This window comes from Micromonospora sp. NPDC047644 (assembly GCF_040704315.1).
Lineage (GTDB): Bacteria > Actinomycetota > Actinomycetes > Mycobacteriales > Micromonosporaceae > Micromonospora.
In genome coordinates, this window is sequence record NZ_JBEYSY010000010.1 from 228,190 (window position 1) to 284,585 (window position 56,396).

General features: G+C 71.2%; 55 protein-coding genes (2 of these 55 only partly in view). 21 read left to right on the forward strand and 34 right to left on the reverse strand.

What is annotated here, in order from left to right; all coding sequences use genetic code 11:
• The 7 genes from AB0877_RS18585 to AB0877_RS18615 all read right to left on the reverse strand — a co-directional run.
• Positions 1-207: the 5' portion of an LCP family protein gene (locus AB0877_RS18585; RefSeq protein ID WP_366610136.1), read on the reverse strand. 1,062 nt of this gene lie to the left of the window's left edge; 207 of the gene's 1,269 nt are visible here — the first part of the coding sequence; the start codon lies at positions 205-207; its stop codon lies off the left edge, out of view.
• Positions 208-367: 160 nt separating this feature from the next.
• Positions 368-1,594, reverse strand: coding sequence for an LCP family protein (locus AB0877_RS18590; RefSeq protein ID WP_366610138.1), 1,227 nt, complete (start codon positions 1,592-1,594; stop codon positions 368-370).
• A gap of 76 nt (positions 1,595-1,670) precedes the next feature.
• Entirely contained in the window at positions 1,671-2,648 is a 978-nt protein-coding gene (locus tag AB0877_RS18595) for an NAD-dependent epimerase/dehydratase family protein (protein WP_091396807.1), read from the reverse strand.
• A 91-nt stretch (positions 2,649-2,739) separates the two neighbouring features.
• Positions 2,740-4,431: a cation acetate symporter gene (locus tag AB0877_RS18600; protein WP_366610140.1), complete on the reverse strand. Its 1,692-nt coding sequence runs from the start codon at positions 4,429-4,431 to the stop codon at positions 2,740-2,742.
• Positions 4,409-4,774: a DUF485 domain-containing protein gene (locus AB0877_RS18605; RefSeq protein ID WP_366610142.1), complete on the reverse strand. Its 366-nt coding sequence runs from the start codon at positions 4,772-4,774 to the stop codon at positions 4,409-4,411. Before AB0877_RS18605 ends, AB0877_RS18600 begins: the two co-directional genes overlap by 23 nt.
• A 175-nt stretch (positions 4,775-4,949) precedes the next feature.
• Positions 4,950-5,702, reverse strand: coding sequence for a flavin reductase family protein (locus AB0877_RS18610; RefSeq protein WP_366610280.1), 753 nt, complete (start codon positions 5,700-5,702; stop codon positions 4,950-4,952).
• A 235-nt stretch (positions 5,703-5,937) separates the two neighbouring features.
• On the reverse strand, positions 5,938-6,150 hold the full coding sequence (locus AB0877_RS18615) for a hypothetical protein (protein ID WP_366610144.1): 213 nt from the start codon (positions 6,148-6,150) through the stop codon (positions 5,938-5,940).
• A gap of 197 nt (positions 6,151-6,347) precedes the next feature.
• Between AB0877_RS18615 and AB0877_RS18620 the strand changes: the two genes are divergently transcribed.
• Entirely contained in the window at positions 6,348-7,133 is a 786-nt protein-coding gene (locus AB0877_RS18620; RefSeq protein ID WP_366610145.1) for a helix-turn-helix transcriptional regulator, read from the forward strand.
• The gene (locus AB0877_RS18625) at positions 7,130-7,336 is read left to right on the forward strand and encodes a DUF397 domain-containing protein (RefSeq protein WP_366610146.1); all 207 of its coding nucleotides are present in this window, start codon (positions 7,130-7,132) and stop codon (positions 7,334-7,336) included. Before AB0877_RS18620 ends, AB0877_RS18625 begins: the two co-directional genes overlap by 4 nt.
• Here the strand turns inward: AB0877_RS18625 and AB0877_RS18630 are convergent.
• Together AB0877_RS18630 and AB0877_RS18635 are read right to left on the reverse strand one after the other, a co-directional pair.
• On the reverse strand, positions 7,333-9,036 hold the full coding sequence (locus AB0877_RS18630) for an ABC transporter permease (RefSeq protein WP_366610148.1): 1,704 nt from the start codon (positions 9,034-9,036) through the stop codon (positions 7,333-7,335). The two genes, AB0877_RS18625 and AB0877_RS18630, sit on opposite strands and share 4 nt — an antisense overlap.
• Positions 9,021-9,785, reverse strand: a complete 765-nt coding sequence (locus tag AB0877_RS18635) for an ABC transporter ATP-binding protein (RefSeq protein WP_203119014.1) — start codon at positions 9,783-9,785, stop codon at positions 9,021-9,023. The genes AB0877_RS18630 and AB0877_RS18635 overlap by 16 nt, the downstream gene beginning before the upstream one ends.
• A gap of 207 nt (positions 9,786-9,992) precedes the next feature.
• On the opposite strand from AB0877_RS18635, the gene AB0877_RS18640 reads away from it, so the two are divergent.
• On the forward strand, positions 9,993-10,493 hold the full coding sequence (locus AB0877_RS18640; protein ID WP_366610150.1) for a SigE family RNA polymerase sigma factor: 501 nt from the start codon (positions 9,993-9,995) through the stop codon (positions 10,491-10,493).
• Entirely contained in the window at positions 10,486-11,343 is an 858-nt protein-coding gene (locus tag AB0877_RS18645; RefSeq protein WP_366610151.1) for a hypothetical protein, read from the forward strand. Before AB0877_RS18640 ends, AB0877_RS18645 begins: the two co-directional genes overlap by 8 nt.
• 41 nt (positions 11,344-11,384) lie before the next feature.
• On the opposite strand, the gene AB0877_RS18650 is transcribed toward AB0877_RS18645, so the two are convergent.
• The 6 genes from AB0877_RS18650 to AB0877_RS18675 form a co-directional block, all read right to left on the reverse strand.
• Positions 11,385-13,025 (reverse strand): cation acetate symporter, encoded by a 1,641-nt coding sequence (locus AB0877_RS18650; RefSeq protein ID WP_366610152.1) that lies wholly within the window; start codon positions 13,023-13,025, stop codon positions 11,385-11,387.
• Positions 13,026-13,439 carry a hypothetical protein gene (locus AB0877_RS18655; RefSeq protein WP_328651696.1) on the reverse strand — a complete coding sequence of 138 codons (414 nt, stop codon included), beginning with the start codon at positions 13,437-13,439 and terminating at the stop codon, positions 13,026-13,028.
• Between the two features lie 44 nt (positions 13,440-13,483).
• Positions 13,484-15,271 carry a DUF4173 domain-containing protein gene (locus AB0877_RS18660; protein WP_366610153.1) on the reverse strand — a complete coding sequence of 596 codons (1,788 nt, stop codon included), beginning with the start codon at positions 15,269-15,271 and terminating at the stop codon, positions 13,484-13,486.
• Positions 15,268-16,269, reverse strand: coding sequence for a HAMP domain-containing sensor histidine kinase (locus tag AB0877_RS18665; protein ID WP_366610282.1), 1,002 nt, complete (start codon positions 16,267-16,269; stop codon positions 15,268-15,270). The genes AB0877_RS18660 and AB0877_RS18665 overlap by 4 nt, the downstream gene beginning before the upstream one ends.
• 68 nt (positions 16,270-16,337) lie before the next feature.
• Positions 16,338-17,018 carry a response regulator transcription factor gene (locus tag AB0877_RS18670; RefSeq protein ID WP_366610155.1) on the reverse strand — a complete coding sequence of 227 codons (681 nt, stop codon included), beginning with the start codon at positions 17,016-17,018 and terminating at the stop codon, positions 16,338-16,340.
• Positions 17,019-17,213: 195 nt separating this feature from the next.
• A complete protein-coding gene (locus AB0877_RS18675; RefSeq protein ID WP_366610157.1) occupies positions 17,214-19,289 on the reverse strand; it encodes a carboxypeptidase regulatory-like domain-containing protein in 2,076 nt (691 codons plus the stop codon).
• A gap of 332 nt (positions 19,290-19,621) precedes the next feature.
• Here AB0877_RS18675 and AB0877_RS18680 point away from each other — a divergent pair, with 332 nt between their 5' ends.
• Both AB0877_RS18680 and AB0877_RS18685 read left to right on the forward strand, forming a co-directional pair.
• Positions 19,622-20,143, forward strand: coding sequence for a sigma-70 family RNA polymerase sigma factor (locus AB0877_RS18680; protein WP_366610158.1), 522 nt, complete (start codon positions 19,622-19,624; stop codon positions 20,141-20,143).
• Positions 20,130-21,392, forward strand: a complete 1,263-nt coding sequence (locus AB0877_RS18685) for a hypothetical protein (RefSeq protein ID WP_366610160.1) — start codon at positions 20,130-20,132, stop codon at positions 21,390-21,392. Before AB0877_RS18680 ends, AB0877_RS18685 begins: the two co-directional genes overlap by 14 nt.
• Positions 21,393-21,462: 70 nt before the next feature.
• On the opposite strand, the gene AB0877_RS18690 is transcribed toward AB0877_RS18685, so the two are convergent.
• The 5 genes from AB0877_RS18690 to AB0877_RS18710 form a co-directional block, all read right to left on the reverse strand.
• A complete protein-coding gene (locus AB0877_RS18690) occupies positions 21,463-22,125 on the reverse strand; it encodes a DUF5701 family protein (RefSeq protein ID WP_366610162.1) in 663 nt (220 codons plus the stop codon).
• Positions 22,126-22,190: 65 nt separating this feature from the next.
• Positions 22,191-22,952 (reverse strand): LytTR family DNA-binding domain-containing protein, encoded by a 762-nt coding sequence (locus AB0877_RS18695; RefSeq protein ID WP_366610284.1) that lies wholly within the window; start codon positions 22,950-22,952, stop codon positions 22,191-22,193.
• A gap of 23 nt (positions 22,953-22,975) precedes the next feature.
• The gene (locus tag AB0877_RS18700) at positions 22,976-24,202 is read right to left on the reverse strand and encodes a histidine kinase (protein ID WP_355004462.1); all 1,227 of its coding nucleotides are present in this window, start codon (positions 24,200-24,202) and stop codon (positions 22,976-22,978) included.
• A 39-nt stretch (positions 24,203-24,241) separates the two neighbouring features.
• Positions 24,242-25,813 carry a sugar transferase gene (locus tag AB0877_RS18705; RefSeq protein WP_366610286.1) on the reverse strand — a complete coding sequence of 524 codons (1,572 nt, stop codon included), beginning with the start codon at positions 25,811-25,813 and terminating at the stop codon, positions 24,242-24,244.
• A gap of 264 nt (positions 25,814-26,077) precedes the next feature.
• Positions 26,078-26,938: a DNA-formamidopyrimidine glycosylase family protein gene (locus AB0877_RS18710; protein ID WP_366610164.1), complete on the reverse strand. Its 861-nt coding sequence runs from the start codon at positions 26,936-26,938 to the stop codon at positions 26,078-26,080.
• A gap of 24 nt (positions 26,939-26,962) precedes the next feature.
• On the opposite strand from AB0877_RS18710, the gene AB0877_RS18715 reads away from it, so the two are divergent.
• Positions 26,963-28,237: a glycosyltransferase gene (locus tag AB0877_RS18715; protein ID WP_366610166.1), complete on the forward strand. Its 1,275-nt coding sequence runs from the start codon at positions 26,963-26,965 to the stop codon at positions 28,235-28,237.
• Here AB0877_RS18715 and AB0877_RS18720 read toward each other — a convergent pair.
• The 3 genes from AB0877_RS18720 to AB0877_RS18730 are packed head-to-tail and all read right to left on the reverse strand — an operon-like array spanning position 28,231 to position 31,923.
• On the reverse strand, positions 28,231-29,319 hold the full coding sequence (locus AB0877_RS18720) for a tetratricopeptide repeat protein (RefSeq protein ID WP_366610167.1): 1,089 nt from the start codon (positions 29,317-29,319) through the stop codon (positions 28,231-28,233). The genes AB0877_RS18715 and AB0877_RS18720 overlap by 7 nt on opposite strands.
• The gene (locus tag AB0877_RS18725) at positions 29,309-31,567 is read right to left on the reverse strand and encodes a CHAT domain-containing protein (protein ID WP_366610169.1); all 2,259 of its coding nucleotides are present in this window, start codon (positions 31,565-31,567) and stop codon (positions 29,309-29,311) included. The genes AB0877_RS18720 and AB0877_RS18725 overlap by 11 nt, the downstream gene beginning before the upstream one ends.
• Before the next feature lie 26 nt (positions 31,568-31,593).
• Positions 31,594-31,923: a hypothetical protein gene (locus AB0877_RS18730; RefSeq protein ID WP_366610170.1), complete on the reverse strand. Its 330-nt coding sequence runs from the start codon at positions 31,921-31,923 to the stop codon at positions 31,594-31,596.
• A gap of 478 nt (positions 31,924-32,401) precedes the next feature.
• Here AB0877_RS18730 and AB0877_RS18735 point away from each other — a divergent pair, with 478 nt between their 5' ends.
• Entirely contained in the window at positions 32,402-33,352 is a 951-nt protein-coding gene (locus tag AB0877_RS18735; protein WP_366610172.1) for a tetratricopeptide repeat protein, read from the forward strand.
• 26 nt (positions 33,353-33,378) lie between these two features.
• Here AB0877_RS18735 and AB0877_RS18740 read toward each other — a convergent pair whose 3' ends face one another.
• The 5 genes from AB0877_RS18740 to AB0877_RS18760 form a co-directional block, all read right to left on the reverse strand.
• On the reverse strand, positions 33,379-34,098 hold the full coding sequence (locus AB0877_RS18740; RefSeq protein WP_366610173.1) for a CDP-alcohol phosphatidyltransferase family protein: 720 nt from the start codon (positions 34,096-34,098) through the stop codon (positions 33,379-33,381).
• On the reverse strand, positions 34,073-35,140 hold the full coding sequence (locus AB0877_RS18745) for an iron-containing alcohol dehydrogenase family protein (RefSeq protein WP_366610175.1): 1,068 nt from the start codon (positions 35,138-35,140) through the stop codon (positions 34,073-34,075). Before AB0877_RS18745 ends, AB0877_RS18740 begins: the two co-directional genes overlap by 26 nt.
• Positions 35,128-35,859, reverse strand: a complete 732-nt coding sequence (locus AB0877_RS18750) for a phosphocholine cytidylyltransferase family protein (RefSeq protein ID WP_366610176.1) — start codon at positions 35,857-35,859, stop codon at positions 35,128-35,130. Before AB0877_RS18750 ends, AB0877_RS18745 begins: the two co-directional genes overlap by 13 nt.
• Positions 35,860-35,937: 78 nt before the next feature.
• Positions 35,938-36,705, reverse strand: a complete 768-nt coding sequence (locus AB0877_RS18755) for a hypothetical protein (protein ID WP_366610177.1) — start codon at positions 36,703-36,705, stop codon at positions 35,938-35,940.
• A complete protein-coding gene (locus AB0877_RS18760; RefSeq protein WP_366610179.1) occupies positions 36,702-37,154 on the reverse strand; it encodes an NUDIX domain-containing protein in 453 nt (150 codons plus the stop codon). Before AB0877_RS18760 ends, AB0877_RS18755 begins: the two co-directional genes overlap by 4 nt.
• A 110-nt stretch (positions 37,155-37,264) precedes the next feature.
• On the opposite strand from AB0877_RS18760, the gene AB0877_RS18765 reads away from it, so the two are divergent.
• The 4 genes from AB0877_RS18765 (at position 37,265) to corA (ending at position 40,880) form a co-directional block, all read left to right on the forward strand.
• A complete protein-coding gene (locus tag AB0877_RS18765) occupies positions 37,265-37,657 on the forward strand; it encodes a CBS domain-containing protein (RefSeq protein WP_366610181.1) in 393 nt (130 codons plus the stop codon).
• Positions 37,658-37,740: 83 nt separating this feature from the next.
• Complete coding sequence (locus AB0877_RS18770) at positions 37,741-38,199, forward strand: ester cyclase (RefSeq protein ID WP_357223364.1); 459 nt, start codon at positions 37,741-37,743, stop codon at positions 38,197-38,199.
• 106 nt (positions 38,200-38,305) lie between these two features.
• Positions 38,306-39,400 (forward strand): PLP-dependent aminotransferase family protein, encoded by a 1,095-nt coding sequence (locus AB0877_RS18775; RefSeq protein ID WP_366610182.1) that lies wholly within the window; start codon positions 38,306-38,308, stop codon positions 39,398-39,400.
• Between the two features lie 325 nt (positions 39,401-39,725).
• Positions 39,726-40,880 (forward strand): magnesium/cobalt transporter CorA, encoded by a 1,155-nt coding sequence (corA, locus tag AB0877_RS18780; RefSeq protein ID WP_366610184.1) that lies wholly within the window; start codon positions 39,726-39,728, stop codon positions 40,878-40,880.
• Between the two features lie 82 nt (positions 40,881-40,962).
• On the opposite strand, the gene AB0877_RS18785 is transcribed toward corA, so the two are convergent.
• Positions 40,963-41,745 carry a hypothetical protein gene (locus AB0877_RS18785; RefSeq protein WP_366610185.1) on the reverse strand — a complete coding sequence of 261 codons (783 nt, stop codon included), beginning with the start codon at positions 41,743-41,745 and terminating at the stop codon, positions 40,963-40,965.
• Between the two features lie 84 nt (positions 41,746-41,829).
• Here AB0877_RS18785 and AB0877_RS18790 point away from each other — a divergent pair, with 84 nt between their 5' ends.
• Entirely contained in the window at positions 41,830-42,360 is a 531-nt protein-coding gene (locus AB0877_RS18790) for a peptidylprolyl isomerase (RefSeq protein ID WP_357223359.1), read from the forward strand.
• A gap of 94 nt (positions 42,361-42,454) precedes the next feature.
• The gene (locus AB0877_RS18795; RefSeq protein ID WP_366610187.1) at positions 42,455-43,366 is read left to right on the forward strand and encodes a rhomboid family intramembrane serine protease; all 912 of its coding nucleotides are present in this window, start codon (positions 42,455-42,457) and stop codon (positions 43,364-43,366) included.
• A gap of 40 nt (positions 43,367-43,406) precedes the next feature.
• Here AB0877_RS18795 and AB0877_RS18800 read toward each other — a convergent pair whose 3' ends face one another.
• The gene (locus AB0877_RS18800) at positions 43,407-43,889 is read right to left on the reverse strand and encodes a PH domain-containing protein (RefSeq protein ID WP_366610287.1); all 483 of its coding nucleotides are present in this window, start codon (positions 43,887-43,889) and stop codon (positions 43,407-43,409) included.
• A 124-nt stretch (positions 43,890-44,013) separates the two neighbouring features.
• On the opposite strand from AB0877_RS18800, the gene AB0877_RS18805 reads away from it, so the two are divergent.
• Positions 44,014-45,186 (forward strand): acetyl-CoA C-acyltransferase, encoded by a 1,173-nt coding sequence (locus AB0877_RS18805; protein WP_357223351.1) that lies wholly within the window; start codon positions 44,014-44,016, stop codon positions 45,184-45,186.
• A 19-nt stretch (positions 45,187-45,205) separates the two neighbouring features.
• On the opposite strand, the gene AB0877_RS18810 is transcribed toward AB0877_RS18805, so the two are convergent.
• Both AB0877_RS18810 and AB0877_RS18815 read right to left on the reverse strand, forming a co-directional pair.
• Complete coding sequence (locus AB0877_RS18810; protein ID WP_366610188.1) at positions 45,206-46,090, reverse strand: maleylpyruvate isomerase N-terminal domain-containing protein; 885 nt, start codon at positions 46,088-46,090, stop codon at positions 45,206-45,208.
• A gap of 82 nt (positions 46,091-46,172) precedes the next feature.
• A complete protein-coding gene (locus tag AB0877_RS18815) occupies positions 46,173-47,111 on the reverse strand; it encodes a hypothetical protein (protein ID WP_366610190.1) in 939 nt (312 codons plus the stop codon).
• A 169-nt stretch (positions 47,112-47,280) separates the two neighbouring features.
• On the opposite strand from AB0877_RS18815, the gene AB0877_RS18820 reads away from it, so the two are divergent.
• From AB0877_RS18820 to AB0877_RS18840, 5 genes are all read left to right on the forward strand, one after another.
• On the forward strand, positions 47,281-48,294 hold the full coding sequence (locus tag AB0877_RS18820) for an aminoglycoside phosphotransferase family protein (protein WP_366610192.1): 1,014 nt from the start codon (positions 47,281-47,283) through the stop codon (positions 48,292-48,294).
• 111 nt (positions 48,295-48,405) lie between these two features.
• On the forward strand, positions 48,406-48,912 hold the full coding sequence (locus tag AB0877_RS18825) for a hypothetical protein (RefSeq protein ID WP_366610194.1): 507 nt from the start codon (positions 48,406-48,408) through the stop codon (positions 48,910-48,912).
• 73 nt (positions 48,913-48,985) lie between these two features.
• Positions 48,986-49,678, forward strand: coding sequence for a response regulator transcription factor (locus tag AB0877_RS18830; protein WP_366610196.1), 693 nt, complete (start codon positions 48,986-48,988; stop codon positions 49,676-49,678).
• The gene (locus AB0877_RS18835; protein WP_366610198.1) at positions 49,671-51,134 is read left to right on the forward strand and encodes a HAMP domain-containing sensor histidine kinase; all 1,464 of its coding nucleotides are present in this window, start codon (positions 49,671-49,673) and stop codon (positions 51,132-51,134) included. Before AB0877_RS18830 ends, AB0877_RS18835 begins: the two co-directional genes overlap by 8 nt.
• 57 nt (positions 51,135-51,191) lie before the next feature.
• Positions 51,192-51,791, forward strand: coding sequence for a hypothetical protein (locus tag AB0877_RS18840; RefSeq protein ID WP_366610200.1), 600 nt, complete (start codon positions 51,192-51,194; stop codon positions 51,789-51,791).
• A 40-nt stretch (positions 51,792-51,831) separates the two neighbouring features.
• Here AB0877_RS18840 and AB0877_RS18845 read toward each other — a convergent pair whose 3' ends face one another.
• Complete coding sequence (locus AB0877_RS18845) at positions 51,832-53,433, reverse strand: ricin-type beta-trefoil lectin domain protein (RefSeq protein ID WP_366610201.1); 1,602 nt, start codon at positions 53,431-53,433, stop codon at positions 51,832-51,834.
• A 148-nt stretch (positions 53,434-53,581) separates the two neighbouring features.
• Complete coding sequence (locus tag AB0877_RS18850; protein WP_366610203.1) at positions 53,582-55,735, reverse strand: glycosyltransferase family 39 protein; 2,154 nt, start codon at positions 55,733-55,735, stop codon at positions 53,582-53,584.
• Between the two features lie 192 nt (positions 55,736-55,927).
• Here AB0877_RS18850 and AB0877_RS18855 point away from each other — a divergent pair, with 192 nt between their 5' ends.
• On the forward strand, positions 55,928-56,396 hold the 5' portion of the coding sequence (locus AB0877_RS18855; RefSeq protein ID WP_091397575.1) for a glycosyltransferase family 2 protein. 239 nt of this gene lie beyond the right edge of the window; 469 of the gene's 708 nt are visible here — the first part of the coding sequence; the start codon lies at positions 55,928-55,930; its stop codon lies off the right edge, out of view.

Sequence of the window (56,396 nt, forward strand, 5' to 3'; positions counted from 1 at the left end):
GGCCCAGAGCGGGTCCTTGCGCTTGGTCCGCTTCTTCGACCCACCGCCACCCGGGCGGTCGCCGCCACCGCCGCCACCGCTACCCGGCGGACGCGAGCCCGGCCCGCCCCCCGAGGGGCGTGCCTGCGCGGGTATGGCCGCAGCGACTCGACCGCTGGGGGCGGCGGACCCGGAGGAAGAAGGGCGACGACTGGCCTGAACCGGCATGCGTGCTCCAGCTCGTGATCAGGAGGGGGCGGCACCACTGTACGTACATCAAATCGACTTGGCGAGTTCATCCCGGGTCAATCCGGACGTCGAATTTCGCAGACTCAGTCGATCGTCGCCGCTCGATGATCCGAACGGCTGGTGCCCGGCCGGGCCGCGGTCAGCCGCCGTCGTTGCTCTTCGGCGGGTTCGCCTTGACCCAGTCGGCCATCGTGTCGGCGGACATGGCCTGGTACATCGCGAGCGCCTTCTCCCGGTCCGACACCACCACCGACTCGCCGTTGATGGTGTCGCTGCCCGAGTTCGGGCTGGTCACAAAGGTGAGGTTCTGGCCGCGCAGGTTTCGGAACTGCAACGCCATGTCTGTAACCGAGAAAGTCTGGTCGACGGTTACGGCCGCGGTCACCGACTTGAGGAAATCGTTCAGCTTCTTCGGGTTCGCCAGCGTGCCGCTGCTGGCCGCCTTGTCCATTAGGGCCCGGAGGAACTCCTGCTGGTGCCGCATCCGGGCGAAGTCCCCGTCCGGGAACTGCTTGCGCTGCCGGATCCAGTCCAGGGCCTCCGCGCCGTCCATGTGGTTGGTGCCCTTGGTGAAGGTCCGGTACGGCTTGTGGATCGAGGTGATGGTGCGTTCCACCTTGAGGTCCACCCCGCCGAGAGCGTCGGTGACCTCCTTGAAGCCGCCGAAGTCGATCGCCATCACGTGGTCGATCCGAACGTCGGTGAAGCACTCCACGGTGCGTACCGCCAGCGGCAGCCCACCGAACGCGAACGCCGCGTTGATCTTCGCGCGTGAACCGGAGCCGCAGTCCGCGCCGGCGCTCTCCGGGATCGGCACGTACAGGTCCCGGGGGATGGAGACCAGGTAGGCCTCCTGGTGGTCGGCCGGAATGTGCATGACGATGATCGTGTCGGCGCGCCACTGACTCTTGCTGTCGACCGGCGCGTCCGGGTCCCGTGAGTCGCTGCCGACCAGCAGGATGTTCAGCGCGCCGTCGACGGTCTTGGCGGGCCGGCCACCGGTGATCTCCGCGAACGGGTCGGTGCGGGCCAGGTCACTGTTGAGGTTGCGGGCGTACAACCAGGCGCCGACGCTGCCGAGCAGCGCCAGCACCAGCACCGCGACCCCGGCCACCAGGGCGATCCGGCCCCAGCGCGGTCGCGGGCCGCGCCGTCCCGACCCGCCGATGCCACCCGGGCCGCCAGGCCCGTTCGGCCCCGCCGGGCCGCCGGAGCGGGGCTCCTCCTCGTCGTACGACGGGTAGAAGCGCGCCTCGGTCGGACGGGCACGCCCGGAGGCGCCCCGATCGGGGCCGGGCACCGATGCGCGCCCGGCGCTGCGGTGCAGGTGCGGATGCGGGACGCCGGCAGACGAGGTCGCGGACATGTAAATCAGGGTACGTAGCGGGAGCCACTGTCGCCTTCAGGCGACACTCAGCGGCAGGCGGTACGCGCAGATCCGGTTACCCTAGCCGCGACCGGAAGTACTCGATCGTGCGTCGCAGGCCATCTTCGGGCGCGACCGACGGCTCGTATCCGAGCAGCTCCCGAGCGAGCGTCAGATCAGGTCGGCGCATCTCCGGGTCGTCCGAGCTGCGGGTGACATAGGTCACCTTCGAGGTGCTGTCGGAGAGCGACACGATCAACTCGGCGAGTTGCCGCATGGTCAGCTCGTGCTCGGTGCCGCAGTTGACCGGGCCCGTCTCGGTCGAGTCGAGCAGCAGCAGGATGCCGCGCACCAGATCCTCGACGAAGCAGATCGACCGGGTCTGGTTGCCGGTGCCGTGCACGGTGATCGGCTCGCCGCGCAGCGCCTGGGAGATGAAGGTGGGGATGGCGCGGCCGTCGTCCGGGCGCATCCGCGGGCCGTACGTGTTGAAGATCCGGACGATCGCCGCGTCGAGCCCGCGGTAGCGGTGGTACGCCATCGTCGCGGCCTCGGAGAAGCGCTTGGCCTCGTCGTAGACGCTGCGGACCCCGATCGGGTTGACGTTGCCCCAGTAGGTCTCCCGCTGCGGGTGCTCCTTCGGGTCTCCGTACGCCTCGGAGGTGGAGGCCATCAGGAACCGGGCGCCGTCGGCGACCGCGCGCTCCAGCAGGTGCAGGGTGCCGACCGAGCCGACCCGGAGGATCTCCACCGGCAACTGGGCGAAGTCGGTGGGGCTGGCCGGAGAGGCCATGTGCAGGATCGCGTCGAACCGCTCGGCCAACGCCGGGTGGTGGGTCGGCAGACCGTCGGAGATGTCCGCCTCGACGAGCGTGAAGGTCGGCCGATCCAGCAGGTGGGCGACGTTCTCCTTGGAGCCGGTCACGAAGTTGTCCAGCGCCACCACCGTGCAGCCTCGGGCGATCAGGGCGTCCACCAGGTGTGACGGGACGAAGCCAGCTCCGCCGGTGACGAGGACGCGGTGATCGGAACCAAAGCGCTCAGCAACCTTCATGCGGCTCAGCCTACCGACCGCCGAATTCGCCGAAGGGGTCCCCTGTTGACGTCCGACGTCAACAGGGGACCCCTCGACAGGTGCCCCGCGATCAGTGGGCGCCGGCGCCGGTGAGGGCGCGCACCTCCAGCTCGGCGTACTTGTCCTCGTCGTGCTCCTTGGAGATGACAGTGCCGATCCACCCGCAGAGGAAACCGAACGGGATGGAGAGGATGCCCGGGTTGGACAGCGGGAACCACTGCCAGTCGTGGTCCGGGAACATCGAGGTCGCCGCACCGGAGACCACCGGCGAGAAGAACACCAGCAGTACGGCCGAGAGCAGACCGCCGTAGATCGACCACACCGCGCCGGAGGTGTTGAACCGCCGCCAGAACAGGCTGTAGAGGATCGCCGGCAGGTTGCCGGAGGCGGCGACCGCGAAGGCCAGCGCCACCAGGAACGCCACGTTGAGGTTCTGCGCGTAGATCGACAGGGCGATCGACACCGCGCCGATCCCCAGGGCGGAGATCCGGGCGACCCGCACCTCCTGCCGCTCCGACGCCTCGCCCTTCTTCAGCACGTTCGCGTAGAAGTCGTGCGCCAGGCTGGACGACGAGGCCAGCGTCAACCCGGCGACCACCGCGAGGATGGTGGCGAAGGCGACCGCCGCGATGATCGCCAGCATGGCTGCCCCGCCCAGTTCGCCGCCGAAGACGTCGATGCCGAGGGCTTCGGCCAACTGCGGTGCGGCGGTGTTGCCGGCCTTGTCCTGTGCCGTGATCGCCTGGCTGCCGACCAGCGCCGCCGCACCGAAGCCGAGGGCCAGGGTGAGCAGGTAGAAGGTGCCGATGATGCCGATGGCCCAGAGCACGCTCTTACGGGCCGCCTTCGCGGTCGGCACAGTGTAGAAGCGGATCAGGATGTGCGGCAGACCGGCGGTGCCGAGCACCAGGGCGATGCCCAGGGACAGCAGGTCGACCTTGTTGTAGAACGTCTGCGTCGAGTTGCCGGCGACCTCGACGCCGTACCGGAGCCCGGGTTCGAGGAACGCGCTGCCCTTGCCGGATGCGGCGGCCGCCTGGCCGAGCAGCTCCGACAGGTTGAAGTTGAACTTCGCCAGCACCAGGATGGTCATCAACAGCGCGCCGCCCATGAGCAGGAACGCCTTGACGATCTGCACGTAGGTGGTGCCCTTCATGCCGCCCACGGTGACGTAGATGATCATCAGGGTGCCGACCATGATGATGGTGGCAACCTTCGCGGTGGCCGCGTCCATGCCGAGGAAGGTCGTCCCCGGCCGGATGCCGAGCAGCAGCGCGACCAGCGCGCCGGCGCCCACCATCTGAGCGAGCAGGTAGAAGATCGACACCGTGATGGTGGAGACCGCCGCCGCGGTACGCACCGGACGCTGACGCATCCGGAAGGCCAGCACGTCCGCCATCGTGTACCGGCCCGAGTTGCGCAGCAGCTCCGCGACCAGCAGCAGGGCCACCAGCCAGGCGACCAGGAAGCCGATCGAGTAGAGGAAGCCGTCGTAGCCGTACAACGCGATGATGCCGGCGATGCCGAGGAACGAGGCGGCCGACATGTAGTCGCCGCCGATCGCCATGCCGTTCTGGAAGCCGGAGAAGGACCGGCCGCCCGCGTAGAAGTCGGTAGCCGTCTTGGTCTGCCGGCTGGCCCAGATGGTGATGCCCAGGGTCACCGCCACGAAGACCAGGAAGAGCGTGATGGTCAGGTTGCGGGCGGTGTGATTGCCCGCCTCGGCCGCGAGGAACGACTCAACCGCGAGGACCTTGCTCATGGGTCACCTCCCCGATCTCGGCGCGGATCCGGTCCGCGATGGGGTCGATCTTCCGGTCCGCGTACCGGGAGTAGAGCCAGGCGATCACGAACGTGGAGACGAACTGGAGCAGGCCGAAGACCAGTGCGACGTTGATGTTGCTGCCGAACAGCTTCGTGCCCATGAAGTCCCGGGCGTACGCGGAGAGAATGACGTAGAGCGCATACCACAGGAAGAACGCGACGGTCATCGGGAAGACGAAGCCGCGCAGCGCACGCCGCAGCCCGGCGAACTCGTCCGACCGTTGTACGGCCAGGTACTTGTCCGACTGGGGAGCGGCCGGAGCGGGTGTGTCCGTGGACATCTGTGGATCACCACCTTCACAGGCGTCAGAGGAGTTTCGCGCACCGTAAAGAGCGCACTCCCCGGCAGGGAAGGCTGAGATCGACGCCGGTCGGCGAGTGCGCCGAGCGGTTGGCTGGCTGCGCCAAGTGACTCAGGTCACTGCGGTGATCGGTCGCCGGTGGTGCGGCGTCCGTTCAGAGCGGCAGTTCGTGGTAGCGGCCCCGGTAGTGCAGCAGCGGGGTGCCCTCCCCGGTCAGGTCGACGGCCTCGATGGTGGCCTCGACCAGCAGGCCCCAGCCGTACTCCCGGGCGGTGTCCAGCCGGCACCCGGCCCAGCCGCCGGCGTCCGCCGGAACCGGCCCGTACGGCGTCTCGTTCCACGCGCCGGTGGCGAAGAGCCCGCCCGGGGCGGGGAAGAGGCCGGCGAACCGGTCGGCGAGCTGCCGGTGTGGCGGGCCGAGTGGCGTGACGGCGAACCGACCCGACTCCTCGGCGGCCGCCCAGAGGTCGGACTCCGGGTCGATCAGGCCGAGCAGCCGGTCGGGCTCCCCCTCGGCCACCAGCGTGGACGAGACGGTCAGCCCGGCCGGACCGGGCGCCGTCCAGAGGGTCACCGGTGCGGCGAGGCGACCACGCAGCCGGCGTACCGGCGACCGTTGCCCGGTCGGCACCGCGAACGGGTCGGTGTGGTGGATCTCGGCACCCGGCTCATGATTCACGTGAAACATTGTGCCGCCCCGGGCCCTCGCCCAACCAAGGAAGCGCTCGTGCAGGTCGGCGGGCCGCCCGTTGAGGCGGGCGAGCTGATCACCCGCCTCTGTCATGAGGGCACCCAGGTAGACCATCAGCCCCACCCGGTCGTCCCGGTACTCGGCCAGCAGCGCCAGCCGCGCCGGCTGGCACGGCCAGAGCGCGCCGCAGCCACGGCACCGCCAGAGCGGCCGCATCGGCAGGTGCGGCCGGCTCACCTCGGCCCTCCGGCCGCCCGGGGCGATGGGGTCGCCGCCCGGCTGCGGCGCGGTCGGCTCGGCGGAGGGCAATGCCCGAATGACCGTGATGTCGGTGAGTCATATTGATGCCTCACAGACATCGCGCTCGCGGTGACACATCGGTCCCCGGTGCGGTGCGCCGTCCGATCGCCTGCCTGACCCGAACCCCGATCCGCCGGCCGGGCCGCGGGCCTCACCAGCGCCCGCCGTTCGCCCGCCAGGTCTGCGCCGGGGTCAGCCAACCGGCCCGGCCGGGTCTCGGCACGGCCACCGTCGGCCCGTTCGCCCACGCCGGTGGCCGATCCGGCGGGCCCGCCGACCGCTCCGATCCGGCCGCCGGCCCGGCCACCTTTCTTCTCCGGTACGACCACCGCGCCCCGTTCCTGCCCCGGATGAACCCGAACATGGCTGATCTCCTCCCGTCGACGAGGGCCGCCCCGGCCGGGGGACGACCGGGGCGACCCGAACGCAGGACCCGGTCGCCGGGACATCGCCTCCACCGGCCGGGCCGCGTGCCCTCCACCCTGGACGGCGGGGCGCGGACAGGGGAGGATGCCAGGGCTTACTACGCAGCGCAGTCGCGTACTTACCGGAGAGGTAAGGATGAACGTCGAAATGTGGGTACGGGCGTTGAAGGCCGCCCGCGCCGGTGCCGAGGTGTCCCAGGAAGCGTTGGCGACGCTCACCAGGTGGAGCCCTTCCACCGTGGCCGCCATCGAGACCGGCCGACGCCGTCCGACGATGGAATTCGCGGTGGCGGCCGACGAGGCCCTCGCAACCGGCGGCCTCCTCGCCGAACTGTTGCGGGCTGCCGACAGCCAACGCCTGCCGACGTGGTTCGTTCCATGGCGCAACCATGAGGAGCAGGCGATCCGGCTCTGTGAATTCGAGCCGTGCCTGATTCCGGGACTCCTGCAAACCGAGGACTATGCCCGCGCGGTCATTTCCGCTGGTGGCCTGAATCCGAGCAAGACGGTCGACGAGTTGGTGACGGTTCGGATGGATCGGCAGCAACTGTGGCAGCGGGCAGAGTCACCGCAATGCGTGTTCGTCCTGGACGAGACGGCTCTACGCCGCCCGGTCGGCGGACCGGCGGTACTGGACGCTCAGCTCGGCCGGCTGATGGAACTGGCCGTCATGCCGAGCGTAAGACTGCACGTCGTGCCGCTCAATGCCGGAGCCCACGTCGGATTGACCGGCGGATTTCTGCTGGCAGAAATGCCCGACGGGGAACGGGTCACCTACGTCGAGGACGTTGCTCGTGGACACGTCATCGACGACCCGGACGTCGTCCGTCTGATTGGTCGGAAATGGGATAGCCTGCTCGGCGAGGCGCTGTCCACAAGCGCCTCTATGGATCTGATCCGGAAGCTGAAGGTGACCCCATGACCGTTCCTCAACCCCGCTGGCGGACGTCGACCAAATCCGGCGACACGGGCGGTGCCTGCGTTGAGGTGGCGGACAACCTGGCCGGTGTCGTGCTGGTCCGGGACAGCAAGGATCGCTCCGGCCCGGTCCTCACCTTCGCTCCGGCCGCCTGGCGTGAATTCCTCGCCGACGCTGGCCAGGCGGCTGGCCCCCGCGTCGGTTAACGGCGCGGGGTGACAGTGGCCAGCAGTTCCGGCTGGCGTCGGTCCAGCACGTCGCCGGCCAGGTACGCGCCCAGCAGCGCCGCGCCCAGCCCGTACGCGGCACCGACCGGCAGGGCCAGCCAGAGCCACGCGTCACCGAGCAGCGCGGCGGCCACCACCATCGGCACCGCGGCAACCGCCGAGGCGAGCATGGTCAGCAGGGTGAGCAGCCCCTTCGTGAGTCCCGCGCCGCTGTTCATCGCGAACGGGTTGCTGGTCTCCGGGAGTGAGTACGCCCCGAGCACCGAGACCAGGCTGTTCACCGCCAGCCCGGCGCCGTAGGTGGCGACCAGGCTGCCGATCGCGAGCCCGATCCAACCCGGGTGACCGATCAGCACCGACAGCACCACCCCGACGGCCCCCAGCATCGGCAGCACGTACAGCGAGAAGGCCGTCATCCGGGCCCGCAGCTCGACTCGGCCGGACACCCCGGCCACCACGTTCGCGGCGTATGCGCTGCCGTCGAAGCCGAACTGGTTGGCCAGCGTGACGGCGGCGAGCACGCCCACGAAGAGCATGGAGATGGTGACCAGCACCGGTGAGCTGTCGCTGGTAGCCGTCGAGAAGCCCTCCTCGCCCATGGCCGCGAAGTCCCCGCCGGTAACGTTGATCATCACCGGTACGAAGATGCCGACCACCGCGATCGTGATCAGGTTGGCCCGGCGGCGCGCGTCCCGCCACCAGTACCGGGCCTCCCGGGCGACCAGGGCACCGAACTGGTCCCGGCGCGCCCAGCCGGCGACCCGAGGGAACAGTTGGGCGACCGCGCCACCGGCAACTCCGCGCCGCACCGGAGCCTTACCGGCGCTCGCCGCACCGACCATCGCCGACTCCAGCGACCGGGACCACCAGGCCAGCAGGGCGCCCAGCGCCGCCACCGTGATCAGCAACTTGACCGGTGCCGCCCACACCCGCCCCTGGGCCACGTCGATGCCGGCGGTCCACGGGGCGCCCAACGGCGTCCACCCGATCACGGTCGCCACGCCGGCCAGCCGGTCCCAGTCCGCCTCGCGCAGCGCGGCGAGGCCGAAGAGCTGCAACGGGCCGAGCAGCGCGGCCGTCACCGCCAGCAGCACCGCCGCCAGGTCACGGACCCGTCGGGACCGCAGCATGGTGGCGAACGCGCTGGTCACCGCCCGGCTCGCCGCAACACAGAGCAGCAGACCGGCGAGCACACCCACGGCGGCTACCAACCCCGCCGACCAGCCACCCAACGACCAGGCGGTCAGCACCAGCCCGGACGACGCGATGAGCACCGCCAGCACCGGCACGCTGACCAGAGCCGCCACGAACAGGCCGGTCACCAATGTGCGCCGGGGCAGTGGCAACAGCGCGAACCGGGCCGGGTCGAGTGTCTCGTCCACGCCGAAGAACACGAGTGGCAGGAGCAGCCAACCGAGCACCAGCAGCCCGCCGCCGGCCGCCGCGACCAGCACCGCGTACCGGCCGTTGTTGGCCAGCCCCGGCGCGGCGAAGAGGAAGAACCCGCTGGCCGCGAACCAGAGCCCGAGCAACGCGCCGCCGACGAACAGGGCGATCCGCCAGCCCTGTCCCCGGAAGTTGTTGCCCATCACCCGCAACTTGAGCCGCACGAAGTGTCGAGCGGAGACCGACCGTAGCGGCACGGCGGGGGTGGCGTCCGCGCTCACTGGGAGAGCCACGACAGCTCCTCGCCGGTCGCGGTGCGCCCGCCGACCACCTCGACGAAGACCTGCTCCAACGAGCGGCCGCCACGGACCTCGTCGATGGTCCCGACCCGCTTGATGACGCCCTGGGCGAGAATCGCCACGTGCGAGCACAGCCGCTCGACGACCTCCATGACGTGACTGGAGAACACCACGGTGCCGCCACCGGCCGCGTAGCGGGTGAGGATGTCCCGGATCAGCGCCGCGGACACCGGGTCGACAGCCTCGAACGGCTCGTCCAACACCAGCACCCGAGGGCCGTGCAGCAGTGCGCAGGCCAGCCCGATCTTCTTCTTCATGCCCGCCGAGTAGTCCACCACCAGCGTGCGACCGGCGTCGCCGAGCGCCAGCACGTCCAGCAGCTCGGCGGCTCGCTGATCGACCACCGCCGGGTCCATCCCCCGCAACAGCCCGTTGTACGCCAGCAGTTCCGCCCCGGTCAGCCGGTCGAACAACCGGACCCCGTCGGGCATCACGCCGAGCAGCCGCTTGGCGGTGACCGGGTCCTGCCAGACGTCGTGCCCGAGCACCCAGGCCGAGCCGGCGTCCGGTCGCAACAGCCCGACCGCCATCGACAGCGTGGTCGTCTTGCCGGCGCCGTTCGGGCCGAGCAGGCCGTAGAAGGAGCCGGCGGGGACGTCCAGGTCGACGCCGGCCACCGCGATCGTGCCGTCGAACCGCTTGGCCAGGCCACGCAGTGCGAGCGCGGGATGCTCAACAGTCATGCGCCGACGTTATCCGCCGATCGCCAGTTCCGCCCTCCGGCGGCAGGCGGACCGATGATCATCCCCGAGGCGGACGCTCCGGCGTCATGCCGTATGCCCCCTGCCCGCGTGGCGCCCCGCCGGCCTCCCACTCACCTCGCGGCACCTCATGCAACCGGACACCGGGCTGGCGGGTGACAGAGGCAGGATCGACACGGGGGAGAGGCAGTGGACAGAGACGACGGCTTCGAGGAGTTCTACCGGGCCAGCAGGCACCGGGTCGTCACCGTGCTGTACGCGCTCGGTGGCGACATCCATGAGGCGCAGGACGCCGCACAGGAGGCGTACGTGCGGGCCTGGCAGCGCTGGCGGAGCATCAGCGAGTACGACGATCCGGAGGCTTGGGTGCACCTCGTGGGACACCGCCTTCTCCAGAACCGTTGGCGGAAGATCCGCAACGGGATCACCGCCCAGCGGCGGAATGGTTGGGTGACCGCGGTCGGGCCACCATCGGAGAACACCGTCGCGGTGGTCGCCGCGTTACGCCAGTTACCGAAGGACCAACGCGAGGCGATCGTCCTGCACCACCTCGCGGATCTCCCGGTCGCGGACATCGCGACGCGGACCGCTGTTCCGGTCGGAACGGTCAAGGCCCGGCTCGCCCGAGGGCGCAAGGCTCTCGCATCTCTGCTCGGCACCACCCTCCCCGAGGAGGTCAGCAATGCCTGATCAGCCCTTCGCGCACCTGTTCCAGGACACCGAGCACCTGAGCTGGGCCCCTACCGAGCAGGTGCGGGAGCGCGGCCGGCGGCGGACCCGCCGGACGAGGATCGCGGCGGGGCTCGCCGCGGTGGTGGCGGTGGCTCTGGTGGCCACCGGGGCGGTGGCGCTGGCCGGCGGCCGGGAGGGCGCGCCGACGCCGGTGCTGCCGGCGACCGGATCACCCACCCCGGCAGCCGCCCCGACACCCACGCCGTCGGCCACCCCGACGCCGACGCCCTCGACCCGCAACACCCCCGGCGCACCACCGTCGAGCCCGTCGGCGACCAGCGGTAGCCCGTCGATCGGTTCCACCAGCCCGGCCATCCCGGCGGACGCGCTGCTGCGCGCCGCAGACCTCCCGAGTGGTTTCCGGGCGGCCGGAAGTGACCTGGACGGTGACTGGTCGTTCAATTTCGCTGCCAGCTACGCCTGCGTGGACACGCCGAGGCTGTCGGCGAAGGAGCGCGCCGAGCGGGGTGCGGTGTTCCGGAAGCCCGATGCGTCACCGGTCATCGAGCGAGTGCAGCGGTACTCACTCAACGGCGCGAAGGCCACCATCGCCTGGGCCCGGACGGTGACCGAATGCAAGCGGAGCAAGGAACTGTCCTCGTTGTCGGTCGTCGACTCGGGATTCGCCGGGGATGGTTCGCTCCTGATCAGATTCGACGCCGAGGGCCTGATCAGTTACACACTGTTCGTCCGACAGGGCGATCTGGTCGCGGAGGTCTGGCTGGGCAGCCTGACCAACAGGACGGAGGCCCGACGGCTGGCACAGCGGGCGGCCGACCGATTGTGCGCCGGGACCGACGCCTGCTGACCCGGCCGGCCGTGACGGCCGGCTCGGCAGGGAGCCTTCGCCTACATGCGGAGGGCTTCCGGGGTGTGCAGGCGGAGCATGGTGGCGGCGATGTCGGCCGGTGCTCGCCGGCGGGTCGCCATCGACACGGCGACCATCACGGTGAAGGCCAGGGGCACCGTCCAGGCGGCCGGCTGCGCGATGAGCGTGGCCGGCCAGCCGGACAGCGGTGGGCCGAGCACGGTGACCAGCACCGCGCCGATCGCCGCACCGCCGCCGGCCACCACGCCGGCGGTGGCACCCACGTCGGTCAGCCCGCGCCACCAGATGCCGAGCACCAGCAGCGGGCAGAAGCTCGACGCGGCGACCGCGAAGGCCAGCCCGACGACCTGCGAGACGTCCAGCCCGGAGACGTGCAGCGCCAGCACCGCCGGCACACCACCGGCGATGACGGTGGCCAGCCGAAATCCGCGTACCGATCCCCGGCCGAGCACGTCGGTCGAGATCACCCCGGCGACGCTGGTCAGCAGGCCGGACGAGGTGGAGAGGAACGCCGCGAAAGCGCCCGCGGCGACCAGCGCGGCGAGCAGCCGCCCGGCCAGGCCGTCACCCAGGGCGGCTTCGGGTAGCAGCACCACCACCGCGTCGGTCTGGCCGCTGAGCAGCAACTGCGGGGTGTAGATCCGGCCGAGGACCCCGTAGAGAGTGGGGAGCAGGTAGAACGCGCCGACCAACGCCAGCACGACCAGGGTGGTCCGACGGGCCGCCGCGCCGTCCGGGTTGGTGTAGAAACGCACCAGCACGTGCGGCAGGCCCATGGTGCCCAGGAAAGTGGCCAGGATCAGCGAGTACGTGGCGAACAGGCCCCGGTCGTCGTCACCGGCGGCGCTGGGCAGCAGCCAGTCGTTGGCGTCGGTCGCCACCCCGGAGACGTCCGGCACCGGATCACCGGCAGCGAAGGTCAGCTCGTCGCCGGGGCGTACCTCCCGGATGTCACCGTCGGGCAGGGTGAGGGCCGCGCGGTGCTCGACCACGACGGTGGTCGCGGTCCGGAACGTCGGCCCGTCGGGCGGGGTCACCGCCGGGCGGCCGTCGGCCTGCCACTGCAGGGCCAGGAAGATCACCGGTACGGCGAGAGCTGTCAGCTTGAGCCAGTACTGGAACGCCTGCACGAAGGTGATCGCGCGCATGCCGCCCAGCGCCACGTTCGCGGTGACCACGGCCGCTACCAGCAGGGCGCCGAGAGGGTACGGGGAGCCGGCCACCGTGGCCAGGGTCAGCCCGGCCCCCTGGAGCTGCGGCACCAGGTACAGCCAACCGATGAAGATCACGAAGGCGGTGGCCAGGATGCGGAGTCGACGCGAGCCCAGCCGCAACTCGCAGAAGTCGGGCAGGGTGAACGCCCCGGAGCGGCGCAACGGCGCGGCGACGAAGAGCAGCAGGGCCAGGTAGCCGGCGGCGAAACCGACCGGGTACCAGAGCACGTCCACGCCGTACTTGAGGACCAGCCCCGCGATGCCGAGGAAGCTCGCCGCCGACAGGTACTCCCCGCCGATGGCGGCGGCGTTCCAGGTCGGACTGATCGCCCTGGACGCCACCAGGAAGTCGGACGTGGTCCGCGCCAACCGCAGCCCGTAGAAGCCGATCCCGACGGTGACCAGGGTGACCGCGACGATGGCCGGGACCACGAAGTCGTTGCCCACTCAGCGCTCCGGCCGTTGCACCAGGTCGGTGAAGTCCTGCTCGTTGCGCTCGGCCAGCCGCACGTACGCCCAGCCCACGGCGATCAGGAACGGAAAGGAGGCCACCCCGAGCAGCAGCCACGGCAGGTTGACGCCGGCGACAGTGGTCCGGCCGAGTGAGGGCGCGATCGCGAACAGCCAGGGCAGCCCGCCCAACCCGATGGCCACCACCAGGGACAGCCGCAGCGCCAACGCGAGTTGGGCCCGGACCAGGCCACGGACCAGCGCCTCGCCGACCTGGGTCTGCTGGGCCAGCTCGGCGCGGGTCCGCTCGGCGCGGGTGTCCTGCCTGGTGATCTCGGCCAGCACGATCCGGGACCGCCGGGGCGGCGGCACCGCACCGCTCGACCCCACGTCGGGGAGTTGCTTGGCCACCCCGGCAGTCTCGCCCGCCCTACGCGATTGTCAAGCGTTCATGCTCACCAGCGTGGCAACCCGAGGCAGTCGGTCACGCTGGCGCTCACCGGGGTCGTGTCGAGAACCCGCCGGGCGCGTTCCCTGCCGAGGTTCGTCGCCCAGAAGCCGTCCCGGGGCAGCTCGGCGGCGATCTGCCCCAGCGCGCAGGACCGCATCGGCTCGGGCAGCCGATCCAGGGCCGGTACGGCGTCGGCCGACAGCCCGGACAGGTAGCTGACGTCCAACCGGCCGGTCTCCAGGTAGCGGTCGACGTTCCGCTCGGCGATCAGGCGATCCGGGTTGATCAGGGCCAACCCGAGCAGCGCCAGCACGGCGGTGCCGACCACCAGCCGAGGGAGCCATTCGGCGCGAAACCGCGCCACGGCAACCCCGACCAGGACGAAGAGCAGCCCGAGCCACAGCTCGACTGTCGACACGACGAGCCGCAGCCGGGTGGCCCCGTACGCGTCGGCGTAGACCTGCATCCGGTAGAGCGCCGAGGCGACGATCACCAGACTGAGCGCGGTGAGCGTGCCGAGCAGTACGCGGACCAGCAGCCGGTCCCCCCGGGTGGCCTTCGGTGCCCGGCGGGCGGCGATCGCGATCACCAGCAGGGTGAGTGCGGTGACGGCGAGCAGTTGCCAGAACCCACCGCGGGCGTACTCGGCGTAGGTGAGCCCGGACGTCCGCAGCACGTGCCCTGCCCCGCCGAACAACACTGTCAGCTGGACCAGCACGAAAGCGGCGAAGAGGACGTCGAGCAACACCAGCGGGAGGGTCCACTCCAGCCGGTGGGCCGGCCGTGACGACGCCGGTCGCAGACCCTCCAGGTCGGGTGGGCGGGTGACCAGGTATGCGCCGCCGAGCAGACCACCGCCGATCAGGATCAGCCGCAGCAGCCAACCGATCACACCGGCCGGCGCGATGTCCGGCAGCAGACCGCCGACCAGGTTGGCGAAGACCGCGTCGGCGGAGGAGAAGAGCAACCCGAACAGCGTCAGCAGGACGGCGGACACCGCCAGGCTGGTCGCGATGCGTCCGAACCCGATGCCCGACTCCGACGAGCGGTTGGCGCGCACTCCGCGTACCGCCCATGGGAGCGCCCGTGCCGTCGCGGCGGGTGGCAGGGTCACGGCGACCAGCATTCCGATCGGGCTTCGGCCGCCGGTCACCGCCAGTGTGCCGGTCCCCACCGCTGCGATCAGGCACAGCGCGAAGAGCCAACCGGCGGCCCGGAACGTGCCGACGGCGATCACCGCGACCGTCGCGGCAGCCCAGGCGGCCTGCGCCACCCGCCCCGGTGCCCCCGTGGCACCGGGACGGGCGGGCTCGGCGCCGGCTGCGCCACCGGTTGCGGCACCGGTCGCGGCCCTGGTTGCGGTGCCGGCTGCGGCACTGGTCGCGGTGCCGGGCTCGGTACTGGTTGCGGTGCCGGGCTCGGTCGGCTCGGTGTGGGCCGCAACCGGGGAGGGCGTCCGGGACCTGACGGCGGCGGCGGTGCCGAGGGCGGCCGTGCCGGCCAACGCGGCGACCAGCCAGCCGAGGCCCGGACGAACCATCGTGAGCACCGAGGCGCCGACGACCGCCGCGGCCGTCGACGCCGCCAGCACCAGTGGACCCGCGTCGCCGGACGGACCCGGCCAGCGCCGCGCGATCATCGATGGTGGCCGGGGCAGGAGCGGCGCGGCCGGAGCCGCCTGGGGCCGACCGTGCGGCGGCGGTGCGGCCGGAGAGGGCCTGACGGTCGGGGCGACCTGCGCCGGACCGGTCGGCCCGGTGGCCGGGACAGGGGTGCCGCCAGGGCTGGTCATGCTGCCTCTTCTCGGTATGGCCCGTCGCACGGGATGGTGACCTGGATGCGGCAACCGGGCCGACCATCCCGGTTCGGTCCGATCGGATCGAGGACACCGATCCGACCGCCGTGCAGTTCGACGACCCACCGGGCGATGGCCAGGCCGAGCCCGGTCCCGCCGCCGGCCGACCGGTCGCCGCGGGTGAACCGCTCGAACACCCGGGAACGCTCCTCCGGCGGAATGCCCTGGCCCTCGTCGCTCACCTCGAAGCGGAGATGGTCGCCGTGTTCCTCGGCGCACACCCGTACCGTGCCGCCGGGTGGGCTGTGTCGAGCCGCGTTGTCGAGGAGGTTCGCGAAGACCTGGTGCAGCCGCCACGGGTCCGCGTGGACCGTCAGCGGAGTCGCCAGGTCCCGGAGCTGGAAACGCACGTCCAGACCGGCCCCGGACGCGCTGGCGGTGGCGTGCTCCACCGCCTCGTCGAGGAAGTCCCACACGTCGATGCGTACTCGCCGCAGCGGCACCACCCCGGCGTCGAGTCGGGACAGGTCGAGCAGGTCGGCGACGAGGTGTCCGAGCCGCTCGGTCTGGGCCAGCGCCGAACGCAGCGCGGCCGGCTCGGGGTCGGCCACCCCGTCCACCATGTTCTCCAGCACGCCCTGCAACGCGGTGATCGGCGTCCGCAGCTCGTGCGAGACGTTCGCGATCAGTTCACGTCGGCGCTGGTCGGCGGCGTGCAGGTCCTCGGCCATCTTGTTGAAGGCCTGAGCCAGCTCACCGACCTCGTCCCGGGAGGTCGCGCGTACCCGTCGGGTGTAGTCGCCCCGGGCCATCGCGCCGGCGGCCGCCGTCATCTCGCGCAGCGGCGACGTCATCCCGTGGGCGAGCACCTGCGAGGTCACCAGCGCGATGCAGATGCTGGTGACCGCCGTGCCGGGCGGGAGCCAACCGATGCCGTACCAGAAGTAGCCGATGGCGACGGCCCAGGACGCGACCAGCAGGACGCCGAGCTTCATCTTGATCGAGCGGACGGGATCCAGTGGACGCGGTAGCACCCGTTCCAACCAGTCGAACGCGCGGCCGATCACGCGGGCATCTCCAGGGCGTACCCGATGCCGTGGACGGTCCGGATCAGGTCGGCCCCGAGCTTTCGGCGCAGCGCCTTGATGTGGCTGTCCACGGTGCGGGTGCCGCTCCCGTCGACCCATCCCCAGACGTCGGCCAGCAACCGTTCCCGGGGGAGCACCGTGCGGGGTCGTCCCGCGAGGTGGACCAGCAGGTCGAACTCGGTGGGGGTGAGGTGCACGTCCGCCCCGGCCCGGCGTACCCGTCGCTCGGCCTGGTTGATCTCGATGTCGCCGAGGCGGATGGCCGGCGGCGCCGGAGTGGCGGCGGCCCGCTCCATCCGACGCAGCAGGACATGCACCCGGGCGGCGAGCTCCCGCATCGAGAACGGCTTGGTGAGGTAGTCGTCCGCGCCGACCGCCAGCCCTACCAGCAGGTCGGTCTCGTCGTCCCGCGCGGTGAGCATCAGCACCGGCACCGGCCGGTCGGCCTGGATCCGGCGGCACACTTCCAGTCCGTCGAAGCCCGGCAGCATCACGTCGAGGACGACGAGATCAGGCTGTCCGGCGTGGAACTGCGCGACCGCGCTGGGCCCGTCCGCCGCGATCTCCACCGTGAAACCCTCGGCCCGCAGTCGGGCCGCGATGGACTCGGCGATGGTCCGTTCGTCCTCGACCACCAGTACCCGGCGCTCTTTCATGGGTTCTGACTGTAGGGAGCGGCCGTGGAGATCAGTGGGTGGCGTTGTGAACAACCTGTGGAGAACGGCTCACGCCTGCGGACAACTCGGGGATCATGCCGACTGGCCGACATCTTCCGACCCGTCGCCGCAGGCGCACGCGGATGCGCAGCGGGGCCGGTGGCACGATGCCACCGGCCCCGCCGCACCCAACCGTCAGTCGACCGGTACGACCAGGTCCACGGACGTGCTGCCACTGGTCGGGACGGTGTAGAGCGCCAGCTTCCGGCTGCCGTCCGGCTGGGTCACCAGGTATCGACCGCTGACCTGCTGACCCTCGCCGAGGGATGCCTCGTAGGTGAAGAAGATCCGTTGCGGCCCCTTGAGCCGGGCCTCGAAGCGACCCTCGGTGATCCAGCCGCTGCCCGCGATGTCGCCGGTGTCGGCGCTGCGGGCGACGACGAAACCGCCGGTGAACGGAGTGCCGTCGGGCGTACGGAAGGTGCCGGTCAGCCCGACGCCCTGATCGAGTTGGGTGTTGTGGGTGGCGGTCGCACCGGCGGTCACCGTCACTGGCGTGGCGGTGAACCGGCTGCGCTTGTCGCCGGACCACTCGTTCGCGTACGGGTGCCCGGCGAACACCAACGGCCAGGCGTACGGGCCGAGTCGTTCAATGGTGTAGACGCCGCGCTCGTTGGTGGTGGCGTCCTGGACCCCGAGGCCGGGGTGCCCGGTCAGCACCGACACGTCGATGTTGGCCAGCGGCTTGCCGGCACCGTCGGTGACCGCGCCGGTGACCTTTCCAGCCCGGTCCACCTTGACCTGCGGGCCGGTCGCGACCTGCCCGACGGTGGCGACCACGGTGACTGCCTGTCGCTCGTCTCCGGTGCCGCCCTCGGCACCGACCCACTGACGACCGTAGGACCTGCTCTGCGGCGTCGCGAAGAGCTTGTAACTGCCGGCCGCGAGCGGGCCCACCTGGACTCGGCCGTTGCGGTCGCTGCACTCGCCGACGTTGTCGCGCAGGGTGGCCTGCTTGGGCAGGAACGCGTCCAGGCAGACGTCCGACAGCGGTGCGCCGCTCTGCCGGTCGACGATGGTGGTGCTGATGACCGCGCCGGGCCGCAGCTTCACCGTCAGTGTGGTGGTCCTGTCGGCCCTCACCCGTACCCCGTCGAGCTGGCGGGAGAAGTAGTGGCCGTCCGGGGCGTACAGGAAGATGTCGTGCTGGCCCTGCGGCAGATCGCTCACGGTGACGGTGCCGGTGCCGTTGCTGCACGCCGACTGAGCGCAGAAGTTGGCCACCGGAGCGCCGGTGATCGAATCGACGGCGTTGACGGTGATCGAGCCGGTGCCGAGCAGGCTGTCCGTGATGGTCGTCTGCTGCCCGCCCCGGACCTGGACCACGTCGGCCGCCTCCGGGGTGAGCTTGCCCCGGTAGTACTGCTGCCGGTCGCCCGTGGAGACGCCCACCTTGTACGGGCCTTGGAGAACCTCGACGCTGAACTCGCCGTTCGGGTCGGTCTGCGTCCACGCCCCGCCGTAGGAGTTCGCGGTGGTGATGGAGACCTCGGCGTCGGCGAGGGGTGCGCCGCTCGCGGTGGTGAACCGGCCGGTGAGGCTGCCGACCGGCAGCACCGTCTCGTTCACCTCGGTGGCCGCGTCCGCCTTGACCTCGAAGACGCTGGCGCCGTCCTCGTCGAGCTTTCCGGGGACGTACTGGGTCTGGTAGGACCCCTCGATCGGGTTGAAGCTCACCCGGTAGCGGCCAGGCAGCGCGTTGATGGTGAACCGGCCGTCCTCGTCGGTGAGTGCCCCGGCCCAGCCATACGTGTCGATCTCGTTGGCGCTGATGCTGACGCTCGGCGCAGGCCGACCGTAGGCGTCGACGAGCCGACCGTTGATGGTGCCGGTGTCGAAGAGTTGCTCATCCACGGTGGTGGTGGCCCCCGCCGCGACCGTCACTGATTCGGCGTCCGACATCTGCGATTTCTGGTGGTAATACTGCTCGGGACGCAACCAGGGGAAGTAGCCCACCCGGTACGAGCCGGCCGGCAGCCCGTCGACGGTGTAGTTGCCGTCAGCGTCGGTGTTGGTGTAGCCGACGCTCTCGTAGTCGTCGGCCGGGTAGATCTGAACCAGGACCTCGGCGGCGGGTGCTCCTGCGCTGGTGGTCAGTCGTCCGCTGACCGCGCCCGTCGCCGCGGCCTGGGCCGGTGTGGCGCCGGGCAGCACGAGCGCTGCGACGACGGCGCCGGCCAGCAGGGCACGGCGGGCTGGGAATAGCTGCATCGATGTCCCAATGTGAGGGCGGTGGGGCGCGATGAGCAGGCTCCGCCCACACCGACCCTGCGCCCCGTACGGAATCGGCATCAGGAGGATAGGTCACCGACGATGCCTTCCAGGAGATCCAGTCGGGTAGATCTACGCACCTGTTCATCCGTCCAGGACGAGCGCCCGTGGAGATCAGTGTGCATAACCTGTGGAGAACGCCTCACGCCTGTGGATAACTCCCGGGACCACCCCCGCTGGCGTGTGGCAACTCCCGAGACTCGTTGTGGACGACCTCGACTCGGAACCTTTTCCCCCGCCCAGGAGTGGGACAGGTGAGAAAGGGGGTGACGGTGTCCGACAGTGATGTGATCTCCGAGCTGTACGGCAGCTGCTTCCAACGCCTGGTGGTTCAGCTCTATGCGATGACCGGAGACCTGAACGAGGCCCAGGAGGCGGTTCAGGAGGCGTTCACCCGGGCTCTGGTGAAGCCCGGTCGGTTCACCCGCCTCGACAATCCGGAGGCGTGGCTGCGCCGGGTCGCGGTGAACGTCGCCCGCAGTCGCCACCGGCGACGGCGCGTGCTGGACGGGCTGCTGCGTCGGATCGGCCCTCCGCCGGCGGTCGCCGACCGTGCGCCGGAGCATCTGGCGCTGCTGGCCGCACTGCGGGGTCTTCCGCAGGGGCAGCGGCACGCGTTGGCCCTGCACTACCTGGTCGACCTGCCGATCGACGAGGTGGCGGCGACCCTCGGCGTTTCGCCGGGCACTGTGAAGTCCCGGTTGTCCCGGGGCCGAAAGGCGCTGGCGGCGCTGCTCACGGACCCAGAGATCAGCGAGAGCATGAACATCGGGAGGATCGATGTCCGAGCGTGAGTTCACCGGGTTCGACGTCGACACCGTCGCCGACGCGGTTCGCCAGCCACCCCTGGACGACCTGCGGGCGGCAGCGCGAGCCCGCCGTCACCGGCGTGCCAGCGGGATGGCGCTCGTTCTGGTTGTCGCTCTGGCCGGCGTGGCGGTGTCGCCACTGCTCGGCGACGCCGGCCGGGGTGGGTGGACCGGTCCGGACCAGCCGCCGGTCAAGCCGGACCGTGGCGGCGAGTTCTTCCTGACCGGGCCGGAGTCGGCCGTCGTCGCGGGAGTGTGGGACGCCGACGAGGGTTGCTTCACTGTGCGGTTCCGGCACACCGACGATGGCGGGCAGAGCTGGACCGATGACGAGACGACCCGTTATCGCACCACCAACCAGTGCGGATCGGATGGGGAGGGAAATCCGCGGAGCAACCCGGAGTTCTCGGTGCTGAGTCAGCGTTCCTACCTGATCCGGGATGGTGACCAGCTCCGGCTCTCCACCGACTACGGCCGCACCTGGGCCGACGCGGAGCAGGCCATGGTGACGGTGCGGTCCTTCCCGGCGAGCGCGCAGCCGGTCTTCTGCCAGTGGGGCCGGGGCTGTGGGGCGCTCCGTGAACCGTTGGCGGTCTCGTCGACGGGGACGGTGTACCGGCTGAAAGGCAAGCAGCCGTCGCCGTACCCGCCCGCCAGTATCTATCCGAGTGCGGACGGCACAATCTGGGTCACCTACTGGCCGGGTGACATCGGCGTCATGGTGGTCGCGCGGAGCGCGGACCGGGGAGCCACCTGGAACACCTGGCAGCCGCCCGTGGGAGCGAACGTGATCGCGGTGGCAGGGGTCAGCGCGCAGGAGGCGTACCTGTTGATCGCGCCGCCACCACCGCCCGGTGCCGGGCCGATGGAGGTCGAGGGCACGTCGCAGTTGCTGCGTACCACGGACGGTGGCCGAACGTGGGCGGACATGGGCACCGACCTGCCCAACTCGCTGGAGACCCGGTTCCTCGTCGTCGGCTCGGACGGGACCCTGCTGCTCGCCCAGGCGGGAAACATGGAGACCTCCGGCAACACGTCCACGGCCATGATCGGCCTGGATGCCGGTCGACACTTCAAGAAGATCCGTGAGTACGACCGACGCGACGGGGGCGTCGGTGCCGCGCCCGGGTACGCCTGGCTCTACGGCCGGGACGACATGACGACTGGCGGTGCGGACCACGTGCAGTTGACCGCCGACGGCACGTCCTGGACGCGCCTACCGCTCCCGGACTGAGCGCCGCCGGACGTGCGACGGGGCCGGTGAACTGCCACCGGCCCCGTCGACCGGGCACGGATCACGGTGGTCAGTCCAGGCCGATGCGCTCCGGTCGGGCCGAGGCGGAGCCGAGCCAGGTGTGCGGGTTGCCGTACCAGCACCAGCCGAGCTTGGGTGCGCCCTGGCTGATCCACAGCGCCGGCACCCGCTTGTCGCCGCAGCGGGAGCCGACCAGCGAGAAGCACCGGTTGCTCGCCAGTGCGGCCGGGTGCAGCGTGATGAAGGCGAGCCCCTCGTCGATGCTGAGCGGCAGCCGGCCCTGAGCGGTGATCCCCTCCATGGCCGTGGCCGGGGCGAGATTGCGGAACTCCTCGCCCCGGTCGACGTCGAAGAGCAGGTACGCCGGGCCGGCCGGCACCTCCAACTCCTTGATCGGGTCGAAGCGGGGCAGATCACCCTCGGCGTAGTTCCGGTCGATGACGCCGGGCTTGCGCTTGCCGGCCAGGGTGGTGCGCGCCACCCGTTCCGGCACACCGATCAGGTCCCGGGTGATGACCAGGAGGAACGGCACCCGGGCGTCGGTGGGGGCGGGCAGCCCGGTGGCCCCCTCGACCGCCCTGGCCCGCAGTGGCGCGACCAGGTCGCGGAAGGCGCTCTCGGTCAGCCCGCCGAGGGCGGGGTAACCGAGGTGCACCAGTCGGTCGAGTTGGCTGTCGAATTCGGATGCGGCGTCGAACGGGGTCACGGTCACGGCGGCCTCCCGGAAGTCGTACGGACTAGCGTACAACGTACGGTAGGGCTGCTGCCATTCCCGGCTCAGCGACTCCAATCCTGCTTCGCGGCCCTGACCAGCTTGTCCTTCAGCTCCCGGGTGTGCCGCCGGCTCACCGGCAGCTCGGTCGAGTCGATCACCACCACGTAGCCGGAGTTCACCAACCGCAACTCCGCGATCAACTTCAACTGCACCAGGTACGACCGGTGCACCCGGACGAAGCCGGCATCGGCCCAGCGTTCCGCGAGCGTGGCCAGCGAGACCCGCACCAGGTGCGACCCCTCGGCGGTGTGCAATCGTGCGTAGTCCCCCTGCGCCTCCACCCACCGCACTGCCGAGCGGGGCAGCATCCGGGTGGTGCCGGCCAGCTCGATGGGGATGGTCGGGTCCTCCTCCGCGCGGGCCATTGCCGCCGGGTGCGACGGCACCACCCGCGAGCCGATCACCCGGCGCAGCGACTCGGCCAGCCGATCGGCGCGCACCGGTTTCCGCACGTAGTCGGTGGCGCCCAGGTCGAAGGCGTCCACCGCGCCGTCGTCGTACGCGGTGACGAACACGATCGCCGGTGGCCGGGCGAAGCGGCGCAGCACCCGGGCCAGCTCCATGCCGTCCAGGCCGGGCATCCGGATGTCCAGGAAGACCACGTCCACGTCGCCGTCGCGCAGCAACCGCAGCGCCTCGGTGGCGTCCCCGGCCGTGTGCAGGCGGGCCACCCGGGGGTCGGCCCGCAGGTGGTACGCCAGCTCGTCGAGCGCGGGCGGCTCGTCGTCCACCGCGAGGACGCGCAGGAAACCGGACGCGTTCACCGCAGCCGTCCCGGTCCGCTCGCTCACGACCCTGCCCGCACGCCGGGGTGGAACTTCGGCACCCGCATGCTCACCTTCGTGCCCGAGCCCAACCCGGTCTCCACGACCAGGCCGAACCGGTCCCCGAAGACCGAACGCAACCGCTCATCGACGTTGGAGAGACCGACGTGCTGGCCCGTGTCCTCGCCGGGGTCGCCGGTCCCGTGGGCCAGCTCGGCGATGCCGGCGGTCAGCGTGGTCGGATCCATTCCCACTCCGTCGTCCTCCACCGTGATGTGGCATTCGGCGCCCGCGTCCCGGGCCTCGATGCTCACCATGCCCGTGCCCGGCTTGCGGGACAACCCGTGGCGAACCGCGTTCTCCACCAGCGGCTGGAGGCAGAGGAACGGCAGCGTCACCGGCAGCACCTCCGGGGCGATCTGCAACCGCACCTGCAACCGGTCACCGAACCGGGCCCGCTCGATGGTCAGGTAGCGGTCGATCGAGCGCAGCTCCTCGGCCAGCGTGGTGAACTCCCCGTGCGCCCGGAACGAGTACCTGGTGAACTCCGCGAACTCCAGGATCAGCTCCCGGGCCCGCTCCGGGTCGGTGCGGACGAACGACCCGATGGCGGTCAGCGCGTTGTAGATGAAGTGCGGGCTGATCTGCGCCCGCAACGCCCGGATCTCGGCGCGGGCCAGCCGCTCCCGCGACGAGTCCAGCTCGGCCAGGGCCAACTGGTTACCGGCCCAGTGCGCCGTCTCCAGGGTGGCCTGCACCAACCCCGGGGGCGGCGGGCTGTCGGCGACCGCCACCAGCGCGCCCACCACCCGGCCGTCGGCCCCCAGCAACGGTGCGACCACGGCCCCGCGGACCGGGCAGTCGACCCGGTCGCAGTGCAGTTCCTGCTCACCCAGCACCGTCGAGCGGCCGCTGCCCACGGTCCGCTGGGCCGCCGCGAGCAGTTGCTCCCCGTGGTGTGTGCCACGCCCGTCGAGGGCCAGCAGCCGGTCGGCGTCGGCGAGCGCCAGCCCGACCGCGCCCACCAGCGCCCGCAGATGCCGTACGGCCTTCGCCGCGCCCGCCTCGCTCAACCCCGCCCGCAGCGGCTCGGCGGCCAGGCCGGCGGTGTGCAGCACCTCGTAGGTGGCCCGCTGGGTGGCGGTGGCGATGCCACGGCGGGCCCGCAGTCGCAGCACCGCCAGCAGGGCCGCGGTCAGCGCGGTGACGAGTGAGACGACGCCGACCACGGCGGAGAGGTTGGCAGCCACGCAGCGATCCTCGCCCCTGCGAGCCTGCGCGCCAACCCTCTAGTACGCGCCCTTGCGGGCGAGCACCACCCCGACGGTGCGCCACAGGATGCTCAGGTCGTACGCGAGCGACCAGTTGTCGACGTAGTAGAGGTCCAGTCGGACCGACTCGTCCCAGGACAGGTCGGAGCGGCCGGAGACCTGCCACAGCCCGGTCATGCCGGGGCGGACCAGCAGCCGGCGCCGCACGTCACCCAGGAAGTCACCGTCGTCCGCCGGTAGCGGGCGGGGCCCGACCAGCGACATCTCGCCCCACAGCACGTTGATCAGCTGCGGCAGCTCGTCAAGCGAGGTGGCCCGCAGGAAACGACCGACCGGGAAGACCCGAGGGTCCTCCTTCATCTTGAAGAGCATGCCGTCGGTCTCGTTGCGGTCGACCAGGCTGGCCAGCCGGTCCTCGGCGTTGACGTACATGGTCCGGAACTTCCACACCCGGAACGTGCGCCCCTCGTGCCCCACCCGGGGCTGGCGGAAGAAGACCGGCCCGGGGTCGGAGATCCGGATCGCCACGGCGATGGCCAGGAAGAGCGGGATCAGCAGCAGCAGGCCGAGACCGGCGGCGACCCGGTCCATCAGGTTCTTGGCCAGCAGCGCCGGCCCGGAGAGGGTCGGCTCCTCGACGTGCAGCAGCGGCAGACCCTCGATCGGCCGGATGTGCACCCGAGGGCCGGCGATGTCGGTGAGCTGCGGGGCGACCACCAGGTCGACGCCGGAGCCCTCCAACTGCCAGGCCAGCCGGCGCAACTCGCCCGGCTCCGCGCTGGCCGACCCGCAGACGGCGATGGTGTCCCCACCGACCTCACGGACCAGGGCCAGGACGTCGCGTCCGGCGTACACCGGAACCGGGGTGGGCATGCCTCGGGCCGCCGCGTACCCGTCGGTGATGTGGATGGCGACGGGCATCAGCCCGGCGGCCGGGCTGCGGGTGACCGCCGCGTAGACCTCCAGGCATTCCGGCAGGGTGCCCACCAGCACCATCCGGTGCGCGGCCTGACCGGCCCGCCGCCGGATGTAGTGCAGCGCCCACCGGGCGACGAAACGCCCCCACAGGATCAACAGCGTCGCGCCGACCAGCGCCGTGCCCACGGTGAACCGGGAGAGCTGGGTGACGGTGGAGAAGGCGAGGAAGGAGACGCTCGCGGCCACCGTCACCGATGCCCGGATCACCCGCTTGAACTCGTCCGGGCCGAGCCCCAGGTAGCGCCGGTCGTAGGCCCGGTTGCTCCAGAGGATCACCACCCAGCCCAGCGGCAGCAGCAGGTAGGACACGGTGTGGAACCAGGTCGGGTCCTGCTGGGTGCCGGAGAACCCGGAGGCGGCCTGGTCGAAGAGCTGGATCGCGATCCAGCTGGCGAACGCCGCCGCGCCGAAGTCGAGCAGCAACAGGGTCGCGATGTAGGGGCGGTGCCAGCGGGAGACACGGCGTCGCGCCCTCGTCCACGCCGACCGAGGGACGCCGTTGTGGGACGGCGGCGTCGGCGGCTGGATCTCGAAGCTGTCGACGTGCCGCACGAGTCTGCTCCGGCCTTCGTTGGTTACCGGGCGCTGGAGGCTTGCCGTCACCTCACCCATGTCCTCCCGCATGACACGGGCCGCTCACTCGGCGTGAAGGCCCGGGTCGCCCACCGTCCCAGTCTCCCACGCGGGCCCCGACCGGTCGTCGCCCCGAAAGAGATTGGCGACCGCCGGTGCTGGCGGGATCTGGCCGGCTCCGCACCATTTCAGAAGCCGGGGACCGGGCCACTATACCGATGGATGCGCGCGTGGCGAGAAGGGCGGACCGGAGCTTCCGCTCAACGAGGAAGATTCCACTCCGTAGTCCTGAAGTGCAATTACTCACCGTACGAGGCGAGACAACCGACGGTCAGCGAGCGGTTTGCCGCCGGTCTGGCAGGTGGGGCAGTACTGGAGGCTGGAGTCGGCGAACGACACCTCGCGCACGGTGTCCCCGCAGACCGGGCAGGGCAGACCGGTGCGGGCGTGCACCTTCAGCCCGGAACGCTTCTCGCCCTTGAGCTCGGCGGCCCGCTGACCGAGGGACCGCTCGACAGCGTCGCCGAGGACCTGCCGGGTGGCGGCGTGCAGGGTGGCGATCTGGGCGTCGGTGAGCCGATCGGTGATCGCGAACGGGGACAGCTTCGCGGCGTGCAAAATCTCGTCGGAGTACGCGTTGCCCACCCCGGACAGCACCGACTGGTCGGTCAGCACCCCCTTGACCTGCCCCCGCCTGCTCCGCAGCCGCTCGGCGAACAGCGGCAGATCCGCGGCGAGCGCGTCCGGGCCCAGCTTGGCCACCCCGGGGACCGTCGCGAGGTCGGTGACCAGGTAAGCGGCCAGCTTCTTCTGGGTGCCGGCCTCGGTGAGGTCGAAGCCGGAACCGTCATCCAGGCGTACCCGCACCGCGATCGGGCCCTTGCCCGGACGCAGCGGGGTGGTGGCGGGGAACGCCTCCCGGTAGTGCAGCCACCCCGCCCGCGCCAAATGCACCACCAGGTGCAGGTTGCCCTCGAAGAGGACGTCGAGGAACTTTCCGTGCCGACTGGCGTCGACCACCGCCCGGCCGGCGACCTCGGTCGGTGCCGGCTCGTACGTCTTCAGGGCGCTGATCGCGGCGATCTCCAACCGATCGACGCGCCGCCCCACCGCGCGCTGACGCAGGTAACCCGCGAGCGCCTCAACCTCCGGTAGTTCGGGCACGACACAACGGTAGCCTTCTTTCCCGTGAGAATCGTGGTGGCACACAACCGGTACCGGGAAGCCCAGCCCTCGGGTGAGAACACGATCGTCGACTCGGAGATCGCCCAGCTCACCGCCGCTGGCGTCGAGGTGCTGCCCTTCATTCGCAGTTCGGACGAGATCCCGTCGATGTCGAAGTCGGCGAAGGCCCTGCTGCCGATCTCGCCGATCTGGGCACCGCGCGCCCAACACGACCTGAGCCGCCTGCTCACCGAGCACCGACCGGACGTTCTGCACCTGCACAACCCGTACCCCCTGATCTCGCCCTGGGTGGTGCGGACCGCGCACCGGCACGGCGTGCCGGTGGTGCAGACGGTGCACAACTACCGGCAGGTCTGCTCGTCGGGGATCTACTTCCGCGATGGCGTGATCTGCCAGGACTGCAAGGGCCGGGCCCTGGGTGTGCCCGCGATCAAGCACCGCTGCTACCGCGACTCGGCCGTGCAGAGCGCGCTGATGGCGACCACCCTGGCCGTGCACCGGGGCACCTGGCGCTCGGTGGATCGGTACATCGCGCTCACCTCGGCCATCGCCGATCACCTCCGCGACTACGGCATTCCGGACGAACGCATCGTGGTGAAGCCGAACGCCATCCCCGACCCGGGTCGGCCTGCGCCGCTGGGCGACGGGTTCCTCTACATGGCCCGGCTCTCCCCGGAGAAGGGCGTCGACCTGCTGCTGGACGCCTGGCGTCGGCACCCGGTGGGTTCGCTGGGCACGCTCCGGGTGGCCGGTGACGGCGAGCTGCGCCCGCTGGTGGAGGCAGCCGCCGCCGAGCGACCCGACGTGGTCTACCTCGGTCAACTCGACCGGGCCGGTGTGCAGGCGGCGGTCGAGGCGAGCGCGGTGGTGATCGCCGCCGCGATGTGGCACGACGTGCTGCCCACCGTGATCATCGAGGCGTTGGCGAGCGGCCGACCCGTCCTCGGGACGGCGTTGGGCGGCATCCCGTACCTGGTCGGGGCCGACGCCCCGCACGAGCCCGCCGGCACCGGGCCCGCCGAGGTCGCCTCCGCCGTCGCCGGCCATGCCCCGCCACCGGCAGGTCCGCCGGCGGTGCCGGCCGGCCTGGTCACCGGCACCGCCGGCTGGGTGGTCCCGCCGGAAGCGGCCGCGTTGTCCGCCGCGCTCCCGGTCGCGCGGGCCGGTGCCGCCGCGCTCTCCGCGTCGGCCCGGCTGCGGTACGAGCAGACGTTCCACCCCGACGTGGTCATCAAGCGACACCTGGACATCTACGCGAGCCTGACCCGCCCTCACTGACCCCTGGTCGGGTCGGCCAGGGCGCGTTGTTGGCGGAGTTGTTCGAGGAGGGCGGTGTCGGCTTCGAGGTCGGGGTGCTCGACCTGCCGGTCGAGGTCGACGACGTGTTCGAGTTCCCGGATCGCCTGGTCCAGGTCACCGCCCGCTCGGTGGACCAGCGCGATGTTGTAGCGGATGACGGCTTCGACGGCCCGGTCGCCGACCTCCCGCGTCATGGGGAGGGCCTGGTGGTAGTGGTCGAGGGCCCGCTGTCGATCCCCCAACCTGTCGTACCCCTGGCCGATGTTGTTGAGGGTGGTGGCTTCGCCGGCCCGGTCGCCGACTTCTCGTCGGATGGACAGGGCCTGGTGGAAGTGGTCCAGCGCCTGCTGCTGATCTCCCAAACCGTTGTACACGCTGCCGATGTTGTTCAGGGTGGCGGCTTCGCTTGCCCGGTCGCCGACTTCCCGTTGAATGGGCAGGGCCTGGTGGAAGTGGTCTAGGGCCCGCTGCCAATCCCTCAACCCGTCGTACACGTTACCGATGTTGTTGAGGGTGACGGCTTCGCCGGCCCGGTCGCCGACTTCTCGTTGGATGGAGAGGGCTTGGTGGTAGTGGTCGAGGGCCAGCTGTCGATCCCCTAAACCGGTGTGCACGTGGCCGATGTTGCTGAGGGTGACGGCTTCGCCGGCCCGGTCGCCGACCTCCCGCTCGATGGGCAGAGCCTGGTGGAAGTGGTGGAGGGCCCGTTGCCGATCCCCCAACCTGTCGTACACGTGGCCGATGTTGTTCAGGGTGACGGCCTCGTTGCCCCGGTCGCCGGCCTGCTGGTACATGGTCAGGACCTGCTGAAAGTCTTCCAGTGCCGGCCAGGGCCGACCGGTCGCCGACTGCGCCCAGCCACGTTGGTAGAGGGCGCCGGCATCTGAGCCGAGGGTCAGCGTCGCGGTGGCCATCGCCTCGACCGCCGCGAACCGCGAGGTACGCAACCATACCCGACACACCTGGGTACCGACGTTTCGGGCGATCAAGGGCTGCCGACCGGCGACGGCAAGCCGGTGCACCTCGACCCAGCGGGCGAGGTTCCTCGGGTCAGCGGCCATCGGAACCGGCGGGGTCGAGGACCCAGAGTTGATAGAGGGACTGGGCGGCGGCGCCGCATGCCTCGATGTACTCGTCGTCGGTGATCAAAGGGCGGACGAGGGGGTGCAGGACGTTGGAGACGTAGTAGCGGGGCTGGCGGGTTTCGGGGTCGATGCCCTCTTCGAGCAGGCCGAGCTGGACGGCCCGCTGGAGGTGCCGATCGGCGTCGGCGTGTTGGTGCATTGCGTGGACGGTGGCGGCGGGTACGGGTAGTTCGACGACGTTGATCCTGGCGAGCATGCGGCGGAGTTCGAGGGGCTGGGAGTCGAGCAGGTTGTCGGCCAGCACCGTCTCGCGGCGGAACCTGTCGGTCTCGTTCTCGATGGCGGTGAGCAGGCCATCGATGTCGAGGGCGGGATCGTCGACGATCCGGTTGAGCCAGTCGAGCAGGCGGGGATTGCCCGCTGCGGCCTCGATCGCCCGCTCCCGGATGGCCGGGTCGATGGTGGATTCGGGGCGCAGGTTGGTCAGAATGGCGATCTTCTTGGTCTGCTCGACGGGGCTGAGGGTCTCCAGAGCCTCGACGGCGACGCTGGTGCCGGCCGGGGTGGGGAAACGGTAGCGGCTGGTGATGATCACGCGGCTCGGGCTGCCGGTGTCGCGGATCGCGGTGAGCAGGGCGGGCAGGATCTCGGCCATCGCCGGGGCGAGCACCCGGCTGCCGTCGTCGCGGATGTCGAGGTTGCCGGTCTCGAAGTCGTCGAACACGAACAGGCAGGGTGTCCCACCAAGGAGCCCGTCGACGTCGAGCAGGTGCCGCAGCCGGGTCGGGAGCGGAACCTGCTCGTTGTCGAGAATCTTGCCGGCCTCTTCGGACTGCTCGACGCTGTCGAAGCGGATCTTGCTGGTCAGTTCGCGGAACTTGATGGCGTCGACCTGGCCGTACCAGACGACATGCTGGTGGATGGGCATGCGTTCCAGGAGCCGGGAGGCGAGGCTGCTCTTGCCGAGCCCACCCATGCCGGCCAGCAGCAGGCCCTGCGCCGCGCCGGGGGTGTCGGCGGGTTGCCGGAGGGCACGCAGGCACCGTTGGATGAGTCGACGCCGGCCGACGAACTCGGCGCGGGACGCGACCCGGGACAGTTGGGTCTGCGGGTCCAGGAACTGCTGGTCGGCGGCGCGCACCTGCGACTGTCTGCGGCCCCGGGTGTGCAGCGGCGTGACCAGGGGCGTCAGCGGGGACCGGTCGGCATAGACCCGGAGCAGATGCCAGCAGTTGCTCTTCCTGTCGTGGAACAGGTGACGGCGAGCCTCGATGACGGCCTGGTCCAACGACCCGCCGTCGGCCAGCGCCTGGTAGAGAGCTGCGGCGAAATCGGTGGCGGAGACGTCTCCCACCGGTAGCGCCCAGCCCAGCACCGCAGGGGCGCCGGCGTCGACCAGGCTCTCGCTCATCGAGGGGAACACCCCACCCCCGGGGGCGTCAGCGGTCAGGCAGCCGGAAACGAACACCAGTCGCGGCCAGTGTCCCTGCATCGCCTGGGCGATCTGGTCGGCCGTCGCCGTGGCGCGCCCGCCGAACTCACCCTCCACCACGAAGACCGGCTCCCCGCCGTCGGTGGTGGCGTGCCCGCTCAGATGCAGCACATCGAAGTGGTCGGGCCCGTAGGCGCGGCTCAGGAACCGGAGCCCTTCCAGGGTGCCGCTCTCCTCGACCACCAGGTCGGTGCCGGTCCGTCGGGTCGCGGCGAGGATCGCCGCCTCCTCGGCCTCGAAGTTGAGCACCGGCTCGACGCCTTCGGGCGAGGCTGCCATGAACAACACCCGCAACGGCCGGTTGTTCGGCGTGACCGGGCTGGTCAGTGCCGCGTGGGTGCCAACCGCACGAACCGGCAACAGCGGTGCCCGCCCTGCCACGGTCAGGAACGTGCCCTCCCGGGCGAGTAGTTCCCACGGCAGGTGCCGCAACCGCTCCTCGGCGGCGATCCGCAGCACCGCCCCGGCAGGATGGGCCAGGATCGGGGTCAGCCACCGCTGGTCGCCGTCGAGGAAATCCGCCAGCCTCGCCCCCAGCTCAGCCAGCCGGACCGCGCCGTACACCTTCTGTGCGTTGGCGTCACTGCTGTAGTCACGCTGTACCAGCGTGATCAGCTCATCGACCGCCGCCCGGTCCAGGCGGCGGGTCTGGGGTGCCGCGCCGTCGGCGGACAGCCGCAGCTCGTAGTAGTTCGAGGTCTGCGCGAAGACCTCCAGATCGAAGGTGCCCATCTGCCCATCCCGTCGTGGCGGTCAGTTCAGTGCGGCCCGGTGCCTTCCTGCCGCATGGCGATCTCCAGCCGAGCCTGGCTGCCCTCGGCCAGCTCGATCCGGGTGCCGTCCGGCAGCAGCACGGTCACCGCAGCGCCTTCCCGGCGGCGGGCGCTCCACCACTCGGCGATCGTCTTGGCCACCTCGACCCCGGAGAACACCAGCCCGATGACCGCGATCACCATTTCGGCCGACCGCTGCACCTGCACTGGCGACACGCTGTCGTCCGGCCCCATCGCCCCGATCAGCGCGGACCGCAGCTCCGCCGCCCAGCGCGCGGCCTGCGCCCCGGACACCTCCACTGTGGCGTTTCCCATCACCCGCACCCTCCCCTGATGCGCCTGGTCAAGCCCGCCGGGGACCGCGGATCCCTGAGCGGGGCCGGGCGATCAACGGGTGGACTGTGGCGGCCACTGTACGTTTATTCGCGTCCCGGGACCGCTCGGTGAACCCGACTGACGGGTTTCCGACTCGCTGACCAAGCCCCGGCCATCGTGGGAAGAACAATGACGACCCGTGCCACCGCGGTACACCGCTGGTGTGCCACGGTCCGACCCCTGGACACGCCGGACAGGCAGCCGGGAGCAGCGGGAAGAGCGAGGGGGATTCGGCATGGAGGATCGAGAAGCGTCACCATTACGCCCCGTCCCGCACGCTGCGGCGACCCCCGTCGCCCGACTTGTGGAGGTGCATCGGCTTGCTGTCGCCGGTTGGCAGCCGGTGATCGCCCGCGATGCCGGTGCCCGGGTGTGTCGGGTGTGGCTGCGTACCTCGCGGTTCGCAGCGGTTGAGGCCATGGCCACCGCGACGCTGACCCTCGGCCCGGATGCCCGCGCCCTCTACCAACGTGGCTGGGCGCGGTCGTCGACCGGTTTGCCCCGGCCGGCCCTGGAGGACTTTCAGCAGGCCCTCACCATGTACCAACAGACCGGCGACCGGGGCAACGAAGCAGCCACCCTGAACAACATCGGCAGCGTGTACGACAGGTTGGGGGATTGGCAGCGGGCCTTGGAGCACTTCCATGAGGCCCTGCCCATCCAGCGGGAAGTCGGCGACCGGGCCGGTGAAGCCGCCAGCCTGACCAACATCGGCGGCGCGTACAACAGGTTGGGGGATCAGCGGCGGGCCCTGGCCCACTTCCATCAGGCCCTGCCCATTCGGCGGAAAGTTGGTGACCGGGCCGGTGAAGCCACCACCCTGAACAACATCGGCCACGCGTATCACGGGTTGGGGGATTGGCAGCGGGCCCTCGACTACTACCAGCAGGCCCTGCCCATCCGGCGGGAAGTTGGTGACCGGGCCGGCGAAGCCGTCACCCTGAACAACATCGGAGGCGTGTACGACGGGTTGGGGGATCGGCAGCGGGCCCTGGCCCACTATCACCAGGCCCTGCCCATCCGGCGGGAGGTTGGTGACCGGGCCGGTGAAGCCATCACCCTGAACAACATCGGCCATACGTATCAAGGGTTGGGGGATCAGCAGCGGGCCCTCGACCACTATCACCAGGCCCTGCCCATCCGCCGGGAGGTTGGCGACCGGGCCGGCGAAGCCGTCACCCGCTACAACATCGCGATGGTCCACCAGGCTGATGGTGACCTGGACCAGGCGATCCGGGAACTCGAACACGTGGTCGACCTCGATCAGCAGGTCGACCATCCCGACCTCGAAGCCGACACCGCCCTCCTCGAACAACTCCGCCGACAACGCGCGCAGGACGGCGGGACCGAACTACCTTCGGGATCGTGATGGCGGCGCGAAGGCGTTGGTAGTCGTTACCAGGAGGCTCGGGCGGAGAAGGCGATGCTGGCCAGCAGGAAGCCGCCGTTGACGATGGTGAAGGCGACCATCACCCAGAGAACCAGCGCGGGGGCCACGGCCAGCACCACCGCGGCCACGAAGATCACCGCGCCGTAGTCGCGGACCAGCTTCACCAGGCGCACCGGCAGCGAGGTCGAGGTGACCATGCTGGCCGCGTTCGGGCCGGCCTGCATCACCGACGTCACCAGGTTGACCATCCAGGTGCCCGCGAAGGCCGCCACCAGCCAGGTCGGCGTGGCCGGCTCCTGCGCCACGGCGGTGGCGGCCAGCGCTGCCACCAGGGCGATCTGCGCGGCCACGTCGCAGAGCACGTCGACGCGCGCGCCGGCCGCGCTGCCCTGGCCGGTCACCCGGGCCAGCTGCCCGTCCGCGCAGTCCAGGGAGTACGCCACCTGCCAGCCGATCAGGGCGAGCAGGCCGACCACCCAGGCCGGTACGTCCCCGGCGGCGACCGGGCCGGCGAGCGCCACCACGGTGACCGAGGTGGCCAGACCGAGCACCAGGTTGGTGATCGTCAACGCGGTGGGTCGCAGCCCGAGCCGCTGGGCGACGAGCGCGAAGACGGCCCCCAGCCACTGGCTGATCGACTCGCTGAACAGGCCGCCGCCCCGGTTCACCCGGTGGAAGTCGGCGACGGTGGGACGGGGGTCAGCCAAGCTGGTCGCGGATTGCACCGGCGTAGTCTGCCAGCCGCTCCCGGGTCTCGGTAGGCGACAGTGCCAGGTGTTCGAGGATGGTGTACCGGTCCGGCCGGGTGCGCGGCGCGAACTGCACCGCCTCGATGAACTGGTCGTCGGTGAGCGCCACCTCGGCGGGGAGCCGGGGCAGGCCGTGCCGGGCCAGGCAGGCCGACATCTCCCCGAAGCGGCGGAGATCTCCCCGCAGCCAGGTGCAGAACAGCGCTCCGAGCCCGGCCAGCTCGCCGTGCGAGGCGGTGCCCGGAAAGAGCGAGTCGACCGCGTGCATGATCTCGTGGCAGCCGCCGCTGCACGGGCGGCTGGTGCCGTCGACGGCCATCGCCAGACCGCTGGAGATCAACGCCTCGGCGAGGACGATCACGAATGCGTCGTCTCTCATGTCGCCGGGGTGGTTGAGCACCGCCTCGGCGCCCGCCCGCGAGAGCGACGCGGCCAGCCCGTCGACCGGCTCACCGCGTACCTGCCGGGACAGCTCCCAGTCGGCCAGCGCGCTGATGTTGCTGATCACGTCGCCGATGCCGGCCCGGTTGTGCCGGTCCGGGCCGCTCTCCACGAAGTCCAGATCGACGATCACCCCGATCGGGATGTGTACGCCGTAGGAGCCCTTGATCCCGTCGGTGATCAGGCTGGCCACCGGGGAGGCGATCCCGTCGTTGGCGAGGCTGGTCGCCACCGACACCATCGGCAGCCCTCGGCGGGTCGCCGCGTACTTGGCCACGTCGATGGTCTTGCCGCCACCGATGCCGACCACCGCGTCGTAGGACCGGGCGCGGAGTTCGCCACCCAGGTCGTCGGCGGCGTCCAGCGTCCCGCCGGAGACGGTGAACACGTCCGCCGAGCGCAGTGACGGTCGGATCAGCTCCGCGATCTGGGCACCCTGACCCGGGCCGACCACCACGGCGACGTCGCCCCCGGAGGAGATCCGCCCGTCGGCCAGGATCGCGCCCAGATCGGCGACCGCCCCGCGTCGCACGTCGATGTGCAGCGGGGTGAGGACGCTTCGAGCTAGTAGCGGCACGCGATCTCCCGCGCGCGGGCCAGGTCGGCGTGGTTGTCGACCTCGACCCACGGGACGTCACCAATCGGCGCCGCCCGCACCTCCCCGCCCCGGTCGGAGAACTCCTGGTAGCCGTCCTCGTAGTAGAGGTTCGGGTCCCGTCGCCAGGTCGCCTCCAGCGCGTCGGCGAGGGCGTCGGCGACCTGCGGTTCGATCAGTGTCGCGCCGATGTACTCCCCGTACGCCTCGCCCGGGTCCATGATCTTGGTGATCCGGGTGAGCTGGCCGGCGGCGTCGAAGGTGGTCTTCATCTCCTCCTCGGCCAGCGGCTTGAGGGTGTCCACGGCCAGCAGGATGCCCGGGCCACGCTCGGCCAGCAGGGTCTTCTCCACGCTCACCGGGTGCACGGTGTCCCCGTTGACCAGCAGCACTCCGCGGGCGAAGTGCTCGCGGGCCAGCCAGAGCGAGTACGCGTTGTTCCACTCCTCGGCCTTGTCGTTGTGCACCAGGGTGAGCGTGACCCCGTACTTCTTCTCCAGCTCCGCCTGGCGGGAGACGACCGCGTCCGCCGCGTAGCCGACGACGATCACGATGTCGGTGAGCCCGACCTCGGCGAGGTTGCCCAGCGCGATGTCCAGGATCGTCGTCTCGCCGTCCACCGGCACCAACGCCTTGGGCAGGGTGTCGGTGTACGGGCGCAGCCGTCGTCCCGCTCCGGCCGCGAGCACCATTCCGATCATCGCGACATCCTCCCTAGTCCTGCTCCGGTCACCGCTGGAGGATAGCGCCGGCCGCGTGCGCGGCTCCGGCCAACCGGGTCAGCCGGGCAAGGCCGCCAGGTCGGCGAGCATGGTCAGGCGCTCCTCCCCGCTGAGCGCGGCGTACGGGGCGGCGGCCCGCCGGTCGGTCTCCAGTTCGATGGCGAGCCGCTCGGGACCGGCCGGCAGGGCGGCGATGCTCGACGCGGTGTGCCCGGCGGCGGTCCAGGCGGCGGCGTGCGCGTCGGCCCGGTGGTGTCGCAGCGTGCTGAGCCGATTGAGCAGCAGCACGCCCGACGGTGTGCCGTCCGGCTCGTACGGGGGTGCCAGCGCGGCGAAGGCTGAGGCGACCGGGTTCGCCTCCTCGTCGGCCAGCACGAGGGCGTACGACAGCAGTCGGCCGAGCAGGGACACCAGCCGGGCCACCCGATCGTCGTGGCCGGCCCACAACTCCTCGGTGACCTCGGCGTGCACCTGGTACAGCTCGGCGAGGAACGCCGCGCCCCGCTCGGTGGCGGACAGGGCCCCGTCCGGGCTGCGGTAGATCATCCCGTGGGCCACCTGCTTGTCCACGGTTCTCCGGCAGGCGACCGGGTCCTGGTAGCGGGTGATCGCCGCGAACCCGGGCCCGTCGACGGTGCCACCGGGTGCGGCCAGCCGGGTGCGCAGGTCGACCAGGAAACCGGTGGCGGTGACTCCGCCGTAGCGCTGGGACAACTCGGCGCCACCCCCGTCCCGGCCGGCCAGGATGCCGGCGCGGAAGGTCCGGTCCACGGCCGGTGCGAGCAGCCCGGCGATCCGGTGGGGCGCGAGTTCGACGGCGTTCACAGACCGATCGACCGGAGGACGGCGAAGCCCTCCTCAGCGATCCGCCGGATCAGCCCGTCGTTGACGTCGCGGTGCTCGTCGAGCACCGTCACCTCGTGCTCGGCCAGCCAGCGGTACTCGGTGTGCTTGCCGGCCTCCAGCCTCGGGCGGTCGAGGTCACCGTCGACGCGGACCAGGAAGTCGTACTCGGTCCGGGCCAGGCCGTCGTCGCCGACGTAGCTGTACTCGCCCACCTGGCCCAGGACGTGGGAGAGGACCCAACCGGTCTCCTCGGTGATCTCCCGGCGCAGCGCCTCGTCGATGTCCTCGCCCGGCTCCACGTGGCCGCCGACGATGTCCCAGCAGTCGGGAAACAGGCGTCGGTGTGGTGAGCGGCGCTGAAAGAAGATGCGGCCGTCATGGTCGACGATCAGCGCGCCGGCGCAGCGCAGGGGCTCGGTGGACACCATCCGACAGTAGCCAGCGTCCGCAGCTTGTGCGATGCCGCTCTTGTCCCGGAAACATCCACCGACCACCATGTCCGTACCGAATGCCCACCGTCCCAAAGGGGTGATGTGTGATGCAGGTACGGGATGCGATGTCCAGCCAGGTCCTCGTCGTCGGTCCGGAGCACACGCTCCGCCAGGCGGCCCGGATGATGTCGGCCCGCGGTGTCGGGTCGGCGGTCGTGATCGACCCGGATTCCGAGGGCGTGGGGATCATGACCGAACGTGACGTGTTGAAGGCCATCGGCGCCGGTCTGGACTGCGACGTGGAACGCACCGGGGCCCACCTGACCTGGGACGTGGTCTACGCGGGGCCGGAGTGGACGGTGGCCGAGGCCGCCGCCGCGATGGCCCGGGGCGGATTCCGGCACCTGGTGGTGCTGGACGGCCGGGAGGTGGCCGGGGTGATCTCCGTGCGGGACATCATGCGGGTCTGGTCGGAGAGCCAGGCGGTCGCCGCCACCTGACCGGGGGTGGTGTGCGGGGCCGGATCGATGGGTAGACATCCCTTGCGGGCGCGGAGATGCCGTGGCCCGCGGGGGAGGTCCCGATGCGCGACGCGGAGCGGCTGGTCGAGCAGCAGTACGCGATGCTCCTGCGTCGGGACGTGGCCCGGCTGCCAGATCTCTACGCCCCGGAGGCGTTCTACGCCATGCCGGGCGTGACGGTCCGTCCGATCGAGCTGCCCGCCCTGCTGCGCACCTGGACCGGCGCCTTCCCGGATCTGCGGGTCGACCCGATGGGCGCGGTCCGCACCGGCGGTGGCGCCGCGGTCGAGCTGCGGCTGACCGGCACCCACACCGGCACCCTGCATTCGCCGTACGGCACCGTCGCGCCCACCGGCCGGCTGGTGAGCTGGGAGGTGGCCGACGTGGTCCGGGCCCGCAAGGGGCGGATCACCGCGTGGCGTTCCTACTTCGACTGGAGTCAGCTCCTCGACGCGCTCGGCGTGCAGCTGGAGGGACTTTCCCGGGGCGCGCAGCACGACGCGCTCGCCCTTCCGGTCTGATCTGCCGCCGACCGGTGGAGTGCCGTCACCCGACCCGGTGGCTCAGGATGCGGACATCGCCGTGCCGACCGCGCGTCCCCCGCCGCCGCCCGTACGCTCAATATCCATGACCGCCGAGCAGTTGATCTCCTTTGCCCGTGGGGCTCCCTCCCTGGACATCGTCGATGTCGAGGGGCTCAAGGCCGCCGCTGTCCGCGCCTTCGACGCCGACCCCGCGGGGGTGACGGCGTACGGCACCTCCGTCGGGTACCTCCCGCTGCGTAAGTGGATCGCCGAGAAGCACGGGGTCGAGGCCGACCAGGTGCTGGTCACCAACGGCTCGCTCCAGGCCGACGCGTTCCTCTTCGACCACCTGGTCCGCCCCGGCGACGCGGTGGTGGTGGAGCGCCCGACGTACGACCGGACGCTGCTCAACCTCAAGCGGATGGGCAGTGAGCTGCACAGCGTCGCCGTCCAACCGGACGGCCTGGACACTGCCGAGCTGCGCAAGCTGCTGGAGTCCGGGGTCCGCCCCCGGCTCGCGCACGTCATCCCGAACTACCAGAACCCGGCCGGCATGACGCTGTCGGAGGAGAAGCGCCGGGAGCTGCTCGACCTGGCCGCCGAGTACGAGTTCACGATCTTCGAGGACGACCCGTACGCGGACATCCGCTTCCGTGGCGAGGCGCTGCCGTCGATGCTCTCGCTGGACACCCGCAACGTGGTGGTGCACGCGTCGAGCTTCACCAAGACGGTCTGCCCGGGTGTGCGGGTCGGTTACCTGGTCGGCCCGGCCGACCTGATCGCCTCCATCGCGAAGAACGCGACGAGCCTCTACATCTCCCCCGGGATGGTGTCCCAGGCGATCGTGCACGAGTTCTGCGTCTCCGGTGACATCGACCGCTCGATCGAGACGGTTCGGGCGGCGCTCGGCGAGCGGGCCCAGGTGCTCGCCGAGTCGTTGCGCCGGCACCTGCCGCAGGCGCGGTTCGTGGAGCCCGACGGCGGCTACTTCCTCTGGGTGGAGTTCCCGGAGGACGTGCTGGTCGACCGGCTCGCCCCGGCGGCGGCCGAGCGCGGGGTCGCCGTGGTCAAGGGCAGTGACTTCGTGCTGGACGGCGGGCGACACGCTCTCCGACTGGCCTTTTCGGCGGTGACCGCCGACCGGATCGACGAGGGCGTCCGGCGGCTCGCCTCGGCCGTCGAGGCCGTCCGTAGCTGAGCCAACTGTCGGGTTCCCGACAGAACGACGATGCCGGCCGTCCCGGGGCTCCCCTCCGGGCGGCCGGCTGGCCCACAATGCTGCGAGCGTCACCCCGCGAGCTGCGCAGTTTCACCGCCCGGCCTCCGGGCCGGTCCCGCCGGGGTCGACGCGGCAGCACAACCTCCCGCCCCCACAGGTGCCGGGTGGGCCGTGTCGTCCCCCGCACACCCCCCGATGCGGCCCGGCCCGCCCGGCACCGCCCCCACGCGACCGCCGTCACACCGGTTCTCGACCGCGATCGGCGTAGCCTGCAAGCCGCTGACTGAGCGCGGGAGGTGACGCGATGACGGATCGGACAGAGCGGGACCGGACGGCACCGTCGACCACCGGTCGGGTGCTGCGACCTCGGGCGTGGCCCTCCCCGGTCCGGGCGATGACCCGGATCCTCAACGCCGACGGCTCGCACCCCGTGCCGACCCCGACGGGCACCGGCACCGGCCGCAGCGCGGTGGTCGACTGCGCGCTCTACGTCGACGGCAAGCGGCAGCCCGGCGACTGGACCTACGCGGAGGCGTTGGCCGCAGCCCGCCGCGAGGAGCACGGCTTCGTCTGGATCGGTCTGCACCAGCCGGAGTTGGCCGAGATGACCGCCATCGCGGAGACCTACGGCCTGCACGAGCTGGCGGTCGAGGACGCGGTCAAGGCCGAGCAGCGCCCCAAGCTGGAGCGCTTCGGCGACGTCGTCTTCCTGGTGCTGCGCACCGCCCGCTACTGCGAGCACACCGAGCTGACCGAGAACTCCGAGGTGGTGGAGACCGGGCAGGTGATGCTCTTCATCGGCCCGAACTTCGTGATCAGCGTCCGGCACGGCGACGCCTGCCGGCTCGCCCCGATCCGCGCCGACCTGGAGACCAAGCAGGAGTTGTTGCTGCACGGCCCGTGGGCGGTGGCGTACGGGGTGACCGACCGGGTGGTCGACCTCTATCTGGAGGTGGCCGAGCAGATCGAGGACGACCTGGACGTGCTGGAGGCGGAGGTCTTCGACCGGCAGGGCCACGGGCGGATCCAGCGGATCTACCAGATGAAGCGGGAGCTGGTCGAGTTCAAGCGGGCGGTGGTGCCGTTGCAACGGCCGCTGATGACGCTGACCTCGCAGGTCAACCGGGACGTGCCGAAGGAGATCCGCAAGTACTTCCGGGACGTGCAGGACCACCTGAGCCGCGTCGTCGAGCAGGTGAACTCCTACGACGACCTGCTGAACTCGATCCTGCAGGCGCGGCTGGCCCAGGTCACCGTCGACCAGAACAACGACATGCGCAAGATCGCCGCGTGGGCGGCCATCGCCGCGGTCTGGACCTCCATCGCCGGCGTCGAGGGCATGAACTTCGACAACATGCCCGAGCTGAAGATGACGTACGGCTATCCGGTGGCCCTCGCCCTCATGCTCGGCGTCTCACTGGCCCTCTACCGCTGGTTCCGCCGCAACGGCTGGCTCTGATCCGGCGACCGCGCCCCGAACGCGCAAGCGCCGACGAGTGGGTGGACCCACTCGTCGGCGCTCCGATGCGCTGCTGTCGAGCTCAGCGGCGGCCGTTGGTGCGGGCCGTGTCCTTGCCCAGCGCCTTGGTGAGGTCGTCGGTCGGCCGACCGGAGACGTCGGTGGCGCCCTCGGCGACCGACGGGACCTTGTCGGTCGGGCGGACACCGGTCTGCTTGGCCGGGGCGGTGGTGCTGGCGCTGGAGCCGCCGGCCACCGCCGAGCTGCCCGCGCCGGTCATCCCCGCCGCCGCGCCGGACATGGCGGACCCGTCGGAGCCCCGGGCGGCGGACGGCGTACGCACCTCGATCGAGTCGACCTCGTCGCGCATCGGCTCCAGGGTGCTGCGGGTCGGGTCGTACTCGGCCCACTCCTGCTGCTCCCGGCGGCGACGCAGCGCGACCGCGCCGGCCAGACCGGCGATGGCACCCGCCGCCAACAGGCCGGTCATCATCGAGCCGCGACGACGCGGCTGCTTCTTCTTACCGGTGATCCGCATGGTCTTCGACTTGGCCTTCCTGGTCAGCGGCCCGGCCTGCGCGGCGCCGTCACGAGCAGCCGCCGCCAGTGGTGCCAGCGTGGTGAGAGTCGTCCCCCAGCCGGTCGACGCGCGGTCGCGTACCTTCGCGGCGGTCGGTGCGACGTAGCCTCGGGCCACCTGGACCCGCGGGCCGACGGTCGCGCCAGCGCCCTTCGCGGCGTGGTTGGCTGCCAGCATCAGGTGGCTGATGCTCTGGTTCAGCTCGGCCTTCGCCAACTGCCCCTGGGACTTACGCCGCCCGAATCCAAACACGGTCCTACCTCCTGGGAGTTGTTCCTTCGTCATCCTCCACCTTCGGATGCCTCCGCGATGCCAGATCGGGCACATGGGAGGATCCGCATGGAACTGACCAACGAGTGAGGAGTACCCGTGGCCGAGGCTGTCTACGCCACCCTGCACACCAACGCTGGCCCGATCCGGCTGGAGCTCTTCCCGAACCACGCGCCGAAGACCGTCCGCAACTTCGTCGACCTGGCCGAGGGCAACCGTGAGTACACCGACCCGCGCACCGGTCAGCCGGGCAGTGGTCCGTACTACGACGGCACCATCTCGCACCGGGTGATCAGCGGTTTCATGGTCCAGATGGGCGATCCGACCGGCACCGGCCGGGGCGGCCCGGGCTACAAGTTCGCCGACGAGTTCCACCCGGAGCTGCGGTTCGACCGTCCGTACCTGCTGGCGATGGCGAACGCCGGACCGGGCACCAACGGTTCGCAGTTCTTCATCACGGTGTCCCCGACGCCGCACCTCAACAACCGGCACACGATCTTCGGCCAGGTCGCCGACGAGCAGTCGGTGAAGATCGTCGATTCGATCGCGAACACCCCGACCGGTCCGAGCGACCGTCCGCTCCAGGACGTCGTCATCGAGCGGGTCGAGATCGAGCGGTCCGCTTCCTGAGCGACTGGCGAGGTACCTTTGCTCGCATGATTGAGCGCTCCGGAGCACGGCCGGTGCCGGTGGACCGCGCGGTGGCGGACGGAGGGTCGGCCCGGTGAGCGAGTCTCCACCGACCACCCCGGTCTGCTACCGGCACCCCGGCCGGGAGACCTACGTCCGGTGCACCCGCTGCGACCGGCCGATCTGTCCGGACTGCATGCGGGAGGCGTCCGTCGGGCACCAGTGCCCGGAGTGCGTCGACGAGGGACGTCGCAGTGTCCGGCCGGCGCGTACCGCCTTCGGCGGCGGTACGGCCGGCCGGCACGGCTATGTCACCAAGGCGCTGATCGCCGTGAACGTGCTGTTCCTGCTGGCCTCCATCGCCTCCGCCCGGGGCGGGGACGCGGCGGTCGGCGGCTCCGGCTTCGGCGGCCTGATGGGTGGCAGCACGCCGCTGACCGAGTGGGGTGCGGTGCTCGGCCGGGCCTACCTCTCCGACTACACGCTGGGCGGGATCGCCGAGGGCCAGTGGTACCGGCTGGTCACGGCCATGTTCCTGCACTACGGCGTGCTGCACCTGCTGCTCAACATGTGGGCGCTGTGGGTGCTCGGCCGGTCGTTGGAGGCCAACCTCGGGCGGGTGCGGTTCGCCGCGCTCTACCTGATCGCGGGCCTCGGCGGCAACGTGGCCGCCTACCTGTTCAGCAGCCCGCGGGCGGCCACCGTCGGGGCGTCGACGGCCGTGTTCGGTCTCTTCGCCGCGCTGATCATCATCGAGCGCAGGTTGGGCCGGGACATCTCCCGGATCATCCCGATCCTGGTGATCAACCTGGTGTTCACGCTGGCCGTGCCGGGCATCTCGATCCCCGGGCACCTGGGCGGCCTGGTGGTCGGCGCGCTGATGGCGTTGGTGCTCGCGTACGCGCCGCGCGGTCGGCGCACGCTGGTGCAGGTCACCGGTGCGGCGCTGATTCTGCTGATCCTGCTCGCGCTGGTGCTCTTCCGGACCGCCGCGCTGCTCACCTGACAGACCGCCGCACTGCTCACCTGACAGACCGCCGCACTGCTCACCTGACCGGGCGGGCGGCGCGCAGTGCGGTGGCCACCTCTTCCGGGGTGGCCCCCAGGTCGTACCGACCGAACAGATGCAGCGTGTTGCCCGCGTCGATCTCCAGGGTTTCGCTGGTCAGCCCGAGCCGGGGCCGCCGGTCGACGGCGATCGCCTCGACCGTCGACCAGGGCAGCAGCCGCCGGCCGGCGAAGCCGTGGATGACGGTGAGCCCGGCCGGGTCCACCGTCAGTCGGACCGGTGCGACCAGGTCACGTACCGCCCAGCCGGCCAGCGCGGCGGCGGCCAGGACGGCCAGTGCCAGCCGGACCGGGTCGCCGTCGGCGAAGAGCAGCCCGAGCGCGATCAGCAGAACCGCACCGGCCAGCTTCGCCGCCGGCAGGCTCGCCGGCACTCGCCACTGCCGGGCCGGGGAGGTCTGAGTCACCCGCCCAGCATGCCAGCGATGCGCCGGATTGCCGCCCCCGCACGCGTCGATCATGCAGTTGTGGTGCCCCTCATATGGTGCGAAGCGGGATCTTCTGCTCACCACAAGTCCATGATCGACGCGGGGAGGTCGATGGACGACGTAGGATCGGGGCAGCCCAAGTTACCGGGGAGTAAACATGAGTGACGCGGTCATCGTCGGCGCGGTACGTACCCCGGTCGGCCGGCGCAAGGGCAGCCTCGCCGGCGTCCACCCGGTCGACCTCTCGGCGCACGTGCTGCGCGCCCTCGCCGAGCGCACCGGGCTCGACCCGGCCCAGGTCGACGATGTCTTCTGGGGCTGCGTGTCCCAGGTCGGCGAGCAGTCGTGGAACATCGCCCGCAACGGCGTGCTCGCCGCCGGCTGGCCCGAGACGGTCCCCGGCACGACGCTCGACCGGCAGTGCGGCTCCAGCCAGCAGGCCCTGCACTTCGCCGCCGCGACCGTGCTCTCCGGTCAGGCCGACCTGGTGGTCGCCGGCGGCGTCGAGTCGATGACCCGGGTGCCGATGGGTTCCAGTGTGGCCGGCGGCATGCCGTTCAGCGACCAGCTGCGCGCCCGTTACCGGGGCGTCGAGGGCTTCGCCGACGACGCGCCGCTGCCGTTCAACCAGGGCGTCGGGGCCGAGCTGATCGCCCAACGGTGGCGTCTCTCGCGCACCCAACTGGACGAGTTCGCGCTGGCCAGCCACGAGAAGGCGGCAGCCGCGCAGGACGCCGGCGCGTTCGACCCGGAGCTGACCCCGGTGCCGCTCGCCGACGGCGGCAAGTTCGCCGCCGACGAGGGCATCCGCCGGGAGACCTCCCTGGAGAAGCTGGGTGAACTGGCCACCCCGTTCCGCGCCGACGGCGTGGTGACCGCCGGTTCCGCGTCCCAGATCTCCGACGGCGCGGCGGCCCTCGCGGTGACCACCTCCGACTGGGCCAGCCGACACGGCCTGCGCCCGTTGGCCCGGATCCACACCGCCGTGGTCGCCGCCGACGACCCGGTCACCATGCTCACCGCGCCCATCCCGGCCACCGCGAAGGCGCTGCGCCGCGCTGGGCTGGGCATCGAGGAGATCGGCGTGTACGAGGTGAACGAGGCGTTCGCCCCGGTGCCGCTGGCCTGGCTGGCGGAGACCGAGGCGGACCCGGAGCGGCTCAACCCGCGCGGCGGGGCGATCGCCCTCGGTCACCCGCTCGGCGGCTCCGGTGCCCGGATCATGACGACCATGCTCCAGCACATGCGGGACAACGGCATCCGCTACGGCCTTCAGACCATGTGCGAGGGCGGTGGCATGGCCAACGCCACGATCGTCGAGCTGGTCTGAGGGCACCGCCACCCGCCGGTCATCTGCGCCGGGATGCGGGTGGGGGTGCGAGTCGGCCGTTGGGCATGTGCACCACCCGGAGGAACGCGGGCAGTCGCCACGGCCTCGGCCCACCGATGACGACGTCGCGCCTCAGCACCGCCTGCGCGATGCTGATCCGGCCGAACATCATCAGGTTGAACCGGGCGGGGCGGAACGTCACGCTCGCGTCGAACGGGGCGTCGGGCGGCGCGATCCACACCCGGCGGTCGCCCAGCGTCAGCGTCGTCGTCGGTACGTACCGTGAGCGGAACTGCACCGACACATCGTGCCGGGGCGTCGGCAGGTCGGTGTTGAGCAGCACCCCGTACGTGTCGCGCAGCATGTCGAACATGAACAGGTCCCAGTAGAGCGCGGCGTGCTCGTCCGGCATCGGCCACGGCCGGCGGAGCGCCCGGGCGATGTCCCAGCCGTGCACCAGCAGCTCGTTGATGAGATGGGCGAACAGGCCGCCGACCGTCACCCGCGCGTTGCCCAACCAACTCACCGTCGATCGCGGATCAGCCGACGTCGCCAGGATGCGGCCGACCATGGTGTCGAGCTGCGTCAGCAGCACCTGCGGGTCGCGTTCGGTGAAGTGGGCGAGCACGTGGGCATTGGCGTCGGCCACCGTGTCCACGTTCGTGGTGGCGAGCAGGTCCTCCAGCCCCGGCACCCGGATGGGCACCTCGGTGCCCTCCAGTCTCGACACGTACAACATCGCGATCGACACCACGTGTGCCAGCGTGTCGGCCACTGTCCAGTCGGCGGTCGCCATCACACCGGGCGAGGGCGCGGCGGACACCAGGTCGGTGAACCGGTCGGCTGCCGTTCGCAGCGCCGTGTTGGCCACGCTCCATCGGTCCGGGTCTGCCGCGCCAGTCACCCGAACAGCATCGGGGGATCTGACGTGCCGGAGCATCTTCGAACGTGCCGTGTTCGCCGAGGGCGGCCGGCCCGCATCGGCATCAGTGGTTGTAGAACATGGTCGGGAACCAGCCGAAGCCGAAGATCGAGGGCACCCGGACGTCCCAGTACACGACTGTGAAGACCCCGAGGGCGATGAGCAGGGCGCCGCTGAGCACCATGCTGCGCCTCACGTCGGCGGCGAGCCAGCTGATGAACCGGCCGCGGCTGAGCATGATCAGCAGTGCGAACAGCGCGGTGACCACGACGATGTTGCCGAGCGACTGCAGGACGAACGCGGCCGAGCCGTACAGCGGGTTGCCGCTGTCGACCGCCCAGTGGAACAACTTGTTGAACAGCGGGTACGGCCGGCCGATGAGGAAGCCGCCGATGAGCGCGCCGAGAGTGATCACCCGCGCGACCGGTCGGTCGGCGAACACGTCCCGTACCGTCCCGATCGCGGCCAGCCCGAGGTAGATGAGGGCCAGTCCGATGACGCCGAACACCACTGACGACTGGATGATGCGTACCGGCACCCCACCGGCGGTCTCGGTGGACAGCTGGGGGAGCCGGTCGCCCAGGAGGACTCCGACGAACCCGTACACCGCGGCGACGGCGACCATGCCCAGGGTGAGGTAACCGACCGGCCGCAACAGCAGCCGGAGCCGGTCGCCGTTGCCACCGCTTGCCGCGCCGAGCGGCCCGATGGACGCGAGCATCGCGATGTTGCAGGCGGTGAAGGTGCCGGCGAGGCCCGACACGAACGCGAACACCAGGCCGGCGGCGGTACCGGAGATCGCCGTCGCCTTCGCGTCGTGACCGAGGAGCCCGCTGGCGACACTGTCGCCGATGACCGAGTCGACGAACTCGTAGGACCAGAGCACGGCCAGCAGGATTCCGGCCGCCACGCTCGCCGCGATGATGACGCCGTTGCGCTGTGGACGCTCGGCGACGAGGGGACCCGCGAAGTCTCGGGTGCCTGTGGTGCGCGTTTCCGTCATAGCTCTACTCCCCGGGCCGATTCGCGCGTGACTATGCGTAGCGATGATGTCGCTCAGGGTTGCCTCTTCGCATCTCGCAGAGTGCGCAATCGGCCTTCGCTGGAACGCCGGGACGTGCCGGCCGGAAAAGCGCTCCCCAACGTCGGGCGGACGGCCTAGGGTGCCCAGCGTGACGACGATCGCCGGTGAGCGTGCCCCCGACTGGTCCAGCGAGCAGTGGCAGGTGCGGGCCCGGTCCTGGGTTGACGCGCAGCTCAGCCAGGCCGGCCGACGGGTGACCGGGCTGGTGGAGCCGAGGCTGCGGCCGTGGTCGCTGGTGTGGCGGGTGCCCACCGACGACGGCCCGGTGTGGTTCAAGGCCAACAACCCGGGCACCGTGCACGAGGCCGTCCTGATCGCGGCGCTCGCCGAGTTGACGCCCGACCGGGTGCTGACGCCGATCGCGGTGGACCCGGCGCAGGGCTGGTCGCTGCTGCCCGACGGCGGCGAGTCGCTGCGCGACGTGCTGGCGCGCGACCCCGACCTGACGCACTGGGAGCGGGCGCTGCCCGGGTACGCGGCGCTGCAACTGGCGAGCGCGTCGCGCGCCGACGAGCTGGTCGCCCTGGGCGTGCCGGATCAGCGGCCGGAGGTGCTGGCCGGTCTCTTCGCCGAGCTGCTCGACGATCACGAGGCGCTGCTGATCGGCGCCGAGGGTGGGCTCGATCCCGAGGTGCACGAGCGGCTGCGGGCCGAGCTGCCGGCGTACGCGCGGCGGTGTCGTCGGCTCGCCGACTTCGGCATCCCGGCGACCGTGCAACACGACGACCTGCACGACGGCAACGTCTTCGCCGGCGCGGCCGGGTACCGCTACTTCGACTGGGGCGACGCCTCCGTGGCGCACCCGTTCGGCACGCTGCTGGTGACCCTGCGCTCCGTCGGGCACGCCGCGAAGCTCGCCGCCGCCGACGCCCAGCTGGTGCGGTTGCGCGACGCGTACCTGGAGGTGTGGACCGACCGGTACGACCGGCGGACCCTCGTGGAGGCCGCCGACCTCGCGATCGGCCTGGGGCCGGTGAGCCGGTCGCTGTCCTGGCGTCGGGCCCTGGACACCGCCGAGGAGTCCCGCGCCGAGTACGCCGACGCGGTCCCGGGCTGGCTGGAGGAGCTGTTCGCCGCCAGTCCACTTCAGCCGAACCCCTGACCATGATCCGTCCGAGTCGGAAGTCGGACAGGCAGTGCGACAGGCGGCGTGGAACTTCCAAAAATCCCGGGTGACCCACGTCACCCTGCTGGGGACGTCGTTGGGCAGGTCATGGACGTCTTCTCCCGAACGTTCCTCCCGGCCGCCGCTGAGGCTGGCCTGGCCGTGCAGACGGTGAGCCGGCACATGCCGGTCTTCCGGCGCTGCGTCGGCTCCGGGGACGCCACCATCCTGGTCACCCGTTGCAGCCGCCCCGACCGCCCGGTCACCGGCGACTACCTGTTGTTACTCACGCACCGCCGCCTGGTGGTGACCCAGCAGACCCGCCTCCTGCACCGACTGCGCCTGCACCTCAACACCGAGCTGCGCGAGTTGAGCAACGTCACCTGGAGCCCGGACCCGCGGCTGCAGTCGGTCGAGATGGCGGCCACCGCGATCGACGGGATCCGTGAGCGGTTCCTGATCCGGACCAGTCACCCGAAGCAGGTCTGGCAGCTCGACGCGTTGCTCAACCAGGCGTTCCGGACCCGCCTGCGGCCGCCGGGCGCGCGGGTCGTCGCCAGCATCGGTGACGCGCCGGCCGCCACTCGGCCCGGGTTGTTCGCTCCGTCCTGGTGAGCTGACCCCGCCTTTACCGAACTCGAACACACACCGATCGCGCCGAGGCTGCGCAGTCGGCAATCATGGGCCGGTGACCGTCGAACCACGGCATCGCGGGCTCGTCCTCGTCGTGGAGGACGAGCCGGCCATCGCCGACCTGGTCCGGCTCTACCTGACCCGGGACGGCTTCGGCGTTCACCTGGAACGTGACGGCGAGGCCGGTCTGAGCGCGGCTCGCCGGATGCGCCCGGTGGCCTGCGTCCTGGACATCGCGCTGCCGGGTCTGCCGGGCACCGAGATCTGCCGCCGGCTGCGCGAGGCCGGCGACTGGACCCCGGTCATCTTCCTCACCGCCCGCGACGACGAGGTGGACCGGATAGTCGGCCTGGAGCTGGGTGCCGACGACTACGTCACCAAGCCGTTCAGCCCTCGGGAGCTGGTTGCCCGGGTCCGCGCGGTGCTGCGCCGATCCGCCGGCGGCCCCGAGGGCGCGGACCGCCCACGGGTCGTCGGCCCGGTGACCCTCGACCCGGCCCGCCGTACGGTCCTCGCCGCCGGTGCCCCGGTGCAGCTCACCTCCACCGAGTTCGACCTGCTGGCCCACCTGATGGCCCGGCCCGGCCGGGTCTTCACCCGGGAGGAGTTGCTGGCCGGGGTCTGGGGCTACGCGGCGCACGCCGGCACCCGGACGGTGGACGTGCACGTCGCCCAGGTGCGGGCGAAGCTCGGCCCGGCGAGCGTGATCCGGACCCATCGCGGCGTCGGGTACGCGGTAGATGTCTGACCACCCCGGGCGCGTCGAGTCGCCGACCATGGCCCTGCCGGTGGTCGGCGCCCCACCCACCGCACCCCGACGAAGCCGACCCGGCCGTACGCTGACCGCCCGCGCGGTGCTCGTCACCTGCGCGGTGGCGCTGGTGTCGGTGCTGGTCACCGCCATCGTCGCGGTGCCGTTGGCGATCCGGGGCGCGGAGCGCGGTGAGCAGGAGGCGCTCGCCGCCCAGGCCCGACTCGCCGCCGAGGTGCTGCGGACCCGCCTCGACCGGGGTCGCAGCGCCGACGAGGAACGGCTCATCCAACAACTGCGCGACCAGGACATCGACGCGTACCTGATCCGCCGTGGTGCGGCCGACCGGGCGGGTCTGCCACCCCGGGTGGTGCAGCGGATCGGGCAGGGCCGCAACGTGTCGGCCCGCCGTTCCGTCAACGGTGAGCGGGCCCTGGTCGAGGGTCGGGCCCTGCCCGGCGGCAACGGGGTGGTGCTCTCCCGTCCGCTGGCCAACGGGCTGTGGGCCCGGGTGCTGCTCAGTCTCTGGTTGCCGCTGCTGGCCGGGTTGACCGCCGGTGTGGTGGCCGGGCTGCTGCTGGCCCGCCGGCTGGCCCGGCCGATCCGCGTCGCGGCCACCGCCGCCGCCCGGCTGCGCGCCGGTGACCGGGCCGTCCGGGTGCCGGTCGAGTCGCCGGACGAGGTCGCCGACCTGGCCGAGGCGTTGAACGGTCTGGCTGCCGCGCTGGCCACCAGCGAGGGGCGGCAGCGGGAGTTCCTGCTCTCCGTCTCGCACGAGCTGCGCACCCCGCTGACCGCGATCCGGGGGTACGCCGAGGCGCTCGCCGACGGGGTGCTCGGCGCCGACGACACGGTGGACACCGGTCGGACGGTGCTGGCCGAGGCCCAGCACCTGGACCGGCTGATCGGCGACCTGTTGGCACTGGCCCGGCTGGAGGCCGCCGACTTTCCCCTGGAACCGGTGCCGGTGGACCTGACCCGGCTGGCCCTGGACGCGGAGCCGACCTGGTCCGGTCGGTGCGCGGCGGTGGGGGTGCCGTTGCGGGTGGAGACGCCCGGTCAGCCGGTGCCCGCGTACACCGATCCGGGGAGGATCCGGCAGGTCCTGGACGGGCTGCTGGAGAACGCGCTGCGGGTCGTACCCCCGGGGTCGCCGGTGGTGCTCGCGGTCCGGGCGGCCGGCGCGGACCCGGCGCACGGCGGCGTGTTGGAGATCCGCGACGGCGGGCCCGGCTTCACCGACGACGACCTGGCGGTGGCCTTCGAACGCGGTGCGCTGCACGAGCGTTACCGGGGGGTGCGCAAGGTGGGCAGCGGGCTGGGGTTGGCGCTGGCCGCCGGGCTGGTCCGCCGGTTGGGCGGGGAGATCGCCGCCGGGCACGCGCCGGAGGGCGGTGCCGCCTTCACCGTCCGGCTGCCCGGCGATCCTTACCTGACCCGAACGTCGGCCTGACGCTCCCCTCGTCCTCCCCGGCGAGGCTGAGGGCTCCACTGACAGAGGGGGAGAGTCATGCCACGTTGGGGTATCGCCACCGGCACCACGGCACTGCTCACGGCGGTCGCGCTCGGCGTCAGCGGCTGCGGCGCGGCCGAGGTGGCCAGCCAGCCCGCCCGGGATGTCGCCGTCGACGTCGCCGCCGCCATGGGAGTCGAGGGTCAGGCGCTGACCGCGATGGGCTTCGACGCCGACGACCTGGACGTGCGGACCGTCGCCGCTCCGGCCACGCCGACGCCGGACGCGTCCCCCACCGCCAAGGAAAAGGCCCGGGACAAGCGCGGCGAGGAGTGGCGCAAGCGCCGCCAGGCCCGCGTGCTGCTGCGTAAGAACACCCTGCACGGTGAGGCGGTGGTGAAGACGAAGGACGGCGGTACGCAGACCGTCGCCGTGCAGCGCGGCGAGGTGACAGCGATCGACGGCGACTTGATGACCGTCAAGTCCACCGACGGCTTCACGATGACCTGGACCTTCGGCGACGACCTGCGGGTGGTCGAGCGGCGGGCCACGGTGCAGCCGAGCGAGGTGAAGGTCGGCGCGACGCTCGGGGTGGCCGGCGCGAAGGACGGCGACAAGGGCGTGGCCCGGCTCGTCCTCGTTCCCCGCGTCAGGTGAGCGAAGGGGCCCTGGCCGACGCCAGGGCCCCTGACCCTGCTCAGTAGACGCGGGAGCCGATGAAGTCGTCGTGACCGTAGCCGACCGGGTTGGCGGCGGTACGGGCCTCGAACGACCACTGCTGTCGGGTGCTGCTTCCGCAGTTCGCCAACCGCAGGCGCGAGCTGCCCAGCAACGGGTTGTCGAACGCCACGCACAGGTTGCTGGCGGCGGCCGGCCTGATCTGGTTGCCGGAGAAGACGAACTGCTGCGCGCCGGTGCCGTTGCAGTCGTAGATGTTGACCGCGGTGCCGGCGGTCATCGAGCTGCTGGCGACGTCCAGGCAACGGTCGTGGGACAGCTCCGAGTGCAACGACCGCCGCGCCGGGTCGTACCAGAAGCCCTGGTTACGCCCACCGTGGCAGGAGTACGGCTGCTGCGCGGTGCCGTTGCGGGAGTCGTACCCCTTGCCGTCGACACAGGTGCCGGTGGCCAGGTTGCGTAGTTGCTTGAACTCCAGCAGGCCCGGGTAGAGCACGCCACCGCCGGTGCTGGCCGGGTCGACGCAGCTCGCCCGGGTCTGCCCGGAGTTCCAGAACTGGGTGATGCACTGGGCGAACATGCCGTGCCCACGGGCGTTGGGGTGGAACGACTGTCGGGCGGCGTTCTCGTTCCAGATGCCGACCTCGATGAAGAGGCCGCGCACCGAGGTGTTGTCGGTGCACACCTCGTGCCCGTGGAAGAGCCGGCTGGCGTCGAGGTAGCGGGTTCCGGTGTTCGCGGCGGCCGAGCGCAGCGCCGACTCGAACATCGGCACCGCCTTGTTCCGGGCGAACGCCGCGTCGGCCAGGTAGAGCAGACAACCGCCGGAGTACCAGCCGGGGAAGTTGGGGTTGTCCTCCACGTCGGGGCTGCCGGGGCTCGGGTACGACATCAGCACCAGTTCGTAGTCCGACCGCAGGTAGCCGGCGTTGGTCATGGTCTGCCGGATGTCGGTCAGCGCCGACTCCACCGCCCGCCGGCTGCCGTCGGTGCGGATCGTCCACTGGTCGGTGTAGGTGGGGTAGCAGGCGCCCTGGAAGAAGACCCGGCGGACTGCGCAGTCGGTGGCGACCGGACCGAACTGGATGGTGCCGTCACCGTTCGCGCCGACCACCACCCAGATCAGCTTCACGTGCGTGTTACGCGCCTTGATGCCCAGGTGGTCGCCCTGGTTCAGCTCGTTGTGCTGGGTCGGGCCGCCGGCGATCAGGTTCCAGGGGGTGGCACCGGAGCAGGCGATGTTGTACTGCGCGTCCGACGTGATGCCGGTGCGGAAGACCGCCTGGTCGTACGAGCGGTCGCACCAGTTGCCGTCCTGGTGGGTGCCGGGGACGTAGTTGCCGACCCCCTCACCGGAGATTTCGCTGTCACCCATGGTGATCAGCGCCGTACGCCGTTGTTCGATCGGGCGGATCGCGGGGCTGCCGTAGAGGGCGGTCGCCTCGGCGGCCCGGATGGCTTCGAGGTTGGCGGGCAGTGGTTGGACGGTTGGTCTGTCGGCGGCGGTGGCGGGGGTGGCCGGTCCGGCGAGCATCGGTAGGACGAGAGCGGCGACGGCGACGGCGACGGTGATGGCCCGTCGTCGGGTCGCGCGTTCGGGCCTGGCGGGGATTGCAGGCATCGACGCACTCCTTTCGGCTCAATCGCGGGACGTCGATTGAGTTACCAGACGGTAACGTGCCGATCAACAGATGTGAATGCGCCTCAGATCCTTGCGCGCGGGATGCAGAACCGCCCGGATCGGACTATCCGCCCCCCCCGCGGCGGCTCTAGCGGCCCGGCGGCAGGGCGTAGCCGACATAGCCGCGGAACTCCAGCCGCCAGCCGGCCGGGACGAGCTTGGCGCAGGCCGCCTGGTTGCCGGTGCAGACGATCGCGTCGACCGAGGAGGGGTCGGCCGGCGGACGTTCCGGCAACACCGACTGCAACGCCACCAGGTCCGGTGAGCCGCCGTCGGGCTGCCGCAGCAGCAGCCACCACGGGTACTCCCAGTTGTCGTTCTGCTGCACCAGCCCGATCCGTCGCGCACCGCTGTCCTGGACCGCTGTCGCCGCCCAGCGGAACTCGTCGGCCCACTGGGGGCGGCGCAGGAACCGGGTGTCCCAGTCCGAGGTGGTGAACACCGAGCCGGCGCCGACCAGCCGGCGCGGGAAGCCGTACGACAGCGCGAGCACTCCGGCCAGCGCCGAGGTGGCCAGCACGGTGACGGCCGCCACGGTGGCAACCGTTCGACGCCCACCAGGGCGGTTACGCAGGACGGCGTCCAGCCAGAGGCCGGCGAGGGGCGTGGCGAGCACGACGGCGTAGAGCAGCAGCCGGTTGCCCCACGGCTGCCACTTGATCATCGCGGTGTGCAGCAGCACGGCGGTCAGCACCACCACGGCGTACGCCCGCAGCGACCCGGCCCGCTCGGGAGTGATCCGCCGTGGTCGGGCGAGCGCGATCACCGCACCGATCAGTGCCAACGCCCCGGCCAGCGGGAACGCCACCCGGTCCTCGTCCGGATACCAGGCCGGCTCCGGGAACAGCTCCCGCCCGAAGGTGATGGCGCGGTCCTGCGGGTCCACCCCGATCGCCTCGGCGCCGCGGATGATCACCTCGGCCCCGGCCCGCCGCAGCGGCGCCAGCGGCGTGTCGAACGCGGTGTGCCCGATCCGCAGCGCGTTGACCACCACCGACGCCGGGTCGTGCCGCTCCATGGGGATGGACTCGCGCAGCCGGGGCGGCCCCAGCGGGTGCCCGAACTCGGCGGTCACCCGGGCCAGGAACGGGCCGACCACCACGGCAGCGACCACCAGGATCAGCACCGAACCGCCGACGGTGCGGGCCAGCCCGCCGACCGGCCAGGCCCGCCGACCTCCGCCGGGCACTGACGACGGCCCGGCCGGTGCCGATCGGTCGGCCCAGGCCAGCCTCAACTGGGCCAGCCCCCAGAGCACCAGCAGCGGACCGACCGCGATCAGGCCGCTGGTCTTGGTCACCGCGGTCAACCCGGTGGCCGCCCCCAGACCGAGCAGCGTGCCCCAGCCGGTCCGTCGACGCAGCCCGTCCAGCGTCAGGGTCGCCGCGCAGGCCACCCACGCCGCGCAGATCAGGTCGGTCTGCGTGCTGGTCGCCTGGAGCACGACCATCGGCGTGGTCGCCAGCACGAACGCGGTGAGCAACTGGGCCCGCCGGCCACCGCCGAGCTGCGCGGTGATCCGTGCGGCCACCAGGAGACAGACCACGCCGGCCGCCCACTGCACCAGGTTGTGCAGGTGGTCCCCGCCGGTGAGCAGGCGCAGGTGCAGCAGCAGGTACTCGGCTCCGGGCGGAATGGTCACCTGCCGGTGGATGGCGGTGGGCCAGAAGTCCAGGTCACCCTGGGCCACCCAGTGCTCCACCTTCGGCAGGTGGTACGTCTGCGAGTCGAAGTTGTTCGGCTCGGCCAGCAGCGCGACCAGCAGCTCCAGCAGGAGCAGCCCGCCGACCGTGCCGGCGAGGAGCCGCTCACCCGGCCGGGCCGTACGCCACGCGTCGACCGCCGCGGCACGAAGGTCAGCGAACCCCCGAGCGGCCCGGATCGGCGTGGAGTCGGGCTCACCGCGCTCGGCGGTCGGGGCGGACACGTCGGCTCCGCCACCTGATGCCACCGCGCCGACCGGCACCGGCTGCGGTGCGGTGCTGACTGCCGGCGCAGCGCTGACCGGCACCGGTGTGGCGGCGGACGGCTGCCCGGGGCGGGTCGCCCGTCGCCAACGCAGGGCGGCCGCCACAGCGGCGGTGACCAGCAGAAGCAGCCAGGCGACTGTGAACGCGCCTCGGGTCAGCGCGTGCGACGCGCCGAGCACCTCGACGACGAGCACCGCGTACGCCCCGCTGAGCAGGACGGCGCGCACCACGGCGAGCCGCAGCGGTGCCACCGCGCCAGCCTCTCGTGGCATCGCCGCGACGATGAGCAAAAGCACCGCGGCGGCAGGAACCACCGCGAGCAGGGAGCCGGCAGCCGACATGGCGGAAGTAAACACCATTGATCTGAGGCCGCCGCGTCGACTGCCCAGCGGTAGCGGTACGCGGTTAACAAACCAACCAGGTTAGGCTATGGCCGACGTGTTGCCGCCACCGTGGAGATCCCCGTGAAGCTCTCGATCCTCATGCCGGTCTACAACGAGGAAGAACGCATCGCGGATGCCCTCAAGCAGGCATTGGCGGTTGACTATCCGTGTGAGATCGAGTTGGTCGTCGTCGACGACGGCAGCCGCGACGGCACCGGCGAGGTCCTCGGTCGCGCCGACGACGCGCGCCTTCGGGTCATCACCCACCAGCGCAACGCCGGCAAGGGTGCCGCCATCAAGACGGCGGTCGACAGCGCGGAGGGTGACTACATGGTCATCCTCGACGCCGACCTGGAGTACGACCCGCAGGACATCCCCAAGCTGCTCGACCCGGTGCTCGACGGCCGGGCCACTGTGGTCTACGGCAATCGCACCTTCGGCAGCCACAGCGCCTACAGCTTCTGGTACGTGATGGGCAACAAGGGCGTCACGATGGCGGCCAACGTGCTGTTCAACTCGTACATCGGCGACCTGGAGACCTGCTTCAAGC

Excerpts from the sequence above, each read along its gene's own strand:
- AB0877_RS18600 (WP_366610140.1), bottom strand. The coding sequence starts at position 4,431 with ATGAGCAAGGTCCTCGCGGTTGAGTCGTTCCTCGCGGCCGAGGCGGGC.
- AB0877_RS18675 (WP_366610157.1), bottom strand. The coding sequence starts at position 19,289 with ATGCAGCTATTCCCAGCCCGCCGTGCCCTGCTGGCCGGCGCCGTCGTC.
- AB0877_RS18815 (WP_366610190.1), bottom strand. The coding sequence starts at position 47,111 with ATGACGGAAACGCGCACCACAGGCACCCGAGACTTCGCGGGTCCCCTC.
- AB0877_RS18840 (WP_366610200.1), top strand. The coding sequence starts at position 51,192 with ATGCCACGTTGGGGTATCGCCACCGGCACCACGGCACTGCTCACGGCG.
- AB0877_RS18660 (WP_366610153.1), bottom strand. The coding sequence starts at position 15,271 with ATGACCAGCCCTGGCGGCACCCCTGTCCCGGCCACCGGGCCGACCGGT.
- AB0877_RS18725 (WP_366610169.1), bottom strand. The coding sequence starts at position 31,567 with ATGGGCACCTTCGATCTGGAGGTCTTCGCGCAGACCTCGAACTACTAC.
- AB0877_RS18645 (WP_366610151.1), top strand. The coding sequence starts at position 10,486 with ATGCCTGATCAGCCCTTCGCGCACCTGTTCCAGGACACCGAGCACCTG.
- AB0877_RS18635 (WP_203119014.1), bottom strand. The coding sequence starts at position 9,785 with ATGACTGTTGAGCATCCCGCGCTCGCACTGCGTGGCCTGGCCAAGCGG.
- AB0877_RS18765 (WP_366610181.1), top strand. The coding sequence starts at position 37,265 with ATGCAGGTACGGGATGCGATGTCCAGCCAGGTCCTCGTCGTCGGTCCG.
- AB0877_RS18845 (WP_366610201.1), bottom strand. The coding sequence starts at position 53,433 with ATGCCTGCAATCCCCGCCAGGCCCGAACGCGCGACCCGACGACGGGCC.
- AB0877_RS18825 (WP_366610194.1), top strand. The coding sequence starts at position 48,406 with ATGGACGTCTTCTCCCGAACGTTCCTCCCGGCCGCCGCTGAGGCTGGC.
- AB0877_RS18590 (WP_366610138.1), bottom strand. The coding sequence starts at position 1,594 with ATGTCCGCGACCTCGTCTGCCGGCGTCCCGCATCCGCACCTGCACCGC.
- AB0877_RS18805 (WP_357223351.1), top strand. The coding sequence starts at position 44,014 with ATGAGTGACGCGGTCATCGTCGGCGCGGTACGTACCCCGGTCGGCCGG.
- AB0877_RS18685 (WP_366610160.1), top strand. The coding sequence starts at position 20,130 with ATGTCCGAGCGTGAGTTCACCGGGTTCGACGTCGACACCGTCGCCGAC.
- AB0877_RS18800 (WP_366610287.1), bottom strand. The coding sequence starts at position 43,889 with ATGATCGACGCGTGCGGGGGCGGCAATCCGGCGCATCGCTGGCATGCT.
- corA (WP_366610184.1), top strand. The coding sequence starts at position 39,726 with ATGACGGATCGGACAGAGCGGGACCGGACGGCACCGTCGACCACCGGT.
- AB0877_RS18850 (WP_366610203.1), bottom strand. The coding sequence starts at position 55,735 with ATGCCACGAGAGGCTGGCGCGGTGGCACCGCTGCGGCTCGCCGTGGTG.
- AB0877_RS18705 (WP_366610286.1), bottom strand. The coding sequence starts at position 25,813 with ATGGGTGAGGTGACGGCAAGCCTCCAGCGCCCGGTAACCAACGAAGGC.
- AB0877_RS18595 (WP_091396807.1), bottom strand. The coding sequence starts at position 2,648 with ATGAAGGTTGCTGAGCGCTTTGGTTCCGATCACCGCGTCCTCGTCACC.
- AB0877_RS18760 (WP_366610179.1), bottom strand. The coding sequence starts at position 37,154 with ATGGTGTCCACCGAGCCCCTGCGCTGCGCCGGCGCGCTGATCGTCGAC.
- AB0877_RS18605 (WP_366610142.1), bottom strand. The coding sequence starts at position 4,774 with ATGTCCACGGACACACCCGCTCCGGCCGCTCCCCAGTCGGACAAGTAC.
- AB0877_RS18720 (WP_366610167.1), bottom strand. The coding sequence starts at position 29,319 with ATGGCCGCTGACCCGAGGAACCTCGCCCGCTGGGTCGAGGTGCACCGG.
- AB0877_RS18670 (WP_366610155.1), bottom strand. The coding sequence starts at position 17,018 with ATGAAAGAGCGCCGGGTACTGGTGGTCGAGGACGAACGGACCATCGCC.
- AB0877_RS18625 (WP_366610146.1), top strand. The coding sequence starts at position 7,130 with ATGACCGTTCCTCAACCCCGCTGGCGGACGTCGACCAAATCCGGCGAC.
- AB0877_RS18610 (WP_366610280.1), bottom strand. The coding sequence starts at position 5,702 with ATGCGGCCGCTCTGGCGGTGCCGTGGCTGCGGCGCGCTCTGGCCGTGC.
- AB0877_RS18775 (WP_366610182.1), top strand. The coding sequence starts at position 38,306 with ATGACCGCCGAGCAGTTGATCTCCTTTGCCCGTGGGGCTCCCTCCCTG.
- AB0877_RS18735 (WP_366610172.1), top strand. The coding sequence starts at position 32,402 with ATGGCCACCGCGACGCTGACCCTCGGCCCGGATGCCCGCGCCCTCTAC.
- AB0877_RS18730 (WP_366610170.1), bottom strand. The coding sequence starts at position 31,923 with ATGGGAAACGCCACAGTGGAGGTGTCCGGGGCGCAGGCCGCGCGCTGG.
- AB0877_RS18750 (WP_366610176.1), bottom strand. The coding sequence starts at position 35,859 with ATGATCGGAATGGTGCTCGCGGCCGGAGCGGGACGACGGCTGCGCCCG.
- AB0877_RS18620 (WP_366610145.1), top strand. The coding sequence starts at position 6,348 with ATGAACGTCGAAATGTGGGTACGGGCGTTGAAGGCCGCCCGCGCCGGT.
- AB0877_RS18785 (WP_366610185.1), bottom strand. The coding sequence starts at position 41,745 with ATGACGAAGGAACAACTCCCAGGAGGTAGGACCGTGTTTGGATTCGGG.
- AB0877_RS18835 (WP_366610198.1), top strand. The coding sequence starts at position 49,671 with ATGTCTGACCACCCCGGGCGCGTCGAGTCGCCGACCATGGCCCTGCCG.
- AB0877_RS18615 (WP_366610144.1), bottom strand. The coding sequence starts at position 6,150 with ATGTTCGGGTTCATCCGGGGCAGGAACGGGGCGCGGTGGTCGTACCGG.
- AB0877_RS18665 (WP_366610282.1), bottom strand. The coding sequence starts at position 16,269 with ATGAAGCTCGGCGTCCTGCTGGTCGCGTCCTGGGCCGTCGCCATCGGC.
- AB0877_RS18770 (WP_357223364.1), top strand. The coding sequence starts at position 37,741 with ATGCGCGACGCGGAGCGGCTGGTCGAGCAGCAGTACGCGATGCTCCTG.